Annotated in this window: 53 protein-coding genes (2 of these 53 only partly in view); 32 read left to right on the forward strand and 21 right to left on the reverse strand. The window is 62.7% G+C overall.

The features are described 5' to 3' along the window. From ABDW57_RS04685 to ABDW57_RS04725, 9 genes are all read right to left on the reverse strand, one after another. On the reverse strand, window positions 1-503 hold the 5' portion of the coding sequence (locus tag ABDW57_RS04685; RefSeq protein WP_343729036.1) for a bifunctional riboflavin kinase/FAD synthetase. Its footprint begins 454 nt before the window's first position; only the first 503 of its 957 coding nucleotides appear in the window; its start codon is at window positions 501-503; its stop codon lies beyond the left edge, outside the window. 208 nt (window positions 504-711) lie between these two features. Then, on the reverse strand, window positions 712-1935 hold the full coding sequence (locus ABDW57_RS04690) for a tetratricopeptide repeat protein (protein ID WP_343729037.1): 1224 nt from the start codon (window positions 1933-1935) through the stop codon (window positions 712-714). 73 nt (window positions 1936-2008) lie between these two features. Beyond that, entirely contained in the window at window positions 2009-2440 is a 432-nt protein-coding gene (locus tag ABDW57_RS04695; RefSeq protein ID WP_218106120.1) for a biopolymer transporter ExbD, read from the reverse strand. Window positions 2441-2502: 62 nt separating this feature from the next. Then, window positions 2503-2931 carry a biopolymer transporter ExbD gene (locus ABDW57_RS04700; RefSeq protein ID WP_343729038.1) on the reverse strand — a complete coding sequence of 143 codons (429 nt, stop codon included), beginning with the start codon at window positions 2929-2931 and terminating at the stop codon, window positions 2503-2505. 6 nt (window positions 2932-2937) lie between these two features. After that, window positions 2938-3849 (reverse strand): MotA/TolQ/ExbB proton channel family protein, encoded by a 912-nt coding sequence (locus tag ABDW57_RS04705; RefSeq protein ID WP_343729039.1) that lies wholly within the window; start codon window positions 3847-3849, stop codon window positions 2938-2940. 83 nt (window positions 3850-3932) lie between these two features. After that, on the reverse strand, window positions 3933-4595 hold the full coding sequence (locus tag ABDW57_RS04710; protein ID WP_343729040.1) for an energy transducer TonB: 663 nt from the start codon (window positions 4593-4595) through the stop codon (window positions 3933-3935). Between the two features lie 518 nt (window positions 4596-5113). After that, window positions 5114-6655 (reverse strand): SpoVR family protein, encoded by a 1542-nt coding sequence (locus ABDW57_RS04715; RefSeq protein ID WP_343729041.1) that lies wholly within the window; start codon window positions 6653-6655, stop codon window positions 5114-5116. Further along, window positions 6652-7920: a YeaH/YhbH family protein gene (locus tag ABDW57_RS04720; protein WP_343729042.1), complete on the reverse strand. Its 1269-nt coding sequence runs from the start codon at window positions 7918-7920 to the stop codon at window positions 6652-6654. The genes ABDW57_RS04715 and ABDW57_RS04720 overlap by 4 nt, the downstream gene beginning before the upstream one ends. Window positions 7921-8024: 104 nt before the next feature. Then, a complete protein-coding gene (locus ABDW57_RS04725) occupies window positions 8025-9947 on the reverse strand; it encodes a PrkA family serine protein kinase (RefSeq protein WP_343729043.1) in 1923 nt (640 codons plus the stop codon). A gap of 441 nt (window positions 9948-10388) precedes the next feature. Between ABDW57_RS04725 and ABDW57_RS04730 the strand changes: the two genes are divergently transcribed. Continuing rightward, complete coding sequence (locus ABDW57_RS04730; protein ID WP_343729044.1) at window positions 10389-11396, forward strand: adenosine deaminase; 1008 nt, start codon at window positions 10389-10391, stop codon at window positions 11394-11396. Next, window positions 11397-13931, forward strand: coding sequence for an FtsX-like permease family protein (locus ABDW57_RS04735; protein ID WP_343729045.1), 2535 nt, complete (start codon window positions 11397-11399; stop codon window positions 13929-13931). Window positions 13932-13966: 35 nt separating this feature from the next. Here the strand turns inward: ABDW57_RS04735 and ABDW57_RS04740 are convergent, their stop codons facing one another. Next, window positions 13967-14974: a hypothetical protein gene (locus ABDW57_RS04740; RefSeq protein WP_343729046.1), complete on the reverse strand. Its 1008-nt coding sequence runs from the start codon at window positions 14972-14974 to the stop codon at window positions 13967-13969. A gap of 3 nt (window positions 14975-14977) precedes the next feature. Next, on the reverse strand, window positions 14978-16243 hold the full coding sequence (locus ABDW57_RS04745; protein ID WP_343729047.1) for a HAMP domain-containing sensor histidine kinase: 1266 nt from the start codon (window positions 16241-16243) through the stop codon (window positions 14978-14980). Between the two features lie 175 nt (window positions 16244-16418). Here ABDW57_RS04745 and cqsA point away from each other — a divergent pair, with 175 nt between their 5' ends. From cqsA to ABDW57_RS04770, 5 genes are all read left to right on the forward strand, one after another. Beyond that, a complete protein-coding gene (cqsA, locus tag ABDW57_RS04750) occupies window positions 16419-17651 on the forward strand; it encodes an alpha-hydroxyketone-type quorum-sensing autoinducer synthase (protein WP_343729048.1) in 1233 nt (410 codons plus the stop codon). A 15-nt stretch (window positions 17652-17666) separates the two neighbouring features. Beyond that, window positions 17667-18059: a group II truncated hemoglobin gene (locus tag ABDW57_RS04755; protein ID WP_343729049.1), complete on the forward strand. Its 393-nt coding sequence runs from the start codon at window positions 17667-17669 to the stop codon at window positions 18057-18059. 4 nt (window positions 18060-18063) lie between these two features. Beyond that, complete coding sequence (rmuC, locus tag ABDW57_RS04760; RefSeq protein WP_343729050.1) at window positions 18064-19326, forward strand: DNA recombination protein RmuC; 1263 nt, start codon at window positions 18064-18066, stop codon at window positions 19324-19326. A gap of 96 nt (window positions 19327-19422) precedes the next feature. Continuing rightward, window positions 19423-20202 (forward strand): DeoR/GlpR family DNA-binding transcription regulator, encoded by a 780-nt coding sequence (locus ABDW57_RS04765; RefSeq protein ID WP_343729051.1) that lies wholly within the window; start codon window positions 19423-19425, stop codon window positions 20200-20202. A gap of 4 nt (window positions 20203-20206) precedes the next feature. Continuing rightward, complete coding sequence (locus tag ABDW57_RS04770) at window positions 20207-21361, forward strand: MFS transporter (RefSeq protein ID WP_343729052.1); 1155 nt, start codon at window positions 20207-20209, stop codon at window positions 21359-21361. Here ABDW57_RS04770 and fetB read toward each other — a convergent pair. The 5 genes from fetB to ABDW57_RS04795 all read right to left on the reverse strand — a co-directional run bounded on the left by fetB (window position 21312) and on the right by ABDW57_RS04795 (window position 29101). After that, entirely contained in the window at window positions 21312-22109 is a 798-nt protein-coding gene (gene fetB / locus ABDW57_RS04775) for an iron export ABC transporter permease subunit FetB (RefSeq protein WP_343729053.1), read from the reverse strand. The two genes, ABDW57_RS04770 and fetB, sit on opposite strands and share 50 nt — an antisense overlap. Continuing rightward, window positions 22106-22717 (reverse strand): ATP-binding cassette domain-containing protein, encoded by a 612-nt coding sequence (locus ABDW57_RS04780; RefSeq protein WP_343729054.1) that lies wholly within the window; start codon window positions 22715-22717, stop codon window positions 22106-22108. The genes fetB and ABDW57_RS04780 overlap by 4 nt, the downstream gene beginning before the upstream one ends. Window positions 22718-22723: 6 nt before the next feature. Then, the gene (glp, locus tag ABDW57_RS04785; protein ID WP_343729055.1) at window positions 22724-24820 is read right to left on the reverse strand and encodes a gephyrin-like molybdotransferase Glp; all 2097 of its coding nucleotides are present in this window, start codon (window positions 24818-24820) and stop codon (window positions 22724-22726) included. A gap of 2 nt (window positions 24821-24822) precedes the next feature. Then, the gene (gene moaA, locus ABDW57_RS04790) at window positions 24823-25938 is read right to left on the reverse strand and encodes a GTP 3',8-cyclase MoaA (RefSeq protein WP_343729056.1); all 1116 of its coding nucleotides are present in this window, start codon (window positions 25936-25938) and stop codon (window positions 24823-24825) included. Window positions 25939-26044: 106 nt separating this feature from the next. Then, window positions 26045-29101 carry an Rne/Rng family ribonuclease gene (locus tag ABDW57_RS04795; protein ID WP_343729057.1) on the reverse strand — a complete coding sequence of 1019 codons (3057 nt, stop codon included), beginning with the start codon at window positions 29099-29101 and terminating at the stop codon, window positions 26045-26047. A gap of 669 nt (window positions 29102-29770) precedes the next feature. Between ABDW57_RS04795 and ABDW57_RS04800 the strand changes: the two genes are divergently transcribed. Genes ABDW57_RS04800 through ABDW57_RS04815 form a run of 4 tightly spaced genes read left to right on the forward strand, consistent with a single transcriptional unit; the run spans window position 29771 to window position 32804 of the window. Further along, window positions 29771-30751: an RluA family pseudouridine synthase gene (locus tag ABDW57_RS04800; protein WP_343729113.1), complete on the forward strand. Its 981-nt coding sequence runs from the start codon at window positions 29771-29773 to the stop codon at window positions 30749-30751. A 10-nt stretch (window positions 30752-30761) separates the two neighbouring features. Next, window positions 30762-31421: an HAD-IIIA family hydrolase gene (locus ABDW57_RS04805; RefSeq protein ID WP_343729058.1), complete on the forward strand. Its 660-nt coding sequence runs from the start codon at window positions 30762-30764 to the stop codon at window positions 31419-31421. Continuing rightward, complete coding sequence (locus ABDW57_RS04810; RefSeq protein ID WP_343729114.1) at window positions 31421-31786, forward strand: Rieske 2Fe-2S domain-containing protein; 366 nt, start codon at window positions 31421-31423, stop codon at window positions 31784-31786. Before ABDW57_RS04805 ends, ABDW57_RS04810 begins: the two co-directional genes overlap by 1 nt. A gap of 19 nt (window positions 31787-31805) precedes the next feature. Next, window positions 31806-32804 carry a S49 family peptidase gene (locus tag ABDW57_RS04815; RefSeq protein WP_343729059.1) on the forward strand — a complete coding sequence of 333 codons (999 nt, stop codon included), beginning with the start codon at window positions 31806-31808 and terminating at the stop codon, window positions 32802-32804. A gap of 155 nt (window positions 32805-32959) precedes the next feature. On the opposite strand, the gene ABDW57_RS04820 is transcribed toward ABDW57_RS04815, so the two are convergent. Continuing rightward, complete coding sequence (locus tag ABDW57_RS04820) at window positions 32960-33232, reverse strand: hypothetical protein (RefSeq protein WP_343729060.1); 273 nt, start codon at window positions 33230-33232, stop codon at window positions 32960-32962. 124 nt (window positions 33233-33356) lie between these two features. Here ABDW57_RS04820 and ABDW57_RS04825 point away from each other — a divergent pair, with 124 nt between their 5' ends. From ABDW57_RS04825 to motD, 10 genes are all read left to right on the forward strand, one after another. Continuing rightward, the gene (locus ABDW57_RS04825; RefSeq protein WP_343729061.1) at window positions 33357-34073 is read left to right on the forward strand and encodes a 16S rRNA pseudouridine(516) synthase; all 717 of its coding nucleotides are present in this window, start codon (window positions 33357-33359) and stop codon (window positions 34071-34073) included. After that, window positions 34070-35047: a fumarylacetoacetate hydrolase family protein gene (locus ABDW57_RS04830; RefSeq protein WP_343729062.1), complete on the forward strand. Its 978-nt coding sequence runs from the start codon at window positions 34070-34072 to the stop codon at window positions 35045-35047. The genes ABDW57_RS04825 and ABDW57_RS04830 overlap by 4 nt, the downstream gene beginning before the upstream one ends. Window positions 35048-35134: 87 nt before the next feature. Then, window positions 35135-36322, forward strand: a complete 1188-nt coding sequence (gene flhB / locus ABDW57_RS04835; protein ID WP_343729063.1) for a flagellar biosynthesis protein FlhB — start codon at window positions 35135-35137, stop codon at window positions 36320-36322. After that, window positions 36319-38442: a flagellar biosynthesis protein FlhA gene (gene flhA, locus ABDW57_RS04840; protein WP_343729064.1), complete on the forward strand. Its 2124-nt coding sequence runs from the start codon at window positions 36319-36321 to the stop codon at window positions 38440-38442. Before flhB ends, flhA begins: the two co-directional genes overlap by 4 nt. A gap of 49 nt (window positions 38443-38491) precedes the next feature. Continuing rightward, window positions 38492-39445, forward strand: a complete 954-nt coding sequence (locus ABDW57_RS04845) for a DUF4351 domain-containing protein (protein WP_343729065.1) — start codon at window positions 38492-38494, stop codon at window positions 39443-39445. A gap of 108 nt (window positions 39446-39553) precedes the next feature. Next, entirely contained in the window at window positions 39554-41008 is a 1455-nt protein-coding gene (flhF, locus tag ABDW57_RS04850; RefSeq protein ID WP_343729066.1) for a flagellar biosynthesis protein FlhF, read from the forward strand. Next, window positions 41001-41801, forward strand: a complete 801-nt coding sequence (locus ABDW57_RS04855) for an antiactivator of flagellar biosynthesis FleN protein (protein WP_343729067.1) — start codon at window positions 41001-41003, stop codon at window positions 41799-41801. Before flhF ends, ABDW57_RS04855 begins: the two co-directional genes overlap by 8 nt. A gap of 19 nt (window positions 41802-41820) precedes the next feature. Then, window positions 41821-42552, forward strand: a complete 732-nt coding sequence (locus tag ABDW57_RS04860; RefSeq protein WP_155466123.1) for an RNA polymerase sigma factor FliA — start codon at window positions 41821-41823, stop codon at window positions 42550-42552. Then, complete coding sequence (locus ABDW57_RS04865) at window positions 42534-43280, forward strand: flagellar motor protein (RefSeq protein ID WP_343729068.1); 747 nt, start codon at window positions 42534-42536, stop codon at window positions 43278-43280. The genes ABDW57_RS04860 and ABDW57_RS04865 overlap by 19 nt, the downstream gene beginning before the upstream one ends. A gap of 1 nt (window position 43281) precedes the next feature. Further along, complete coding sequence (gene motD / locus ABDW57_RS04870; RefSeq protein WP_343729069.1) at window positions 43282-44043, forward strand: flagellar motor protein MotD; 762 nt, start codon at window positions 43282-43284, stop codon at window positions 44041-44043. Here the strand turns inward: motD and ABDW57_RS04875 are convergent. The 3 genes from ABDW57_RS04875 to flgA all read right to left on the reverse strand — a co-directional run bounded on the left by ABDW57_RS04875 (window position 44040) and on the right by flgA (window position 45651). Beyond that, on the reverse strand, window positions 44040-44516 hold the full coding sequence (locus ABDW57_RS04875) for a flagellar protein FlgN (protein ID WP_343729070.1): 477 nt from the start codon (window positions 44514-44516) through the stop codon (window positions 44040-44042). The genes motD and ABDW57_RS04875 overlap by 4 nt on opposite strands. Before the next feature lie 7 nt (window positions 44517-44523). Further along, window positions 44524-44841 (reverse strand): flagellar biosynthesis anti-sigma factor FlgM, encoded by a 318-nt coding sequence (flgM, locus tag ABDW57_RS04880; RefSeq protein WP_343729071.1) that lies wholly within the window; start codon window positions 44839-44841, stop codon window positions 44524-44526. A gap of 96 nt (window positions 44842-44937) precedes the next feature. Next, window positions 44938-45651 carry a flagellar basal body P-ring formation chaperone FlgA gene (gene flgA / locus ABDW57_RS04885; protein ID WP_343729072.1) on the reverse strand — a complete coding sequence of 238 codons (714 nt, stop codon included), beginning with the start codon at window positions 45649-45651 and terminating at the stop codon, window positions 44938-44940. Window positions 45652-45805: 154 nt separating this feature from the next. On the opposite strand from flgA, the gene flgB reads away from it, so the two are divergent. From flgB to flgL, 11 genes are all read left to right on the forward strand, one after another. Further along, window positions 45806-46234 carry a flagellar basal body rod protein FlgB gene (gene flgB / locus ABDW57_RS04890; protein WP_343729073.1) on the forward strand — a complete coding sequence of 143 codons (429 nt, stop codon included), beginning with the start codon at window positions 45806-45808 and terminating at the stop codon, window positions 46232-46234. A gap of 2 nt (window positions 46235-46236) precedes the next feature. Further along, on the forward strand, window positions 46237-46647 hold the full coding sequence (gene flgC / locus ABDW57_RS04895; protein WP_176645435.1) for a flagellar basal body rod protein FlgC: 411 nt from the start codon (window positions 46237-46239) through the stop codon (window positions 46645-46647). Between the two features lie 19 nt (window positions 46648-46666). After that, window positions 46667-47365, forward strand: a complete 699-nt coding sequence (locus tag ABDW57_RS04900; protein ID WP_343729074.1) for a flagellar hook capping FlgD N-terminal domain-containing protein — start codon at window positions 46667-46669, stop codon at window positions 47363-47365. A 38-nt stretch (window positions 47366-47403) separates the two neighbouring features. Next, window positions 47404-48960: a flagellar hook protein FlgE gene (locus tag ABDW57_RS04905; protein ID WP_343729075.1), complete on the forward strand. Its 1557-nt coding sequence runs from the start codon at window positions 47404-47406 to the stop codon at window positions 48958-48960. Between the two features lie 14 nt (window positions 48961-48974). Next, window positions 48975-49715: a flagellar basal-body rod protein FlgF gene (gene flgF / locus ABDW57_RS04910; protein ID WP_343729076.1), complete on the forward strand. Its 741-nt coding sequence runs from the start codon at window positions 48975-48977 to the stop codon at window positions 49713-49715. A 69-nt stretch (window positions 49716-49784) separates the two neighbouring features. After that, on the forward strand, window positions 49785-50576 hold the full coding sequence (gene flgG / locus ABDW57_RS04915) for a flagellar basal-body rod protein FlgG (RefSeq protein ID WP_176645439.1): 792 nt from the start codon (window positions 49785-49787) through the stop codon (window positions 50574-50576). 10 nt (window positions 50577-50586) lie between these two features. Then, entirely contained in the window at window positions 50587-51240 is a 654-nt protein-coding gene (locus ABDW57_RS04920; protein ID WP_343729115.1) for a flagellar basal body L-ring protein FlgH, read from the forward strand. 5 nt (window positions 51241-51245) lie between these two features. Further along, window positions 51246-52367, forward strand: a complete 1122-nt coding sequence (locus tag ABDW57_RS04925) for a flagellar basal body P-ring protein FlgI (RefSeq protein WP_343729077.1) — start codon at window positions 51246-51248, stop codon at window positions 52365-52367. A gap of 12 nt (window positions 52368-52379) precedes the next feature. Beyond that, complete coding sequence (gene flgJ / locus ABDW57_RS04930) at window positions 52380-53345, forward strand: flagellar assembly peptidoglycan hydrolase FlgJ (protein ID WP_343729078.1); 966 nt, start codon at window positions 52380-52382, stop codon at window positions 53343-53345. 60 nt (window positions 53346-53405) lie between these two features. Continuing rightward, on the forward strand, window positions 53406-55364 hold the full coding sequence (gene flgK / locus ABDW57_RS04935; RefSeq protein WP_343729079.1) for a flagellar hook-associated protein FlgK: 1959 nt from the start codon (window positions 53406-53408) through the stop codon (window positions 55362-55364). 18 nt (window positions 55365-55382) lie between these two features. Beyond that, window positions 55383-56645, forward strand: coding sequence for a flagellar hook-associated protein FlgL (gene flgL / locus ABDW57_RS04940; RefSeq protein ID WP_343729080.1), 1263 nt, complete (start codon window positions 55383-55385; stop codon window positions 56643-56645). A 163-nt stretch (window positions 56646-56808) separates the two neighbouring features. Here flgL and ABDW57_RS04945 read toward each other — a convergent pair whose 3' ends face one another. Beyond that, window positions 56809-56943, reverse strand: the final stretch of a protein-coding gene (locus ABDW57_RS04945) for an iron-regulated protein frpC (protein WP_343729081.1). The gene runs 9828 nt beyond the window's last position; only the last 135 of its 9963 coding nucleotides appear in the window; its start codon lies beyond the right edge, outside the window — the gene reads right to left on this strand; the stop codon is at window positions 56809-56811.

Consider the following 56943-nt stretch of genomic DNA (forward strand, 5'->3'; position numbering starts at 1 on the left):
GAGATGCGGGTGCTGCCGTTCATCACGGTTGGCAGGGTCTCGACGTGGAAGCCGTATTGCTGGCCGGCCTCCAGCAGCATTTGCACATTGCCGGCGCGGCGGGCGCCGTAGCAGAAGTCGTCGCCCACCATCAGCCATTTGACGTGCAGGCCTTCGACCAGCACCTTCTCGGTGAATTCCTGCGGCGTCAGGGCGGCAAAGGAGGACGAGAAGTGTTCGACGATGACGCGGTCGATGCCGTTGTCGGACAGCGATTGCAGCTTGTCGCGCAGGTTGGCGATGCGGGCCGGGGCTTTCGACAGGTCGCCGGATTTCTGGGCGAAGAATTCGCGCGGGTGCGGTTCGAAGGTCATCACGGCCGCTTCCAGGCCCAGGCGGTCGGCGGCTGCGCGCACGCGGGCCAGCAAGGCCTGGTGGCCGCGGTGGACGCCGTCAAAATTGCCGATCGTGAGCGCGCAGGGCGCACGCGCCGCTGCATTGGGTAGACCTCGAAATACCTTCATGGGAATCTGGGGAAAACTATCGCAAATAAGGGATTATACGGGCAAACCCCCAAAGCGAAAAAAAACACTCCGGGGTCAGGTCCGCCATTTCTACACGAGCCCTGCCGTAGCGGCGCTACGGCAGGGCTCGTGTAGAAATGGCGGACCTGACCCCGGAGTATGCTGCCCGGCGGGCCGGGACAGCGCTTGGCGCATGGACCTGCCCGAATTACATCGGGCGGTTAATGTTCAGGGTCCAGTAGCGGGCCAGGTCGGCGCTGCCGTCCGTGCCTTTCACCGATTTCAGGGTGTTCAGCGCAGCAGCTTTCTTGCCGGCGATGTTTTGAGCGATGCCCAGGTGCAGCTTGATGGCTTCCGGATTCTTGCCGGTGCCCAGCTTCACTGCCTGTTCCATCAGCGGCAGACCCTTGTCAGCCTTGCCTTCCGAGACCAGGGCGAAGCCCAGGTTGGCCAGGGCGTCGGCGTCCTTGGCTTTCTCGGCTTCCGCTTGCGCGGTCGCGACCTTGGCGTCGAACTCGGTCTGGGTCTTGGCGGCCAGGTCTTTCAGGCGCTGGTGACGGGCAGCGTCGCTGCCGGTGCCCAGGGCGCCTTTTTTGTAGCCTTGGTCGATGATCTTGATGGCTTCGGCCGGGTTGCCGGCTTGCAGGGCCAGCTGGCTCATTTCCATGTATTCCGCCGGCTTGCTCAGCAGGCCGTTGGCCAGGCGCAGGCGCAGCACGTCCAGCGACAGCGCCGAGGAGAAGCCCGGCTTGCCCGACACCCGGTTCAGCAGGTCGGTCCAGTAGCTGGCTTTCGGGTAGGAGCCGGCCAGCTTTTCCAGGGTCTGCACGTAGCCGGCCTTGTCGTTCTGCTTGAGCTGGATGTTGGCCAGCATGCCCAGCTGGCTTTCGCTCAGGTTTTTCGAGCTTTGCAGTTCCTTGGCGGCTTCAGCGTATTTGCCGGAGGTGTAGTAGATCTGGATCAGGTATTCGTGCGCCTGGGTGTTGCCCGGGTTGTCTTTCAGCACGCGCTGGAAGGCGGTGATGGCTTTGGGATAGTCCTTGGCGCGGTAGTAGATGCCGGCCAGGGCTTCAGCGAATTTCGGGGTTTCGGCAGCGGACAGCTTGCCGGAGTTCAGCACCGATTCAAAGGCCTTGGCGGCGGCGTCGTTGTCGCCTGCGGCAGCTGCGGCCGATGCGCGGGTGCGCTCGATCAGATAAGTTTCGTTGGCGGTTTTGCCGCCGACTGCGTCGGTTTCTTTCAGTTTAGCCAGCGCTTCCTTGTTCTTGCCGGCTGCGGCCAGTTTCTGTGCTTCTTGCAGTGGCTTGCCGATTTCAGCGCGCACCGACTCGGCTGCGTAGGCGACCGACGTCAGGCCGGTGAGAGGGGCTGCTGCGGTAAAACCAATGGCGGCCATTACCAGGCCGAGATGAGCGAGACGAAACTTGGTCATGGGTGAGTTTTCTTTCATCAAAAAACGAAAATAGGCAGGAAAAGGTCCTGCCTATCATTGTACATGGGACGGATTACTGGAACTGTTCGTTACCGACCAGACCAATCTTGGTCACGCCCAGACGTTGGGCCGAAGCCATTACGCCTGCGACCACTTTGTACGAAACCAGCTTGTTCGGACGCAGATGCACTTCCGGCTGGTCAGCTTGCGCTGCGACATCGGTCAGTTTCGCTTCCAGGGTGCCGCGGTCAGGAACGACCACGTTATCCCACAGAATCGTACCGTCGAAGTCGACGTCAATCGTGATCACCACTGGTTCCTTGGTAGGCGGCGGCGGGGTGCCGACCGGCATATTCAAGTTCACCGAGTGGTTGGCCTTAGGAATCGTAATGATCATCATGATAATCAGCACCAGCATCACGTCGATGAGGGGCGTCATATTCATTTCCATCATTGGTTCCGGATCCGAACCACCGCTCGATGGGGAGCCGACATTCATACTCATGGGTTGTTTCCTTTTAAGAAGGGCAGACCTGGCAAGCCAGGCCTGCGGTGCACTATCGGGGATTAACCCTTATCAGGCGGTTCGGTGATGAAGCCGACCTTCTGGATACCAGCGCGCTGGGTAGTGTAAATAACCTTGCCGATGGCTTCGTACTTGGTTTCTTGGTCACCACGTACGTGTACTTCCGGCTGCGGCAATTTCACTGCTTCCACCTTCAGAAAATCGAACAGCTCATTGGCGTCGCGCATTTTCTTCTGATTCCAGTAGATGTCGCCATCCTTGCTGACAACGATGTTGACGTCTTCCGGCTTGGTCTGAATAACCTGGTTGATTTCTTCTGGCAGCTGGATCTTGATCAGCTTCAGAACAACCGGGCTCGTGATCAGGAAGATAATCAGCAGAACCAACATGATGTCCACGAGGGGCGTCGTGTTGATTTCCGACATGACGGTATCTTCGTCTCCGGTATCGGAGCCTACGGACATGGACATGGTGAATTAGCCTACTTTTTTGGAGCCGGTTGCGGTCGACATGGCGCCCGAGATCAGTACCGAGTGCACGTCAGCCGAGAAAGCACGTACGTCTTCCATGGCCGACTTGTTACGACGGACCAGCCAGTTGTAACCCAGAACGGCTGGAACTGCCACGAACAGACCAAACGCGGTCATGATCAGCGCTTCACCCACTGGACCTGCCACTTTGTCGATCGAGGCGTTACCCGACATGCCGATCGCGATCAGTGCATTGTAAATACCCCAAACGGTACCGAACAGACCGATGAACGGCGAGGTCGAACCCACGGTTGCCAGGAACGACAGGCCGTCTTGCAGACGCGACTGCACTTTGTCCACAGCGCGCTGGATCGACATGGTCACCCAGGTCGACAGGTCGATTTGTTCCAGCAGGGCGCCGTCGTGGTGCGCGGTGGCCTTGGTGCCGGTTTCAGCGATGAAGCGGAATGGCGAACCTTCGGTCAGGGTTGCCGAACCAGCAGCGATCGACGACGCTTTCCAGAACTTGGCCGAGGTTTCTTTCGACTGTTTGAAGATCTTGGTCTGGTCGATCAGCTTGGTGATGATGATGTACCACGAACCCATCGACATCAGCGACAGGATGATCAGGGTTGCGCGCGAGACGAAACCGGCTTCCCACACTGCCTTGAAGCCGTATGGGTTTTCCACTTCTTCTTTACCACCGTGAGCTGCTGGAGCTGCAGCGTCCGCTGCAGGTGCTGCTGCCGCATCCGCTGCTGGCGCAGGTGCTGGCGCTGCTGCGTCAGCTGCTGGGGCCGAAGCGGCAGCCGAGGCTTGCTCCTGCGCGAAGGCAGGGGCGCTCACCAGGGCGGTGGCTGCGGTCACCGAGAACAGCACAGCGGCCAGTACAGCGGACAAACGGGTATTCTTAAACATGCTTCCTCCAAATTGATAAAATAATCAGATCGCTGGCGTAATGACAACGAAATTACTAAGTGAGACGGTGCTTTGTCTCGGTTTTACTCCAGCGTCCAGACGTATTGCATCTGCTGCCAGCCTTCTTGTGGAACGCCGTCCACGGTTGCCGGTTTGAAACGGCACTTCGTGATACCAGCGACCGCAGCTTTATCCAGATCTCTAAAGCCACTCGATTTCACAACTTTCGAATCTGCCACGCGACCGTCAGCGGCAATCAGGAACGACAGCTGAACGGTGCCGGTTTCCTCATTACGCAGCGACGACTTCGGCCATTCCGGCTTGGCGCACGTGCTGAAGTCAACCACAGCTGCGGTACGCACACCGGTCTTGGCCGGACCAGGTGGCGCTGCCGGCGGTGCTGGCGGTGCTTTCTGGATCTCGGTGGTTGCCGGCTTGACGTTGGTCGCGTTCGCGATCACGTTTTGCGGTGGCGGCGGTTGCTGCACGTTCACCTCAACTGGCGGGATGAATGGCGGCGGTGGTGCCTTCATCTCTGGCGGAGGTGGCGGTGGTGGGAGCTCCTTCGGTGGAGGAGGTTTCACCTCCTCGATGATCTTGGTCTCCACTGGTGCGATCATCTTGTGCACCAGTCGCGTTCCCAAGCCCGTCACGATCCCATAAGCAACCAGGACGTGCAACAAAACGACAATCGTAATGCCTGTAAAGTTCTTCCCGGTGCTTTTCTCGTTGTGCGTGAAATTCATGCCTGCTTTCTCCAATACCAACTCTCTTTGGTGCTACTTAAACCCCAAAATGGCGACACAAAACAACAGCCGCATCCGGGACGTCGGCGAATTATACATACGAATTCTTGATTTTACATAGATTTTTCATCCCTAAAACCGGTTAAATTTCATAGGGTTTTCCTATATGGTAGCGCTCACTTTGCACCGTTCTGGCTCAATCGGCAACACTGTTTGGCGCATTTTTGGGCGCCAGCGCACCATGCCATTACTTAGTTTTCCCTTAAGGCCAAAAACGGAATTTTATCAGCGTAATTTTACTACGCACAGTTGATAATTTGGCCGCAAATGTTTCTTTCATGAAATTCTTGCGCAGGCTCCTATATAAGTAGCTGAAGAAAAATATTGACTTCCAGCCCCGGTCGTGCATTCAGGAAAAAAAACCGGGGCCAGCGTGCCAGCGCCGGCCCCGGTATCGACCTTGCAAGAGCCGTGCCCACTGCCAGGCACGGTTCGCTAAAGCCTTATATATATGTTGCTCAGGAATTGCGGCCGCGTTTCTCGCGCTTGACTTCCAGCGTGCTGACCACGTCGCCGTTCGGCCCCACGGTTTCCAGGTGCACGTCAAAGCCCCACAGCCGGGCCACGTGCTTGAGCACCTCGCCGGCCTGCTGGTTCAGCGGGCGGCGCTGGAACTGGGTGTGGCGCAGGGTCAGCGCGCGGTCGTCCTGGGTATTGACCGACCAGACCTGGATGTTGGGCTCGCGGTTACCCAGGTTGTACTGCTCGGCCAGCTGCTGGCGCACGTAGCGGTAGCCGAGGTCGTCGTGGATGGCGGACACGGTCAGCTTTTCGTTATTGTCATCGTCGAGGATGGCGAAGAAGTGGAACTCGCGGATCAGCTTGGGCGACAGGTACTGGGCGATGAAGCTCTCGTCCTTGAAATTGCGCATGGCGAAATCCAGCGTCTTGCGCCAGTCGCTGCCGGCGATGTCGGGGAACCATTCGCGGTCCTCCTCGGTCGGGTTCTCGCAGATGCGGCGGATGTCGGTCATCATGGCAAAGCCCAGCGCATACGGATTGATGCCGCTGTAATACGGGCTGTTGACCGGCGGCTGGTACACCACATTGGTATGGCTCTTCAGGAATTCCATCATGAAGCCGTCGCCCACCACGCCCTCATCGTACAACTGGTTGAGGATGGTGTAGTGCCAGAAGGTGGCCCAGCCTTCGTTCATGACCTGGGTCTGGCGCTGCGGGTAGAAATACTGGGAAATCTTGCGCACGATGCGCACCATCTCGCGCTGCCAGGGTTCCAGCAGCGGCGCGTACTTCTCGATAAAGTACAGCAGGTTTTCTTCCGGCTCGGGCGGGAAGCGCTTGGCCACGCGCTCGGTTTCCTCTTCCTCGCGGCGCGGCAGGGTGCGCCACAGTTCATTGATCTGCGACTGCACATAGGCTTCGCGTTCCTTCTGGCGCGCGCGTTCCTGCGCCATCGACAGCTTGGCCGGCCGCTTGTAGCGGTCGACGCCGTAGTTCTGGATGGCGTGGCAGGAATCGAGCAGCAGCTCGACCGCGTCGATGCCGTGGCGCTGCTCGCACTCGGCAATGTAATTCTTGGCAAACACCATGTAGTCGACAATGGCGTCGGCGTCGGTCCAGGTGCGGAACAGGTAGTTGCCCTTGAAGAAGGAGTTATGGCCATACGCCGCGTGCGCGATCACCAGGGACTGCATGGTCAGGCTGTTTTCCTCCATCAGATAGGCAATGCAGGGATTGGAGTTGATGACGATCTCGTAGGCCAGCCCCATCTGCCCGCGCTTGTAGCCCTTCTCGGTGCTGAGGAAATGCTTGCCGAACGACCAGTGGTTGTAGGACACCGGCATGCCGACCGAGGTGTAGGCATCCATCATCTGCTCGGCGGTGATGATTTCCAGCTGGTTGGGATAGGTGTCCAGCCCGAAGCCCTCGGCCACGCGGCGGATTTCCTGGTGGATCTGCTCGATCAGCTCGAAGGTCCATTCGGATTGCTCCGGCAGGGCGTTCGGATGCTTCGGCTTGGGCGTGGTCATGTCGTTCATTTTGGCTGCTTCTTGAACAGTTCACGGAAGACCGGATAGATATCGGCCGGCGTCACAATCTTTTGCATGGCGAAATGCGGATGGTGATCCGGCACCTGCGAATATTGCTCCCACAGGTTTTGCGGCGGGCCATCGGTGATCTCGACATAGGTGTAGTACTGCACCTTGGGCATGATGGTATTCACCAGCAGCTGGCGGCACAGCACCGAGTCGTTGTCCCAGTTGTCGCCGTCCGAGGCTTGCGCCACGTAGGCATTCCAGCTGCCGGCGCCGAAGCGCTCGTCAATGATCTTGTCCAGCAGGTGCAGCGCCGACGACACCACCGTGCCGCCCGATTCGCGCGAGTGGAAGAATTCCTCTTCGTCGACCTCGGCTGCGGCGGTGTGATGGCGGATGAACACCACTTCGATCTTGTCGTACACGCGCTTGAGGAACAGGTAGAGCAGGATGAAGAAGCGCTTGGCCGTGTCCTTGCGGGTTTCGTCCATCGAGCCGGAGACATCCATGATGCAGAACATCACCGCCTGCGTCATCGGCTTGGGCACCTTGACGCGGTTGGTGTAGCGCAGGTCGAACGGGTCGATGAAGGGGATGGCCAGCAGGCGCGTGTGCAGGTGGTGGATCAGCTTTTTCAGCTCGACCACGCGGGCGTCCTGCAGCGGCACGCCTTCCAGCAGCAGTTCTTCCAGCTCGCGCTCGGCCTCGATCACGCGCTTGCGCGAGTTGCCGCCGACCGCGATACGCCGGCCCAGCGCGCCGCGCAGCGAGCGCAGCACGTGGATGTTGGACGGCGTGCCCGACATATTGTAGCCGGCGCGCTGGTTTTTAAAGTCGGTGGTGGCGGTCAGCTGGGTCTTGACCATGTGCGGTAATTCCAGGTCTTCGAAGAAGTAGTTCATGAATTCTTCGCGCGACAGTTCGAAGATGAAGTCATCCTCGGTGAGCTGGTCGCTATTGCCGGCCTTGCCGCGGCCGGAACCGGCGCCGCCCTTGGGCCGGTTGATCTGGTCGCCCTTGAGGTATTCCTGGTTGCCGGGATTGACCACTTCCCACACGCCGCCATGGGCGTGGCCAAAAGAGGGTTCGCTCACATCCTTGACCGGGATGGAGACCTTTTCGCCGTTTTCAACGTCGGTGATGGAACGGCCCTTGATGGCCCGGCCCACCGCGTCCTTGATCTGGGCTTTATAACGCCGCAAGAATCGCTCGCGGTTGACTGCAGACTTGTTCTTGCCCTGCAAACGTCGGTCGATGAGGTAAGTCAAAAGATGCCTCCTATTCGCGTCGCTCCCGCGCAGGCGGGAACCCATGCTGAGCGTGCATGCACGCGGCCTATGGATTCCGGCCTTCGCCGGAATGACGATTCATGCTACGACGACTTCCTCACACGCAGATACCACTCGCACAGCAGGCGCACCTGCTTGGCCGTGTAGCCTTTTTCCACCATGCGCGCGACAAAGTCGGCGTGCTTGTTGGCGTCTTCCGCGCTGGCCTTGGCGTTGAACGAAATCACCGGCAGCAGTTCCTCGGTATTGGAGAACATCTTCTTCTCAATGACGGTGCGGAACTTCTCATAGCTGGTCCAGGCCGGATTTTTGCCGCCGTTGTTGGCGCGCGCCCGCAGGCCGAAGTTGACGATCTCGTTACGGAAGTCCTTCGGATTCGAGATGCCGGCCGGCTTTTCGATTTTTTCCAGCTCGTTGTTCAGCGATTCGCGGTCGAAGCTTTCGCCGGTATCCGGATCGCGGTATTCCTGATCCTGGATCCAGAAGTCGGCAAAGGTCACGTAGCGGTCGAAGATATTCTGGCCGTACTCGGAATACGATTCCAGGTAAGCGGTCTGGATTTCCTTGCCGATGAATTCCACGTAGCGCTGTGCCAGGTGCTCCTTTATATAGGAGAAGTACTTCTGCTCCAGCTCGGGCGGGAACTGCTCGCGTTCGACCTGCTGCTCCAGCACGTACAGCAGGTGCACCGGATTGGCCGCCACTTCGGTATTGTCGAAGTTGAAGACCTTGGACAGGATCTTGAAGGCAAAGCGCGTCGACAGCCCGTTCATGCCCTCGTCCACGCCGGCATAGTCCACATATTCGTGGATGGACTTGGCCTTGGGATCGGTGTCCTTGAGGTTTTCACCGTCGTACACCAGCATCTTGCTGAAAATGCTGGAGTTTTCCGGATCTTTCAGGCGCGACAGGATGGCGAACTGCGCCATCATGCGCAGGGTGCCCGGCGCGCACGGCGCGCTTGACAGCGACGAGTTGAACAGCAGCTTGTCGTAAATCTTGATCTCATCGGTCACGCGCAGGCAGTACGGCACCTTGACGATGTAGATACGGTCGAGGAAGGCCTCGTTGTTGCGGTTGTTCTTGAACGACTTCCATTCGGATTCATTCGAGTGCGCCAGCACGATGCCGTCGAATGGAATCGCGCCAAAGCCTTCCGTGCCCTTGTAGTTGCCTTCCTGGGTGGCGGTCAGCAGCGGGTGCAGCACCTTGATCGGCGCCTTGAACATCTCGACAAATTCCATCAGGCCCTGGTTGGCCAGGCACAGGCCGCCCGAGTAGCTGTAGGCGTCCGGATCGTCCTGCGAGTAATCTTCCAGCTTGCGGATGTCGACCTTGCCGACCAGCGAGGAGATATCCTGGTTGTTTTCGTCGCCCGGCTCGGTCTTGGAGATGGCCACCTGTTTCAGCACCGACGGATAGCGCTTGACCACGCGGAACTGGTTGATGTCGCCGTTGAACTCGTGCAGGCGTTTGACCGCCCACGGCGATGGAATATTGCGCAGGTAGCGGCGCGGGATGCCGAAATCCTCTTCCAGGATGGCGCCATCCTCCTCTTCGTTGAACAGGCCCAGCGGCGACTCGTTCACCGGCGAACCCTTCAGGCAATAGAAGGGCACATGTTCCATCAGGGACTTCAGTTTTTCCGCAATTGACGATTTACCGCCGCCCACCGGACCCAGCAAATAAAGAATTTGCTTGCGTTCTTCCAGGCCCTGGGCCGCGTGACGGAAGTAGGACACGACCTGCTCGATCACTTCCTCGGTGCCATAAAACTCGCGGAATGCCGGATAAATCTTGATGACCTTGTTCGCAAAGATACGCGACAACCGGGTGTCATTGCGCGTGTCGACCAGGGTCGGTTCGCCAATGGCGGCCAGCATGCGTTCCGCAGCGCTGGCGTAGGTAAGCCGGTCTTTCTTGCAAAGTTCGAGATACTCCTTCATGGACATCTCTTCTTCTTTGGTCCGTTCGTATCGTGCGGCGTAGTTGTCAAAAATGGTCATTTGAATGTCCTTTAATGATGGAAACCTGCTTGTCACGAGTCACCGGCAGTTCGCCTGCCCTGGCTCTGGTTCGTATAATTCCTTTCTGTCTTATTTTTCTTTTTGGTCAGCTTCCTTTGGTGGCGCGGATTGCCCGTACCTTGAGCTGGCTTTATGGCCGGATGGCGGCTTTTATGTGTTGGTCGTAACGCTTCTTACGTCTATGAAATTGATTATTGCGCTATTGGTGCAGGAAGTCAAAAGGTATGTCGTAATATCGTTAATACCCTTTTGTAACTGCCTGATTTCAAAACAAAATATCGAATTAATCACGACGTTTTCCGGGTGTTTTCCGATCCTCTGCCACCACAGTAACATGCCTTTGAAAGATGTGCAGACACGCTACCGCCGCATGAGATAAGATGGACCGATTCAGTCACCCCAGTAACAGGAAAAAATAAAATGTTGAACGACCAATTGCGCCGCGTTTTGCAGCAGATGCCGAAAGCCGAGCTGCACATCCACATCGAAGGTTCGCTGGAGCCGGAGCTGATCTTCGCGCTGGCCGAACGCAACGGCGTCAAGCTGGCGTACGGCTCGGTGGAACAGCTGCGCGCGGCGTATGCCTTCACCGATCTGCAATCTTTCCTCGACATCTACTATGCCGGCGCCAGCGTGCTGCTGAAGGAGCAGGATTTCTACGACATGACGGCCGCCTACCTCAAGCGCGCCGAGGCCGACAATGTGCGTCACACCGAAATCTTCTTCGATCCGCAAACGCATACCGCGCGCGGCGTGCCGATGGACGTGATCATCAACGGCATCTACCGCGCCTGCCAGGACAGTCCGGTCAGCGCCACGCTGATCCTGTGCTTCCTGCGCCACCTGTCGGAAGAGGACGCCATTGCCACGCTGGACGCGGCGCTGCCTTACCGCGACAAGTTCATCGGCGTCGGCCTGGATTCTTCCGAAGTCGGCAATCCGCCGGAAAAGTTCGCGCGCGTGTTCGCGCGTTGCCGCGAGCTCGGCCTGCACCTGGTGGCGCACGCCGGCGAGGAAGGCCCGCCGGCTTACATCTACACCGCGCTGGATACGTTGAAAGTGGAGCGCATCGACCACGGCGTGCGCTGCCTGGAAGACGCCGCGCTGACCGGGCGTCTGGCGAAAGAGCAGATGGCGCTGACGGTGTGCCCGCTGTCCAACATCAAGCTGTGCGTGTTCGACCAGATGGCGCAGCACAATCTGCTGCAACTGCTGGACGCCGGCATTCTGGCGACGGTGAACTCGGACGATCCGGCTTACTTCGGCGGCTACATGAACGACAACTTCATCGCCACCTTTGAAGCGCTGCCGCTGGGCTTGTCGCATGCGCACCGGCTGGCGCGCAATGGCTTTGTGGCGGCCTTCCTGCCGGCTGCGGAAAAGCAAAAATATCTGGATGAAGTCGACGCATTCTTTGCCAAGGTCTAAATGTTCAAACTCGCCCTGAAAATGACGGCGCGCGACTGGCGCGCCGGCCAGCTGCGCTTTCTGCTGATCGCGCTGACGGTAGCGGTGGCCGCCTTGTCGGCCACCGGTTTCTTCATCGACCGCCTGCGCAGCGGGCTGGATCGCGACGCCCACCAGTTGCTGGGCGCCGACGTGGCGGTCAGCGCCGACTTGCCGGTGCGGGCCGAGTGGCGCGCCGCCGCGCTGCGGCGCGGGCTGGTGGTGACCGACGCCATCACCTTTCCCAGCATGGCGCAGGCCGGCGAAGGCGAGCAATCTTCATCCATGCTGGCTGCCCTGAAGGCGGTCGGTCCCGGCTATCCGCTGCGCGGCAAGGTCAAGACCACCACCGATGCCGCGCAGGCGGAGCAAAGCGTGGGCACGCCGGCCGACGTTACGCCCGCTGCCGGCACCGTCTGGGTCGAGCCGGGCCTGCTGGGCAGCCTGAAAACCCGGGTCGGCGACCAGCTCAAACTGGGCGACAAGACGTTCACCATCGCGCGCCTGATCGCCGCCGAGCCGGATCGCGGCGCCAACTTCCTGGCCTTTGCGCCGCGCGTGATGTTTGCGCTGGAAGACCTGGAGGCCACCAACCTGATCCAGCCCGGCTCGCGCGTCAATTACCGCCTGCTGGTGGGGGCGCCGCCATCGCTGAAGAATGGCGCGGCGGTGGCCAAGGCGTATCAGCAGTGGATCGAGGCGCAGATCAAGGACAACAACATCAAGGGCGTGCGCGTGGAGTCGCTGGACGGCCGCCCTGAGATGCAGACCACGCTGGAGCGCGCCGACCGCTTCCTGTCGCTGGTCGGCCTGCTGTCGGCCATGCTGGCCGCGGTGGCGGTGGCGATGGCTGCGCGCCGCTTCATGCAGCGCCACCTGGACGCCTGCGCCATGCTGCGTTGCCTGGGCCTGACGCAGAATCAGGTCACGGTGATGTACCTGATCGAATTCCTGCTGGTCGGCCTGCTGGGCAGCGCGGCCGGCGTGGCGGTCGGTTTCGCCGGCCACTATGTGCTGCTGGAGGTGCTAGGCGCGCTGGTCTCCAGCGAGCTGCCGCCGCCGACCATTTATCCGGCCCTGCAGGGCCTGGCCATTGGCATCCTGCTGCTGGCGGCGTTTGCGCTGCCGCCCATCCTGCAGCTGCGCAAGGTGCCGCACAACCGTGTGATCCGTCGCGAGCAAGATCCGCCGCAGGTGGGCGCGCTGGCCACCTATGGCTTCGGCATGGGCGGCTTTGTGGCGCTGCTGCTGTGGCAAGCGGGCGATCCGAAGATGGCGCTGTACACGGCGCTGGGTTTCTTCGGCGCGTTTGCGCTGTTCGGGCTGGTCGGCTGGCTGGGATTGAAGTCGCTGCGCTCCCTGCGCGGCGCGATCGATCATCAGAGCTGGCGTTTTGCGATTACCTCGCTGCAGCGCCGTCCGGGCGCCACCATCGTGCAGATCGTCTCGCTGGCGCTGGGCATGATGGCGCTGCTGGTGCTGACCGTGGTGCGCGGCGATCTGATGACCGCCTGGCGCAACGCCACGCCGGCCGACGCGCCGAATCGCTTCATCATCAACATCCAGCCGGAGCAGCAGCAAGAGATCGCGCAGCGCCTGAAGGCGGCGGGCGTCAGCTACGCGCCGCAATATCCGATGATACGCGGCCGCCTGACGCAGGTGAACGGCAAGCCGGTCACCGCCGACACCTACACCGAGGACCGCGCGCGCGGCCTGGCCGATCGCGAATTCAATTTGTCCACCATGGCGCAGATGCAGGCCGAGAACAAGATCGTCGAGGGCAAGTGGTTCGAGGATAAGCCGGGCTTCCCGGAGGTGTCGGTGGAGCAGGGCATCGCCAAAACGCTCAACTGGAAGCTGGGCGACAAGCTGCGCTTCGATATCGCCGGCACGCCGGTGGATGTGACCATCACCAGCATCCGCAAGCTGGATTGGGGCTCGATGCGGGTCAACTTCTTCGCCATCATCAACCCGGCGGCGATGACGGAAGTGTCGCAAAGCTGGATCACCGCCTTCCACCTGCCGCAAGGGCAGGGTGCGGTGATGAATGCGCTGACGCGCGATTTCCCCAACCTGACCATCGTCGACGTCGGCGGCATTTTGCGGCAGGTGCAGGCGGTACTGGATCAGGTGATTACGGCGGTGGAGTTCCTGTTTATCTTCACGCTGGCTTCCGGTGTGCTGGTGCTGTATGCGGCGCTGATGGGATCGCAGGATGAGCGCACCCGCGAGGCCGGCCTGCTGCGCGCATTGGGCGCGACCCGCAAGCAGCTGTCGCAGGCGCAGCTGATCGAGTTCACGCTGGTGGGCGCGTTGTCCGGCGTGCTGGCGGCCAGCGGCGCGGCGGCCATGGGCTGGGCGCTGGCGACGTATCAGTTCAAGTTTGCGTGGAGCTTCAGTCCCATGGTGTGGCTGGTCGGGCTGGTGGCCGGCGCGCTGTGCGCCATCGCCGGCGGCTGGCTGGGCCTGCGCAACGTGCTGCGCCAGCCGCCGCTGCAAACCCTGCGCGAGGCCTGACCTGTCATTCCCGCCTGCGCACGAATGACAATGGGCTAGGCGGCGACCGCTTCGGGCTGCAGTTCCTGCACAAATTGCGCGTAGGTGTGCGGCCGCTGATCGAAGTAGTGGGACGGCAGGTCGAACAGCGCCCAGTAATAGGTTTCCTTGCCCTGGCAGACGCGCGGCGCGGCGCAGTAGCGGTGCCAGTTTTCGGCCATGCCGCTGCTGTACATGCCGTCGCCAAACGGATCGCTGAAGAAGGTCAGCACGCGCCGCTCCAGCAGCGCGTGCAGCAGTGAGCGCGGCGCATCGCTGTCGCGGGCGATTTCGTATTGGGCGTACATGCTCTGCTCCGTTTCGATCACCATCAGCGTGGCCTTGCCGTGCTGGTCGAGGAACAGGATGCCGGTCGGATTCGGGAAAATGTAATGCTCGACAAAGCCCAGCGTACGCTTGAGTTCCCGCACCACCTCCGTCAGCGCCGGATCGGTCAGGAAGCGGTAGTCATGCAGCGCCACCATCTCGCGCAGGGTGTCGGAGCGGTGGTCGAAATAACTGTCCTGCAGCGCCGCCACTTCCATCTCCAGGATGTCCAGCGCGTGGTCGTCGCTTTTCTTGATATAGCGGTCGATCAGGCCGCGATTGAACGCGCTGACGGCGATCTTCTCATCGGCGGCGCCGGTGAACAGGATCTTCTTGCACGGCAGGTGCGCCACCGCCGCGCAGAATTCCAGGCCGTTCATCTGCGGCATCGAGTAATCCACCACCAGCACCGAGGGTGTGGCAAAGCGCTGGCGCTGCTCGGCAATGCGGTAGATGCGCTCCAGGTCCAGCGCCACGTTGCACTGATCGGCCGGCAGGTTGTGCATGTCGAAGTTGACATGCAGCGGCACGCCGCTATCGGGCGCGCTGCTGCGCAGCCAGTGCAGCGCTTCCGTGGTGTCATGGAAGGTTTTGTTGGCCAGCATGGGATCGAGCTGGAATGACAGGCTGCGCAGGAAGGAGTCGCTGTCGTCGACCAGTACGGTCAACGTGGGATGGGCGTAGACGGGTAGATGCATGACTTACCTCGCGGGGAATTCCAGGATGAAGATGGCGTAGGCGCTCTCGCGCGAGACGCAGCGGATATGGGCGCGCCAGGCTTCCATGATTTCCTGGCACAGCGCCAGCCCGATGCCGGCGCCGTTGTGCGGCGGGTGCGAATAAAAGCGGCGGAAGATCAGCGACATGTTCTGCGCGGCGATGCCGCAGCCGGTGTCGATGAACAGCAGGCGAGGCGGCTGGTGGGCGCCATCGATGACGATGCGCACGCGGCCCTTGCCGGCGCGCTGCACGGCGCGCAGGGCGTTGCGCATCAGGTTAAGCAGCACCACCACCGCCAGCTCGCTCTGGCCGGCGAAGTGGAAATTGCGGCGCAGTTCCAGCCGCACCATCTTTTGCTGTCTCTGGGTAGCGAACGGGTAGCGCTTGAGCACTGCCTCCACCACCGATTCCATCGACACCGTCTCCACAGGATGCAGGTTTTGCCGCACCGCCGTGGCGCTCAGCAGGAACAGGTCGATCATGTGGTTCATGTGGCGCACCTCGAACTGGATGCGGGCCAGCGCGTCCATGATGCTGAGGCGGTCGTCCTTGCTCTGCATCTGCGCGTCCGACAGCATGCGCAGCAGGCCGCGCACATTGGCATCGACGCTGGTGAGCGGCGTGCGCAGTTCGTGCGCCACGGTGGCCAGGCCGGCGCCCATGCCGGCCAGCTTTTCCTGCGCCAGCACGTGGCGGCTGATCTTGGCCACCGACAGCACCGCCATGGTGAACCAGTGGATCGGCACCTGCTGCAGCACCTGCCTGCTCAGCAGGAGTTCGCCTTCGCCCAGCGCGGCCGCCACCGCGCACGCCAGCAGGGTGCCGATGGCGTAAGCGCGCAGCGCCAGGCCGGTATCGAAATGGAACAGCACCACCAGCCCGATCAGCAGCGATTCGCTCCACACGCCGGAAGCGTGGTTCATCAGGAACATCAGCGTAAAGAAGAAGGGAAAGATGTAGCTGAGCGTGACCAGCAGATACAGGTTGAGCATCTGCCGGCTGAACTGGCGCGCAAACAGGCCCACGGTGCACAGCAGGATGCCCAGCATGCGCAGCGGCAGCGACTCGTACTCCTGCGGGAAAAAGTGCTGCCAGATCACGTAATACAGCGGCATGCCCACCGTGCCGATGCAGGCCAGCAGCAGAACGCGCACGGTCGCGTGGTCGTCGCGGCCGTGGTACAGCAGCAGGGACTGCAGGAGTCGGTGCTGCCAGCGTTTCCAGCGTTCTTGCAAGGGAGAGCTCATGGCGGCTTTTGATTTTTATCAAGTTGCCATCATCGCCGGTATTTGCAACGCATTCAGCAATATCAAAACGGATATTGATCCGTATCAATCTCGATGAGTTTTTTTCGCCGCATGGTGGCGTCTGCAGTTCACAAAAAAACAAGTTGTTTTGTCCAAAACCCATCGGAGATGCACTATGACCTACGCTATTGCCCACCATCACATACCTGCCGTGCTGCCGGACTTCGTCACCCGCCGCATGGATTTGCACTATGTCACCCGTATTCAACAACTGCTGGGCGGCGAGCATCCGCACGCCTGGCAGCCGACACCGGCCGGCGCGGTTTTTTTAGCCGGCAACGACTACCTGTGCCTGGCCGGCGAACCGGCGCTGGTGGCGGCGCAGGTGGCCGCCCTGCAGCACAGCCAGGGCGAATTGCTGATGTCGGCCGTGTACCTGCAGGAAGGCAGCCCGCAGCACCAGCTGGAGCGCAAGCTGGCCCGGTTCATGGGCGCCGAGGATGGCATCCTGGCGCAATCCGGCTGGGCTGCCAATGTGGGGCTGGTGCAGACCCTGGCCGGCCCGGGAATTCCGGTCTACCTCGACATGCAGGCGCACGCCTCGTTGTGGGAGGGCGTGCAGTCGGCCGGCGCCTTGCCGGTCTCCTTCCTGCATAACGATATGGAGCATCTGCAGAAGCAGCTTCAGCGCCACGGACGCGGTCTGATCGTGGTCGATGCGCTGTACAGCACCAATGGCAGCATCGCGCCGCTGGCCGAACTGGCGGAGATTGCTGAACGCAGCGGTTGCATGCTGGTCGTCGACGAATCGCATTCGCTGGGCACGCACGGGCCGCGCGGCGCCGGGCTGGTGGCGGCCCTGGGCCTGAACGAGCGGGTGCATTTCCGAACGGCGTCGCTGGCCAAGGCGTTTGCCGGGCGCGCTGGATTCATTACCTGTTCCAGCCATTTCAAGGGCTACTTCCTGTCCGAGTCGCGTCCGGCGATTTTCAGTTCCTGCCTGCTGGGGCACGAGCTGGCGTGGTTCGACGCCGCCATCGACTTCATCGCGGCGGCGGATCAGCGCCGCGCTGCGCTGCACGCCAATGCGCGCGCGCTGCGCGAGGAGCTGAGCGTTCTGGGGTACAACGTCAGCGACGGCACGGAGCAGATCATCGCGCTGGAGCCGGGACCGGAACCAAAAACGCTGGCCCTGCGCAAGCTGCTGGAACAGCAGGGCGTGTACGGCGCCATGTTTTGCGCGCCGGCCACGCCGAGGAACCGTTCGCTGGTGCGGCTGACGCTCAATTCCGGCCTGGATGACGCGGCCCTGACACGCATCGTCCGGGCTTGCGATGAGATCCGCGCGCAGGTGGATATGGAGAGCTGGTCGTCCACGCGGCGCTTGCGCAAGCTGGCCCTCGTATAAGCTATCATTGCGGGTATGACTGAAGAATCCCGCACCCTCTATGAAGTAATTGGCGGCGAACCGACCATCCGCGCGATGGTCGATCGCTTTTATGATTTGATGGAGCTTGAACCCGAGTTCCAGTTGCTGCGCTCCGTGCACGGTCCCTCGCTGGAAAATGCCAACCAGCGCCTGTTCATGTTCCTCAGCGGCTGGATGGGCGGCCCGGACCTGTACCAGCAGGCGCACGGCCATCCGCGCCTGCGCATGCGTCACATGCCGTTTGCCATCGGTACGCAGGAACGCGACCAGTGGCTGCGCTGCATGGCGTGGGCGATGGAAGACGTGGGCATCGACACCGAACTGCGCGTGCGCCTGATGAATTCCTTCTTCCAGACCGCCGACTGGATGCGCAACAAGCCGGACTGATTCCATGACCTCGATCGAGTTTTTCGTCCTGCTGGCGGCACTGGCCGCGATCATTGTGCTGCAAGTGCTGGCGTTGTTGCGAGCGCGTGGCGGCGCGGCCGGCGACCTGGCCGAGCGCATTGAGCGCGTCGAGCGTGAAGTACGCATGCAATTGCAGACCACCGCGCAGACCAGCAACGCCGCCAGCGTGCAGCAGTTTGAAGCCATGCGCCGCCAGCTGGAAGAGCAGGGCGTCAGCAGCCGGCACGAGCAGACCCGCAATCTCAAGCTGTTTGCCGACACCATGAACCAGCGCATGCTGGAAGTGCGCGTGATGTTGGAGACCAAGATCAAGGATCTGCAAACCGACAATGGCGCGCGTCTGGAAGAGATGCGCAAGACGGTGGACGAAAAACTGCACGCCACGCTGGAGTCGCGCCTGAACGCCTCGTTCCAGCAGGTGTCCGAACGCCTGGAGCGCGTGCATCAGGGCCTGGGCGAGATGCAGCAGCTGGCGCTGGGCGTGGGCGATCTGAAGCGCGTGCTGACCAACGTGAAAACCCGCGGCACCTGGGGCGAGGTGCAGCTCGAAATGCTGCTGGAGCAGGTGCTGACGCCGGACCAATACGCAAAGAATGTCGAAACCATCGCCGGCACGGGCGCGCGCGTGGAGTTCGCGCTCAAGCTGCCGGGCCAGACGGAGGGCGGTGCGCCGGTGTGGATGCCGATCGATGCCAAGTTCCCTAAAGAGCAATACGAACGCCTGCTGGAAGCGGCCGACAGCGCCGATGCGGAAGGCGTGGCGCAGGCCGGCCGCGAGCTGGAACGCGCGGTGCGGGTCGAGGCCAAGACCATCTCCGAGAAATATGTCTCGCCGCCGCACACCACCGATTTCGCCATCCTGTTCCTGCCGACCGAAGGCCTGTACGCCGAAGTGATGCGCCGTCCCGGTCTGGCCGACGAGCTGCAACGCGTCAACCGCATCAGCATCGCCGGACCGTCGACGCTGACGGCGCTGCTCAACAGTTTGCAGATGGGCTTCCGCACGCTGGCGCTGGAAAAGCGCTCGTCCGAGGTGTGGCAGGTGCTGGGCGCGGTGAAGACCGAGTTTGCCAAGTTTGGCGACGTGCTGGCCGCAACCAAGCTGACGCTGGAACGCGCCGCCAAGAATATCGAATCGGCCGAGACCCGCAGCCGCCAGATGGCGCGCAAGCTGAAAACGGTGGAAGCCCTGCCGAGCGAACAGGCCCAGTTATTGCTGGATAAAGGCGAGCTCGATACCGAATAAGGAGCGCGGCACGTTGGCCGCTGGATGTGGCGATTCTCGGAATCCATGGTTTTGCGTGTTTGTGCGCGTTTTTGCGTATTTGTGTACAATGCGGGCATGAAAACCGAATCCCTCCTGCTGCCCGAGCGGCATGCATTGATACTTAAGCAACTTAACGCCGAAGGCCGCGTGCTTGCCGCTGCGCTGGCGCGTGAGCTCAACGTCACCGAAGACACCATCCGCCGCGACCTGCGCGACCTGGCCGCCGCCGGGTTGTGCCAGAAGGTGTATGGCGGCGCGGTGCGCATCTCGCCAGGACCGGAAAGCGGCACGCTGGTGCAGCGCATGGAGCGCCAGCAGGACGATAAATCGCGTCTGGCCGCAGCAGCGGCAACGCTGGTGGCGCCAGGCAGCACCATCTTCCTGGACGCGGGCAGCAGCAACCTGGCAGTCGCGGAAGCGCTGCCGGTGGCGCCGGTGACGGTGTTGACCAATGCACCGTCAATCGCCGCGCGGCTGCTGGACAAGCCGCATGTGGACCTGATCATGATCGGCGGACGCATCAAGCAAAGCCTGGGCGGCAGCGTGGGCGCGACCGCGCTGCGCGAGCTGCAACTGATACGTCCCGACCTGTATTTCATCGGCGCTTGCGGCGTCGATATGCAGGCCGGCGTGACGGCGGTTGATTACGAGGAGGCGGAATTCAAGCGCCGCCTCGCATCACAAAGCAAGGCCACCGCGGTGCTTGCCACGACCGGCAAGATCGGTGCGGTGGCGTCGTACAGCGTGCTGCCGATTTCCCAATTAACCCATTTGATCGTCGAAGCCGCAACCAGCGCGGACGTCGCGGAGGCCTATGCCGCCGCTGGCACCCGCCTGCTGCGCGCCGGCGCATAAACTCATGAACAACTACGGATTGAAACAGCGCGTATCGACGCGTTTAGCTTTTCTGGCGGCCGGCATGGCCATGTCTGCGTGGGCGCCGCTGGTGCCTTACGCCAAGGTGCGTACCGGCGTGGAAGCGGCGCAACTGGGCTTGCTGCTGCTGTGCCTTGGCATTGGCTCGCTGCTGGCGATGCCGGTGACCGGCGTGCTGGCGGCGCGCTTTGGCTGCCGCCGCGTGATCATGTGGTCCGGTCTTGGTTGTGCGGTGGTGTTCCCGTTCCTGGCGATCGCACCGAGCGCGCCCTTGCTGGCGTTGACCTTGTTCCTGTTCGGCGCCACCATCGGCACGCTGGATGTGTCGATGAATGTGCAGGCGGTGATCGTGGAGAACGATTACGGCGGCGCGTTGATGTCCGGCTTCCACGGCATGTTCAGCGTGGGCGGCATCGTTGGCGCGGGCGCCATGAGCGCGATGCTGTGGCTGGGCATGGACATCATCAGCGCCTCGGTGGTGATGACGATTGCGGTGGCGCTGGTGTTGCTGGCCGCTGGCCCGAATCTGCTGCGCGAAGCGCCGGCGGCGGAGCGTGATGCGCCTTTGCTGGTGGTGCCGCGCGGCGCGGTTATTTTGATCGGCGTGCTGTGCATGTTCGTGTTCCTGGCCGAAGGCGCGGTGCTGGACTGGAGCGCGGTGATGCTGACCAACAGCGGCATGAGCAGCGCACAGGGCGGCCTTGGCTACGCCGCGTTTGCGGTGGCGATGACCATCGGCCGCCTGAATGGCGATCGCATTGTCCAGCGTTGGGGCGGGCGCCGCATCTTGTTGTTGGGCGGCCTGGCGGCGGCGACAGGTTTCCTGATTGTGGTGCTGGCGCCGTCGGCGTGGCTGGCGCTGGCGGGCTTTTTGCTGATCGGCTTTGGCGCATCGAATATCGTGCCGGTGTTGTTCACCGCAGCCGGCAGCCAGAAGGATATGCCGGCCAGTCTGGCGGTGAGTGCGATTTCCACCATCGGCTATGCCGGTATTCTGGCTGGTCCGGGATTGATCGGTTTCGTGGCGCACGCCGTTGGCTTGCAGTGGGCCTTTGCGGCGCTGGCGTGCGGCATGCTGCTGGTGGCGTTCAGCGGCTCGTCAAACGCTCCAGCCGCAAGCGGTGGCGCTCGTCCGTGATGCTGCGCGCCGCGAGGTAGACAGCCAGCGTGACAGCGATGCCGCTGCCGCCGGCCAGCAGGAACATCAACAGGATCTGGTAGCGCACCGCGTCCATCGGGTCCATGCCGGCCAGGATCTGGCCAGTCATGATCCCCGGTAGCGTGATGATGCCGGCCGCCGACATCTGGTTGATGATGGGGATCAGGCCTTTGCGCACCGATTCCCGGATCAGCGGCGCCAGTGCTTCGTTGCGGGTCGCTCCCAGCACCAGCTGCGCTTCGATGGCGGCGCGGGCGTTGACCACGCCGCCGTAGAAGGTGTCCAGGCCCAGACTGGCGGAATTCAGCACGTTGCCCAGCACAATGCCGATCAGCGGCACGGCATATTGCGGTTCGTACCATGGCGTCGGATGCAACACCGTCAGCAGCGCCAGCACCACGGTGGCGATGCTGGACAGGCCGACGCTGGCCGTCGCCAGCCACACGCCAGGCCAGCCACGCAGGCCGTGCGCGGGACGCATCGCCACTTCGCGTGCGGCGGCCACGATCATCAGCAGCGCCACGGCCAGCGTGGCGGCGGGAGAGGCCAACGCGAATACCCAGCGCAGCACCAGCCCCACCAGCAGCAGTTGCACCACCATGCGCACGGCGGACCACAGCACCATGCGCTGCATGCGCAGGCCGAGGTAGGCCGAGATGCCGGCATTCAGCACCACCAGCGAAGCGGCAACGGCAAGGTCGATGGCGCCGGGCTGGATGGCGTTCATGGCCTGTCCTCCCTGAGCTGGCGGTCGCGCATGGTCATGCGGCGGCTGCCCAGTGCCTGCGCTTGCGTCGTGGAGTGCGTAACGAGGACAAGCGACAGGCCGTTGCGGACTTCCTTATGCAGCAGGGATTCGGTGGCGGCGACTGCCTCGGGATCGAGTGCGGCGGTGGGTTCGTCAAGCAGCAGCACTTTCGGCTGGCACGCCAGGGAGCGGATCAGGGCCATGCGCTGGCGCTCACCGGTGGAGAGACGGCTCACTTCCTGTTCCAGCAATGTGGGCGAGAGGTTCAGTTGCGGCAGCAGCTCATGCACGCGCGGGATCTGGCCCGGTTTGAAATGGGCACCGGCGGTGGGCAGCCACCATGCCGGCTCGGCCGGCTGGTAGACGACTTGTGCGCGCCATGCGGGAGGGCTGATGCTGGCGCGTGATTTGCCGTCCAGCAGGATCTCGCCGGTGTTGGGATCGAGATCGCACAGCATGCGCAGCAGCAGGCTTTTGCCGGAGCCGGACGGGCCGGAGACGGTGATGCACTGGCCGGCCGCCAGTTCGAAGGAATAAGGTCCGGCCAGGGGCGATTGCAGCTGGCGGACTTGCAGGCGTGGCTGCATGCGGCGTCAGGTCAGGCCGTCGAACAGCATCACGTCGACCAACTGGCCGGCGGCCACGCTGGCCTGGTCATGGTGCAGGACGACGATGCAGTTTGCTTCGCTCATCGAGCGCAGGATGCCGGAGCCCTGGGCGCCGGTCAGGCGCACTTGCGGCGCGCCGTCGCTGCCGGTGCTGAGGATGGCGCGCTGGTATTCGGTGCGGCCGGGGCGTTTGCGGATGGCTTCCGTGGCGCGGGCCTGGACGGTTTGCTGTTGGCAGTCGGTGCCCATCATGCGCAGCAGGGCAGGGCGGGCGAACATGTAGAACGAGACCATCACCGCGACCGGATTGCCGGGCAGGCCGAATAGCCAGGCGCTGTCTTGCTCGGTCTGGACTTTGCCGAAGGCCAGCGGACGGCCGGGGCGCATGGCCAGCTTCCAGAAGGCGACGTCGCCCAGCAGGGCCATGATGTCGCGCGTGTAGTCGGCGGCGCCTTCGGAGACGCCGCCGGAGGTGATGATGGCGTCGGCCTGCCGGGCGGCGCTGCGCAGGGCCGCTTCCAGTGCCTGCGGGTCGTCTTTGACCACGCCCATATCGATCACTTCGCAGCCGAGGCGGGTGAGCATGCCGAACAGGGTGTAGCGGTTGCTGTCGTAGACGCAGCCTTCATCGAGCTTGTCGCCCACGGAGCGCAGTTCGTCGCCGGTGGAGAAGAAGGCGACCTTCAGCTTGCGCTTGACGGTGACCTGGCCGATGCCCAGCGATGCGACCAGTCCGAGGTCGGCGGGGCGCAGCAGTTTGCCGGCGGGGATGGCGATGCCGCCGGCCCGCAGGTCTTCGCCGGCGCGGCGCAGGTTGGCCCCAGCGCGGATGGCGTTGGCGGCGATGGTGACGGTTTGGCCGTCAATGCTGGCGGCCAGTTCTTGCGGCAGGACGGTGTCGCAGCCGGGCGGGATGCTGGCGCCGGTCATGATGCGCACGCACTCGTTGGCTTGCGGCGCCTGCGTGACTGGATGGCCGGCGTAGGCGATGCCGATGATGTTGAAAGCCGCCGTACCTTCGGCAGGCAAATCGGCGCCGCGCAGGGCATAGCCGTCCATGGCCGAGTTGTCGTGCGCGGGGACGTTGATCGGCGAGATGATGTCGGCGGCCAGCACGCGATCGAGGGCGGCCAGCAGGGGCAGTGTTTCGGTTGCCTCCACCGGTACGACGCGCTCGCGGATCAGCCGCTGCGCCTCCGTCACCGGCAGCGCTGGCGGATCGGTGTCGCGCGCGGCTGCACCTGGCGCGTGCACCGCCAGGTGCGTGTCGCCCGCACCAGCGGCCGGCGCGTGCGCCGCCAGGTCGGTGTCGCCCGCACCAGCTCCCGGCGCGGTCACCACGTGGCCCGTGCTGCGCGCCGCCGGCACTGCGCCCGCTCCGCTCGGGTCGGATGCTGCCGGGCGCACGTCGTCCGCGTTATCACGCACGTTTGCGGCCGGGCCGCTTGCCCCGCGAGACGTGGCGTCGGTGCGTTCGTGGTGCTGCAGTTCTTCCAGTGTGTTGATGTTGCTGAAGGCCGCGCTGTCGTCGAACAGCACTTCGGCCACTTGCAGCGTCTTGAAGAAGCCTTCCATGCGGCGCGCCCCGGTGTCGAGGTAAGCTTCCAGCTGCGGCAGCACATCGGCCTTGATCAGGCTGAAGACAGGGTGCGGCTGGCGGTACAGCGCACCTTGCTCATCACGCTCCATGGTCACCGCCATCGCCATGTCGGCGCCCTGTGCGAGCATGGCCTCGTGCAGTCGCGCGGCCAAGTCGGCCGGGAGGAATGGCGAATCGCACGGCGCCGTCAGCAGTAACTCGGTCGGGCAGAACTGCAAGCCAATCTGCAAGCCCGCCAGCGGCCCGGCAAAACCATCCAGGAAATCCGGCAGCACCGGCGATGCACCTGCCAGCGCCTGATACTGCGGCAGGTTGCGATTGGCATTGATCGCCACGCTGGCCACCTGCGGCGCCAGGCGCGCCAGCACATGCGCCACCAGCGTCGAGCCGCGGAACGGCTGCAAACCTTTGTCCACGCGGCCCATGCGCGTGCCGCGTCCACCCGCCAGTATCAACCCGGTGACCTTGCTCTTCAAAGACAAAACTATCCCCCGATGTAAGACATTTCCACTTTATTGGCACTGCGCTGCTGCTTTAGTGCCTCGGTCTGGCTGGTGCGCAGCTCCGAATAGCGGTCCTCGCGTGCGCGCCACAAATGCGCCAGCGCGGTGCTGATCTCGGCATCGCTGCGGCCTTCGCGCAGCAGGGCGCGCAAATCGTGGCCGCTGGTGGCGAACAGACAGGTGTACAGTTTACCCTCAGTCGAGAGCCGCGCGCGAGTACAGTCCGAGCAAAATGCCTGGGATACACTTGAGATGACACCGACTTCGCCGCTGCCGTCGGCATAACGCCAGCGCGCGGCGGTCTCGCCGGTGTAGTTGGCGGCCACCGGCTCCAGCGGCATCTCGGCGCTGATGCGGCGGATCACTTCGGCCGATGGAATCACTTCGTCCATCTTCCAGCCATTGGATGCGCCCACGTCCATGTACTCGATGAAGCGCAGGATATACGGGCTGCCGCGGAAGTGGCGCGCCATCGGCACGATCTCCTGGTCGTTCATGCCGCCCTTGACCACCATGTTGATCTTGATCGGCCCCAGGCCAACCTGGTGGGCGACGTCTATCCCTTTCAGCACATCATCGACGGCGAAGTCGACGTCGTTCATGCGCTGGAACACGGCGTTGTCGAGCGCATCCAGCGACACCGTCACGCGCTGCAGGCCGGCGTCTTTCAGCGACTGCGCCTTGCGCGCCAGCAGCGAGGCGTTGGTGGTCAGCGTCAGGTCCAGCGGCTTGCCGCTGACGGTTTTCAGCCCGGCCAGCATGGCGATCAGCTTTTCGATGTTCTTGCGCAGCAGCGGCTCGCCGCCGGTCAGGCGGATTTTCTCGACGCCGTGCGCGATGAACAGTTTGGCGATGCGGGTGATTTCCTCAAACGACAGCAGCGAGGTGTGCGGCAGGTATTGGTAATCGTTGTTGAACACCGCTTTTGGCATGCAGTACACGCAGCGGAAGTTGCAGCGGTCGGTGACCGAGATGCGCAGGTCGTGCAGCGGCCGCGCCAGGCGGTCGCTCAACAGGCCGGTCGGCGTTTCGAGGGCGGTGGGAACGACCGGCGCCGTACCGCGCTGCTCGGTCATCATGATAATTTTTTCTGCCATATTGCTGTTTATGAAATGCACTTGCTAATGACTCAGACAGCTACGATAGCATGATAAAAAAAGGGAAGCACGAGGCTTCCCTTTTTTAGCTTGCAGCTGGCGCGGCTTAACGGCGGGTGTCGACCTGGATCAAGGGCTCGTCAACCTGCGGTGGCAGCGGCTTGCGCTCGCGTGGCACGCGCACTGGTTGCGCCACTTGTGCAGCGGCTTCCTGGGCGGCGCGCAGCTTGGCGGGATCGGTCGAAGCCAGGGTCAGGCCGGCCGAGCTCAGCACGGCTTGCAGGTCGATCGGGGCCGATGGTGCTGGCGCGGCGGCCACCGGTGCCGGCGCTGGGGCTGGTGCCGGCGCTGGTGCCGGCGCAGCGGCTACCGGGGCGACTGGTTCGGCGGCCAGCGGTGCTGCCGGTGCGGGCTCGGCGGCGACCGATGCAGCCACTTCGGCCACGACGGCTGGCGTTTCCACTGCCGGAGCCGGAGCTTCGGCAGCGGCGACCACAGGCTCGGCAGCCAGCGGCGCTTCGGCCACTGGCGCTGCTGGCGCGGTTGCCACGGCCGGCGCGGCGGCCGGGGCAGCTTCCGCTACCGGGGCGGCTGCAGGTACCTCAATTGCCGGTGCAACTGGTACAGCCACGGCGGCTGGCGCGGCTTCAACGGCAGCTTCGGCAAGCGGAGCGGCTGCGGCTGGTGCGGCAGGTTCGACGGCCACAGGCTCGGCGGCTGGAGCAACGGCGGCCGGGACGGGTTCCACGGCAGCTGCGGCGGCTGCCTCGGCGGCTTCCGCCACTGGCGAGAAGCTCAGTTCAGCCTGTTCGCCGTTTTCGCCGGCAACGGCGTCCTGGCCTTCCACGCCTTCGCGTTCGCGGCGGTTGCGGTTGCGGCCGCCACGACGGCGACGGCGGCGCGGCTCATCGCCGTCCACTGCCACGTCATTTTCATCGCCTTCCGGACCGGCGTTCGGCGCCGATTTCAGGATGCTGGCGGCGGCGTCCACGGCCGGACCGGTCGACCCTGCAGCGGCGGCGTTCAGTGCCAGCTCTTCCACTTTGGCTTCCACCGGCGCCTTGTCGGCGCGCGGTTCGCGTGGCTGGCGTGGCGGACGCTCAGCGCGTTCGCCACGCTCTGCGCGCTCGGCACGCTCCGGACGCTCGGCGCGCTCAGGACGTTCAGCACGCTCGCGTGCCTGGCCTTCCGCTGCCTGCTCGCGTGGCTCACGCGCTTCACGCGGCGGACGCGGCTGGCGTGGCGGACGGCCGTTGGCGTCCGCGGCCTTGTTGTCTTCCTTGGCTGCGCCTGGTTCTTTCTCTTCGCGCTCGGCACGGCCGCCTTTGCCGTTACGGTTGCGGCCGCGTGGGCCACGGGCATTGCGGTCGCCGCGCTCGCCGCCGGCTGGCGCCTTGACCACGATGGTCGGCTGCTGCGGCAGGGCCGGTGCGGCTGGCTTGCCGGTGAAGAAGCCGATCAGCTTGGCAAAGAAGCCTTGCTCGGCCGGCGCCGGCGCTGGGGCCGGGGCTGGCTTGATGATGGTTTCGGTCGGCTTGCGGTCAACCATCGGCGCAGGCTGCTCAGGGGTGATGGTCTTGACCATGGCTTCCTGGCGCGGCTTGGTTTCTTCCTTCTGGCGCTTGCTGTAGGCCATGTCGGTTTCAGCCTGCTCGGCCAGAGTGTAGCTGGCGCTGCTGTCTTCCAGGCGCGGATCGTCGTGCTTGATGCGCTCCAGCTTGTAGTGCGGGGTTTCCAGGTGCTTGTTCGGCACCAGGATGATGGTGATGCGGTGGCGGGTCTCGATCTTCAGCACTTCGCCGCGCTTCTCGTTCAGCAGGAAGGCTGCCACGTCCACCGGTACTTGCACGTGAATGGTGGCCGAGTTTTCCTTCATGGCCTCTTCCTGGATGATGCGCAGGACTTGCAGGGCCGACGATTCGGTATCGCGGATGTGGCCGGTGCCCGAGCAACGCGGGCAGGTCACGTGCGAGCCTTCGGACAGCGACGGACGCAGGCGCTGGCGCGACAGTTCCATCAGGCCGAAGCGGGAAATCTTGCCCATCTGAACGCGTGCACGGTCGTGGTGCAGGGCGTCTTTCAGGCGCTGTTCCACTTCGCGCTGGTTCTTGGCCACTTCCATGTCGATGAAATCGATCACGATCAGGCCGCCCAGGTCGCGCAGGCGCAGCTGGCGGGCGACCTCTTCGGCGGCTTCGCAGTTGGTGTGGAAAGCGGTGGTTTCAATGTCGGAACCGCGGGTGGCGCGGGCCGAGTTGACGTCAACCGACACCAGCGCTTCGGTGTGGTCGATTACGATAGCGCCGCCGGAGGGCAGCGGCACGGTGCGGCTGTAAGCCGTTTCAATCTGGTGTTCAATCTGGAAACGCGAGAACAGCGGCACGTCGTCGCTGTAGCGTTTTACACGGTGCACCATGTCGGGCATCACGTGGCTCATGAACTGGTGGGCCTGCTCGTAGATCTCGTCGGTATCGATCAGGATCTCGCCGATATCCGGCTGGAAGTAGTCGCGAATCGCGCGGATCACCAGCGACGACTCCTGATAGATCAGGAACGCGCCGGACGCCGATTTGCCGGCGCCTTCAATCGCGCGCCACAGCTGCATCAGGTAGTTCAAGTCCCACTGCAGTTCTTCCACGCTGCGGCCGATGCCGGCGGTGCGGGCGATCACCGACATGCCGGACGGCAGGTCCAGCTTGTCCATGGTTTCGCGCAGTTCCTGGCGCTCTTCACCTTCCACCCGGCGCGACACGCCGCCACCGCGTGGGTTGTTCGGCATCAGCACCAGGTAACGGCCGGCCAGCGAGACGAAGGAGGTCAGGGCGGCGCCTTTGTTGCCGCGCTCTTCCTTCTCCACCTGGACCATGATTTCCTGGCCTTCGCGCAGCGCTTCCTTGACCGAAGCGTTACGGACATCCACCCCTTCCTTGAAATAAGTGCGCGCTACTTCCTTGAACGGCAGGAAACCGTGGCGATCTTCGCCATAGCTGACGAAGCAAGCTTCCAGCGATGGTTCGATGCGGGTGATCACGCCTTTGTAGATGTTGGACTTGCGCTGTTCGCGTCCGGCGGTTTCGATGTCGATATCGATCAGTTTCTGACCGTCGACAATGGCTACGCGCAGCTCTTCTTGCTGCGTAGCATTAAACAACATGCGTTTCATTTTTATTAACTCCGCGACCCTTGGGCCATGTATGCTGTCCGGTTTCTTAGGACCGGTGCAGCAAGCTACAGGGATACACGCGAGAATCAGAACGATTGCGGTGGGTATGCCCATCCTGTGCGGCTGCACGGAGCGGCCGCAACTGGGCGCATGAGGTTGATCGACATGCCGAGTGCTCGCTTCATCTGTAGTTCTCCATGCGGCCCCAACGGACGGCAGAAAAGAACAGACGGAGAGCAGTCTTGAAGGCCAGATCTCGACCAGGCTTACAAACTACAAGTATTGCTACTTCTATAACCGGGCTGGCATCAGCCGGCGGTCAGGCTTGCAGTGAGCATGGGGTCTGGCGAAAACGGCAAGCGTTATCAACTACTCATCAACCGGCCAGCCCAACTGATAATCTGGCTGACCGGACTTTATCCTTACTATCCAATCATTCTTCTTCAGCACCCCTGTCGCCATCCGATTACAACTACGGTGCAACCCTGATTCCGGCAGGGATGGTGCGCATACATTTTTTCCTCTGAATTTGCAATTTGGCGAGGCCAGTGGAGACGCCCCTGTGTAAAATGTGCTTTTATTCTTACACTTGCCGCAGTGAGAACCGCAGCGAAACGATTATATATTCAAAATGAAGGACTTAGAGAGATTTCTGGGAAGACAGAGCAAATGAAGATGCAAAAAGATGTTGTTCCCGCTTCAACGTCCGCCCCGCTGCAAGCCCAATTCGTCACCATCACTGAAGAAGAAGCCGGTCAACGGATCGATAACTACCTGTTGCGCGTTTGCAAAGGCGTGCCGAAAAGCCACGTCTATCGTATCCTGCGCTCGGGTGAAGTGCGCGTTAACAAAGGTCGTATCGACCAGCTGTACCGTCTGGCACAAGGCGATGTGGTGCGGATTCCGCCCATTCGCTTGGCAGAAAAACAAGAAAATCATGTGCCAGCCGCCGAATTCGCGATTATTTTCGAAGACAGCCACCTGCTGGTGATCGACAAGCCGGCCGGCGTGGCCGTGCATGGCGGTTCCGGCGTGTCGTTTGGCGTGATCGAGCAATTGCGCGCCTCGCGTCCGGACGCCAAGTTCCTGGAGCTGGTGCACCGTCTGGACCGCGAAACCTCCGGCCTGTTGTTGTTGGCAAAGAAACGTTCGGCCCTGACCAGCCTGCACGAGCAGATGCGCGACGGCCTGACCGACAAGCGTTATCTGACCATGGTGGCTGGCGACTGGAAAAATGCGCGCCAGCACATCAAGCTGGCCCTGCACAAGTACAGTACCGCGGATGGCGAGCGCCGCGTCACGGTGTCGCCGGACGGCATGCCGTCGCACACCATTTTCAGCCTGCGGAAAAAATTTGAAGGTTTTGCCCTGCTGGAAGCCGAGCTGAAGACCGGCCGTACCCACCAGATCCGCGTACATCTGTCATCGTCTGGCTTCCCCATCCTGGGTGACGACAAATACGGCGATTTTGCGCTGAACAAGGCACTGCAAAAAGCCACCGAGACGCGCGGCGCGCTAAAGCGCATGTTCCTGCACGCGCATCAAATTACGTTTACCCATCCTGAATCCGGCAAAAACATGACGCTGAACGCGCCATTGGCCGCCGAATGTGAGCGATTCTTGGTAAGCTTGGGAAAACCTCTTAACTAATCGCAAACACATGGCAAGAAAGCAATTTGATCTGATCGTCTTCGATTGGGATGGGACGTTGATGGATTCGACTTCCACCATCGTCAAGTGCATCCAGGCAGCCGCGCGCGACCTGTCGCTGCCGGTGCCGCGTGACGATGCGGCCGCCCACGTGATCGGCTTGGGCCTGCATGAAGCCATGCAGGCGGTGTTGCCGGATGTCGATCCGGCTTTTTATCCGCGCATGGTGGAACGCTATCGCTACCATTTCCTGTCGCGCGATCACGAGATCAGCCTGTTCCCGGGCGTGCACGACATGCTGGAAGAGTTGTCGCAGAACGGCTATTTCCTGGCCGTGGCCACTGGCAAGAGCCGGGTCGGCTTGAACCGCGCCATGAATGATGTCAAAGTATTGTCGCTGTTTGATGCCACCCGCTGCGCGGACGAAACTTTCTCCAAGCCGCACCCGGCCATGCTGCAAGAATTGACGCGGGAATTGGGGCAAGATATGCGACGTACCGTGATGATCGGCGATACCACCCATGATCTGTTGATGGCCAACAATGCCGGCGCGGCCGGCATCGCGGTCGAGTACGGGGCCCATCCGGTCGATCAGCTGCACGCCTGCAAACCACTGTACTCAGCGCGCACGGTGGCCGAGCTGCATCAATGGCTGAGCGAGCACGCCTGATGGACGAGATCCTGATCTGCGCCGCGGACGCCATCGCGGAAGGGGGCAGAGGCGTGCGCTTTGCGTTGACCGCCGGCGGCGAGGACGCCACCGGCTTTGTCGTGCGCCACGGCGGCAAGGCCTATGCCTACCTGAACCGCTGCGCCCACGTGCCGATCGAGCTGGACTGGAACGAGGGCGAGTTTTTCGAGTCCAGCAAGCTGTACCTGATGTGTTCCACCCACGGCGCGCTGTATGTGCCGGAAACCGGGCAGTGCGCCGGCGGTCCCTGCCGCGGCGGCCGGCTGCGGCCGATTGCGGTGGTGGAGCGCGATCAGCAGATTTATTGGCAGCCCGATGACTACCTGCGCCCCGCGCGCGCCTGATTAATCCATAAAGTATTCCATGAGCGACAACCTCGACCAGAACACCCCTCCCGCAGCACCGCCGGCCAAGGCCGCCCCATCCAACTGGGAGCGCGAGGTGCTGGAAAAACTGGTGTTTGCCACCCTGAAAGAGCAGACCGCGGCGCGGCGCTGGGGGATTTTCTTCAAGGCCGCGACCCTGCTGGTGATTGTGTTTGCGCTGAGCGCCTATTTCGACTTCAGCTGGACCGGCTCGGACGGCGAAACGCTGGGCCGGCACACCGCGCTGATCGAGGTTGAGGGTTCGATCGAATCGGAAGGCAGCGGCTCGGCCGCCGTCGTGATCCCGGCGCTGAACAAGGCGTTTTCCGACAGCGGGTCGGTGGCCGTGGTGCTGCATATTAATAGTCCGGGCGGCAGCCCGGTGCAGGCCGGCATGATTGTCGATGAGATGATCCGCCTGCGCAAGGGTTATCCGGGCAAGCCGCTGTACGTGGTGGTGGACGAGATTTGCGCCTCCGGCTGCTACTACATCGCGGCCGGCGCCGATCGCATTTACGTCAACAAGGCCAGCATCATCGGTTCGATCGGCGTGCTGATGGACGGCTTTGGCTTTACCGGCGTGATGGAAAAGGTCGGCGTTGAGCGGCGCCTGCTGACTGCGGGGGAAAACAAGGGCTTCATGGACCCGTTCAGCCCGCTGACGGAAAAACACAAGCAGCACGCTCAGACCATGCTGAACGAAATCCATCAGCAATTCATCCAGGTGGTGCGCAACGGCCGCGGCAAGCGCCTGAAGGAAACGCCGGACATGTTCTCCGGCCTGTTCTGGACCGGCGCCAAGTCCATCGACCTCGGCCTTGCGGACGCCTACGGCACCGTGGACAGCGTGGCGCGCGACGTCGTCAAGGCGGAAGACATTGTCGATTACACCCAGCACGAAGGCTTGCCGGAGCGTGTGCTGAAGAAATTTGGCGCCGCCATGGGGGCGGGCGCCATGAAGTCGGCGGTGGACACGGTCAAACCCAGCTTGCATTAGGCAGGGTGGTAGGATGACTGGCAGGCCGATTAATATTATCAATACAGCCTTATTTTCGCTTGCGGATATTCCATGGTGAACTATATTGGTGTTGTAGTTCTTACCTAGGGGGGCCAACATCAATACATACCAGTTGTGCAGTACAACGTAGAGAACTACTCAACTGCATCATTGATGCGGAGTAGAGTGAATTTCGATTCCTCATTCAAGTCCCTTTGTGGGGCTGAAAACAGCGGCGCCATGCCGCTGTTTTCTTTTGCAAAGCCGCCGGCGTCCAGCCAGGCGAGAAATCCCGCTTGTTGCGCGGCATGCCAGACGGCTGCGGCCTGGTCCGGCGGCGATGACGTGTGGCTGCAACGTTCCAGTAGCAGGGCGGTACGGAGGTGGGCGGCCGAGGCTTGCGCCGCTGGGTTGGCTGGTTTGGGCATGATGATCCTGCTGAGCTTTCCTAGTGGCAGTAGGCGGATTCCTAATGCTGTTTCAGTCTAACAATAGAATCTGAGCATGGTTTGATATGCGTCAAGGATGCGCGCATCCTGTAAAATCGCGGCCATGAGCAAATTATCCCTGGACCGCATCCTGCAATCGCAGGGCTATGGCACCCGCAAGTTTTGCCGCACCCTGATCGAGGACGGCGAAGTCACCATCAACGGTGTGGTGCATGACAACTACAAAGAAACCCTGGAAACCGACGGACTGGTGTTCCGCCTGTTTGAGGAAGACGTGCAGTATCGCGAACACGTCTACATCGCCTTGAATAAGCCCGCCAATTATGAATGTTCGCGCAAGCCCAGCCATCATCCGGGCGTGCTGACCCTGTTGGCCGAAGAGCTGACCTGGCGCGATGTGCAGCCTGTTGGCCGGCTCGACCATGACACCACCGGCATGCTGCTGATGTCGGACGATGGCGCCTTTATCCATGCACAATCGTCGCCAAAGCGGCACGTGCCCAAGATTTACCAGGCCACTACCGCCGAGCCGGTCACTGACGAGCTGATCGAAAAAATGCTGGCGGGCGTGCAATTGCACGATGAACCGGCGCCGCTGGCGGCGGTCACCTGCCTCAAGCGCGGCGAGCACCAGCTGGAAATCGTGCTGGAGCAGGGCAAGTACCACCAGGTCAAGCGCATGCTGGCGGCCGCCGGTAATCATTGCGCGGCGCTGCACCGTTCGGCCATCGGCAAGCTGGAGCTGGCTGCGCTGGATCTGAACGAAGGCGAATGGTGCTATCTGACGCCTGAACAACTCGCATTGCTGAGCCCTGAATGAAACTCGCTACCCTGAAAGACGGCACCCGCGACGGCCAGTTGATGGTGGTCGCGCGCGATCTGAAAAGCGCGCAACTGGCCGACGGCGTGGCCCGCACCTTGCAGCGCGCCCTCGACGATTGGACCTTCATCTCCCCGCAACTGGATGCCATCTATCAGGAACTGAACCGTGGCGGCGGCCGCCGCAGCTTTGACTTCGACCCCGCCAACTGCATGGCGCCGCTGCCGCGCGCCTTCCAGTGGGCCGACGGTTCGGCCTATGTGAACCACGTTGAACTGGTGCGCAAGGCGCGCGGCGCCGAGCTGCCGGCTTCGTTCTGGGAAGAGCCGCTGATGTACCAGGGCGGCAGTGACGATTTCCTCGGGCCGACCGACGACATCGTACTGTCGCATGCCGAATGGGGCATCGATTTCGAAGCGGAAGTATGCGTGATCACCGACGATGTGCCCATGGGCGCCACCGCTGACCAGGCCCATCAGCGCATCCGCCTGCTGATGCTGGCCAACGATGTGTCGCTGCGCAACCTCATTCCCGATGAGCTGGCCAAGGGCTTCGGCTTCCTGCAATCCAAACCGGCCACCAGTTTCTCGCCGGTGGCGGTCACGCCGGACGAGCTGGGCGACGCCTGGAAAGGCGGCAAGGTGCATCTGCCGTTGTTGTCGACCTGGAACGACAAGCTGGTCGGCAAACCGCAGGCCGGCGTCGACATGGTGTTCAATTTCCCGCAATTGATTGCCCACCTGGCCAAGACCCGCAACGTGCGCGCCGGTTCCATCATCGGCTCCGGCACCGTGTCCAACAAGGACAGCAAGAAGGGCTATTCCTGCATTGCCGAGCAGCGCTGCCTGGAAATGATCGCCGGCGGCGAGCCGGTCACGCCCTACATGGCGTTTGGCGACACCATCCGCATCGAGATGCTGGACGACGGCAAATCGGTATTTGGCGCGATTGCCCAAACCATCAAGCAAGCCTGAGTTTCCTGCCGTATTCGAGCGATGATCTTGCCTTGCCGCAATCCATAATGGCAAGGTCGAGATCAACCCGAGCAGCAGGCAGACCAAATGGCAGAAGACAGCGACGCCGAAAAGACCGAACCCGCGTCAGCGAAGCGCCTTGAGCAGGCGCGTGAAGAAGGCGACGTTCCCCGATCGCGGGAAGTGGCGACGTTTACCGTGCTGATGGCGGCCGGTGCCGGCCTGTGGGCCACCGGCGACGGCCTGATCCGCCAGTTGCAGGCGGTGCTGGTGTCCGGTCTCAAGCTGGACCAGGAACAAATCTTCAATGCCGACGTGCTGTTCCACCGCATTGCGCTGGACGTGGTGCAGGTGCTGATCGCCTGCCTGCCGCTTGGCATCGCGGTAATGATCGTGGCGCTGGCTTCGCCGATGCTGGTGGGCGGTTGGCTGTTCAGCGGCAAGGCGTTCATGCCGAACTTTAACAAGCTCAATCCCATCAATGGCATCAGCAATATGTTTTCGACCAATGCGCTGGTCGAGCTCGTCAAGGCGATCCTGAAAACCATCGTGGTGGGCTTTGTCACCTGGCTGGTGGTGCTCAAGTACAAGGATGCGGTGATCGGCCTGTCGGTCGAGCCGCTCAAGCTGGGCATCGGCCATACGCTGAATATGCTGGCTTCCAGCTTCATGTTCATCGTCGGCGCGCTGGGTTTGATTGCCGCCATCGACGGCCCGTACCAGATGTGGCATTACGCGAACAAGCTGAAGATGACGCGTCAAGAACTGATCCAGGAATCCAAGGAGTCCGACGGTAATCCGCAAATCAAGGGCAAGATCCGCCAGCTGCAGCGCGAGATGGCCAAGCGCCGCATGATGGCCGACGTGCCGACCGCCGACGTGGTGGTGACCAATCCGACCCACTATGCGGTGGCGCTGAAGTACAACGACGGCATGCGCGGCGCGCCGAAGGTGGTGGCCAAGGGCACCGACGAGGTGGCGGCCAAGATCCGCGAAATCGCCAGGGAACACAAGGTCACGCTGCTGGAGGCGCCGGCGCTGGCGCGTGCGTTGCACAAGCACACCGAGATTGGTGACGAGATTCCGGAACAGCTGTACGCGGCCGTGGCCGAGGTGCTGGCCTACGTGTTCCAGCTGCGCCTGTTCAGCAGCGGCAAGGGCAAGTATCCGGACAAGCCGCAGAAACTTGATGTGCCGCCAACCATGGACCCGCTGGACCCAGCCTTCATCCCCAAGCACGGCACCCCCGATTTGAATAACGGAGCATCCGCATGAACGCCCTCAGCAACGTGAAACTGCCGCCATGGCTGCAAGGCCTGGCCACGGCGCAAAACAAGGCCAGCCTGGCGGCGCCGATCCTGATCATCATGCTGCTGGCGATGATGATCTTGCCGCTGCCGGCCTTCGTGCTGGACTTGTTCTTCAGCTTCAATATCGCGCTGTCGATCATCGTGCTGCTGACCGCGCTGTACACGGTGAAGCCGCTGGACTTCATGGCCTTTCCGACCATTCTGCTGCTGTCGACCATGCTGCGGCTGGCGCTGAACGTCGGCTCGACCCGCGTGGTGCTGACCGAGGGCCATACCGGCGCCGACGCGGCCGGTAAAGTGATTGAGGCCTTCGGCCACTTCCTGATCGGCGGTAACTACACGGTCGGGATTGTGGTGTTCATCATTCTGACCATCATTAACTTCGTGGTGGTGACCAAGGGCGCCGGCCGTATTGCCGAGGTGGGCGCGCGTTTCGCCCTGGACGCGATGCCAGGCAAGCAGATGGCGATTGACGCCGACCTGAACGCCGGCCTGATCGGCGAAGCCGAAGCGAAAAAGCGCCGCAGCGAAGTGTCGATGGAAGCCGAGTTCTACGGCGCCATGGACGGTGCCTCGAAATATGTGCGCGGCGATGCGATCGCCGGTATTCTGGTGACCGTGATTAACGTGGTGGGCGGCCTGCTGGTCGGCGTGATCCAGCACGACATGCCGTTTGCCGATGCCATCAAAAACTACACGCTGCTGGCCATCGGTGACGGTCTGGTGGCGCAGATTCCCTCGCTGGTGATTTCGATTGCGGCTGGTATTGTGGTGTCGCGCGTGGCCAGCGACCAGGACATCGGTTCGCAACTGATGGGCCAGTTGTTTGCCAAGCCGCAGGTAATGTATATCACGGCTGCCATCATTGGCGGCATGGGCCTGATTCCGGGCATGCCCAACCTGGTGTTCCTGCTGCTGGGCGCGACCCTGGGTGGCGCCGGCTACCTGATGAGCAAGCGCGCCACCGAGAAGACCACCGCTGAAGTGGCGGCGGCCGAGGCGGCCGCGCCGGCAGCGGCCGCGGCGGCCGAGCAGGAAGAGGCCAGCTGGCAGGATGTGATGCCGGTCGATACACTGGGGCTGGAAGTGGGGTATCGCCTGATTCCGCTGGTGGACAAGACCCAGGGCGGCGAGCTGCTCAAGCGCATCAAGGGCATCCGCAAGAAGTTCGCGCAGGAGGTGGGCTTCCTGGCGCCGCCGGTGCACATCCGCGACAACCTGGAGTTGAAGCCGTCGGCTTACCGCATCGCGCTCAAGGGCGTGGAAGTGGGCGTGGGGGAGGCGTACAACGGCCAGTTCCTGGCCATCAATCCGGGCATGGCGACCGGCACGCTGCAGGGCATGGTCACCACCGATCCGGCGTTTGGCTTGCCGGCAGTGTGGATTGATGCCAGCCTGCGTGATCAGGCGCAGGGCATGGGCTACACCGTGGTCGATGCCGGCACGGTGGTGGCGACGCACCTGAATCACCTGATCACCACCCATGCGTCCGAGCTGCTGGGCCGTTCGGAAGTGCAGGCGCTGCTGGACCACTTGAGCAAGGAAGCGCCGAAGCTGGTGGAAGACCTGGTGCCGAAGCTGATTCCGTTGTCGACCTTGCAGAAGGTGTTGCAGAACCTGCTGGCCGAAGGCGTGCACATCCGCGACATGCGCAGCATCATCGAAACGCTGGCCGAGCACGCGACCCACACGCAGGATGCCGGCGACCTGACCGCGCTGGTGCGCATCGCGCTGGGCCGGGCGATTGTGCAGCAGCTGTTCCCGGGCGCCGGCGAGCTGTCGGTGATGACGCTGGATAACCGTCTGGAGCGCTTGCTGATGCAGGCGCTGGCGGCCAGCGGCCCGGATGGCGCCGGCATCGAGCCGGGTCTGGCCGACACCATCGCCCAGCAGGCACAGCAGGCCGCGGCGCAGCAGGAAGCGCTGGGGCTGACGCCGGTACTGCTGGTGCCGGGGCCGTTGCGGGCCCTGCTGTCGCGCTTTCTGCGCCGCGCCTTGCCGCAGCTGAAAGTGCTGTCGCACGCCGAGATCCCGGAAAGCAAAACCATCCGTGTCACCGCGTTGGTGGGGCAGCAACCGGCCTGAGTTTGATCCAGCGCGCAGCGCGGCCATGCGGGCAGCCTAGACTGCCTGCATGGATGACGACTATGACACGCCATGGAAGGAAGTGGTCACCAACTACTTCCCTGAATTCATGGCCTTCTATTTTCCCGACGCCCACGCGGCGATCGACTGGTCGCGGCCGTACGCGTTTCTCGACCAGGAGCTGGCCTCCCTGTCGCGCGACGCCGAGGTCGGCAAGCGCCTGCTCGACAAGCTGGTGCGTGTGCACCTTTGTGACGGTGGCCAGCAATGGGTGTTGGTGCATCTGGAAGTGCAGGGCTGGCACGACGCCGCGTTTGCCGAGCGTATCTTTACCTACCACTACCGCGTGTACGATCGTTACCGCAAGCCGGTGGTCAGCATGGCGGTGTTGGCTGACAGTGGAAAAGGCTGGCGGCCGTCGAGGTTTGTCTATCGCACCATGGATTGTGAAATGCGTCTGATTTTTCCGATCGTGAAGTTGCAGGACTATGCAGACCGCTTGCCGGAATTGCTGGCCCATCCCAGTCCGTTTGCGCTGGTGACGTCCGCTCATTTGCTGACGCAGCAGACCCGGCGCAATGCTGAACATCGACGTGCCGCCAAGTGGCGCCTGACCAGGCTTCTGTACAAACGTAGCTGGGACAAGCAGCGTATCATCGATTTCTATCATGCGATCGATTGGATGATGCGCCTGCCGGATGCGCTGGATGCGCAATTCAGAGACGATGTGTATGCATTGGAAAGGAGAGAGGCCATGCCCTACATAAATAATTTTGAGCGGGCCGGGCGCAAGATCGGCCGGCAGGAAGGGTTGCTGGAAGGACGGCAAGAAGGGCGGCAAGAAGGGCGTGCTACCTTGCTGGCGTCCATGTTGGCAAAGCGCTTTGGCGCCCTGGATGCGGTGGTGATGGCGCGGCTGGCGACAGCGGATGCGGAGCGGCTGTCGGCATGGGCGTTGAACTTCGTTGATGCCCGCACGCTGGACGAGGTTTTCCGCGACTGAATTGCGGCCGATTTCCGGCCTTGTTCATCGGATCGTTTCCAAGGTGCATCGTCAATAATGGAAGCATAGGAGTGAAGCTGCTCCATTTGCTTTCCACGAGAGACGGTCATGAACGTTAAAAAATTTACCGCGTCGACTTCCCGCGAAGCGCTGCGCAAAGTCCGCGAATCGCTCGGCCCCGACGCCGTGATCCTGTCCAACCGCCAGGCCGATGGCGTGGTTGAAATCCTCGCCCTCGCCAACGACGATGCCGCGTCGCTGGCCATGCCCGCACCGCATTCGCCGATGGCGGAGCCAGCCCCATCGCTGGACCTCGGCACCACCGCTATCCCTGCCATCTCCAGCGGCCGCGTCGAGCCGCGCTTTGAAGATGAGCTGCCGCACATGTCGCCGCCAGTGGCCGCCAAGCCGGCCAGCCTGCCGCCGCAGCCGCAACGCCGCGTGGTCGCCTCGCACTCGTCGCTGGCCACCAAGGTGGCCGCCGCTGCTGCGCCCGCGCCGGCACCGCAGCCGAAAGCCGCGCCAGCCATTGACGCCAACCAGATCGCCGCCCTGGTCAGCGCCGCGGTCGCCAGCGCCAAGGAATCCGCCGCCGCTGAAATGAGCGGCATGATGAGCGAACTCCGCGCCATGCGCGGCATGATGGAAACCCAGCTGGCCGAACTGTCGTGGGGCGCGACCCAGGCGCGCGAGCCGCACAAGACCGCCGTGCTGCGTTCCATGCTGGCGGCCGGTTTCTCGGCCAGCCTGGCGCGCTACCTGATCGAAAAACTGCCAGCCAATCAGCGCGACGCCGCCGACAGCCTGCGCTGGATGAAAACCGTCCTGGCGCGCAACCTGCAAACCATGGCCAACGAAGATGCGCTGATTGACCAGGGCGGCGTGTTCGCACTGGTCGGCCCGACCGGCGTCGGCAAGACCACCAGCACCGCCAAGCTGGCCGCGCGCTGCGTGATGCGCCACGGCCCGGACAAGCTGGCCCTGATCACCACCGACGCCTACCGTATCGGCGCCCACGAGCAGCTGCGCATCTACGGCAAGATCCTCGGCGTGATGGTGCACTCGGTGAAAGACGAAGCCGACCTGCGCATTGCCCTGAAAGAGCTGAAAAACAAGCACACCGTGCTGATCGACACCGTTGGCGTCAGCCAGCGCGACCAGATGGTGACCGAACAAGTCTCCATGCTGCAAGGCGCCGACGCCAACGTCAAACGCCTGCTGTGCCTGAACGCCACCGCCACCCAGGAAACCCTGAGCGAAGTGGTGCGCGCCTACCAGGGCAGCGGCCTGGCCGGCTGCATCATGACCAAGCTGGACGAGGCCGCCGCCATCGGCAATGTGCTGGACGTGGTGATCCGCCACAAACTCAACCTGTTCTACGTGTCGAATGGCCAGCGCGTGCCGGAAGACCTGCACCTGGCCGATCCGGCCTACCTGATCGACCGCGCTTTCAAGTTGAAACGCGATATCGTCAACACCCAATACCAGGATGCAGAGCTGCCTCTGCTGATGAGTAGGGAAGGTTTCGGCCTGACCACCGAGCGCGAGGTGCACCTTGGCTAACTTCAATTTCGACCAGGCGGAGGGACTGCGCCGCATGCTGGCGGGGCCGCAGCCCCGCATCGTCACCTTCCTGTCGGCAGCGCCGCAGGACGACAAGGGTTCCATGCTGGTCAACCTGGGCGCCTCGCTGGCCCGCGCCGGCAACGACGTGCTGATCGTCGACGCCTGCGCCAGCGCCCACGGCGTGGCTTCGCGCCTTGGCGTCGATGGCGGCCACAGCCTGCTGAACGTGGCGCGCCAGGAGTGCGGCCTGAACCAGGTCATTCATCCGGTGCCGCAAGGGTTTGCTGTGGCGTCCATGACACGCGGCGCGGCGCGCTCCGGTCCGGACGAAACGCGCCGCCTGGCCAAGGCTTTCGATGTGATGGCCAAGCAAACCGGCATGGTGCTGGTGGACGGCGAATTTGACGGCGTGGCCTTTCCGGTGCCGGTCATGGCCAGCTCGGAAATCGTGGTGCAAGTTTCCAATAGCGCTACCTCGATCAAGGCCGCCTACAGTATGATTAAGCGCCTGAACCAGGAACTGGGCCGTCGCCCGTTCGGGATTCTGGTGACCGGGGCTTCCGAATCGGAGGCAAAGGTGGTATACGATAATATGGCACAGGCAGCCAGCCGTTACCTGGCGGTCAACCTGGTTTCCATGGGCTCGGTGCCGGCGGATGAGTACCTGCAACGCGCAGCGCGCTTGGGGCGCGCGGTGGTTGATGCGTTTCCGCTGGCCGGGGCTTCAGTCGCGTTCCGTCAGCTGGCGGGGCGCTTCGCGCTGGGGGGAAATAGCCAACTCAGCGCTTAATTAATACAAAAATATTCGAATGTACACGGTAAAAGGGAAAGCGGACAAGGACACCTTACTGACGGAACACATGCCGTTGGTCAAGCGCTTGGCCCACCACATGAAGGCGAAACTGCCGCCCAGCGTCGAAGTCGACGATCTGGTGCAAGCCGGGATGATCGGCCTGCTCGACGCCATCAGCCGTTACGAAGAAACCCACGGCGCCCAATTTGAAACCTACGCGGTGTTGCGCATCCGCGGCGCCATGCTGGATGAGCTGCGCAACAGCGATTGGCTGCCGCGTTCGCTGCGCCAGAATATGCGCAAGGTCGAGGCGGCCATGTCGACGCTGCAGCAGCGCCTGGGCCGGCCGCCGAGCGAATCGGAAGTGGCCAAGTCGCTCAAGCTGTCGCTGGCCGACTATCAGGAAATGCTGTCCGACGGCGGCGGCCACCAGCTGGTGTACTACGAAGATTTCCACGACGATGACGGCAACGACAGTTTCCTCGACCGTTACGCCTCGGACGACGAAGCCGATCCGCTGCGCTCGCTGCTGGACGGCGACTTCCGCCAGGCCGTGATCGACGCCATCGACGCCTTGCCGGAGCGGGAAAAAATGCTGATGGGCCTGTACTACGAAGAGGAGCTCAACTTGAAAGAAATCGGCGCCGTGATGGGTGTCTCTGAATCGCGCGTATCGCAGCTGCATACGCAAGCCGTGGCGCGCCTGCGTGCCTCACTCCGGGAGCGGTCTTGGACTGGGCCAGCGTAGCCGGCGTCCTGGTGGCGCTGGCCGGCATCGTCATCGGCCAGGGACTGGAGGGCGGTAAGGTCACTTCCTTGCTGCAACCGGCGGCGTTTGCGATCGTGGTGGTCGGCACCTTCGGCGCCGTGCTGCTGCAGACGCGGCCGAAAACCCTGTGGCGCGGCCTGCGCATGCTGCGGCTGGTGTTTGCGCCGCCGCCCGACACCCGCGCCGCGCTGGCGCGCGACATCAACGCCTGGAACCTGGCGGCGCGCCGCGACGGCCTGCTGTCGCTGGAGCGTTACATGCTGGCCTCCAAGGACAAATTCAACACCAAGGGTCTGCGCCTGATTGTTGACGGCATCGCGCCCGACAAGCTGCGCCAGCTGCTGGACACCGAAATCACCGCCTATGAAACCGAGGAGCGCCAGGCGGTGCGCATCTGGGAATCGGCGGCCGGCTATTCGCCCACCATCGGCATCCTCGGCGCGGTGCTGGGCCTGATCCATGTGATGGAAAACCTGACCGACCCGAGCAAGCTGGGCTCCGGCATTGCGGTGGCGTTTGTGTCCACCATCTACGGTGTCGGCCTGGCCAATCTGTTCTTCTATCCGATCGCCAACAAGCTGAAAGCGATCGTCACCCAGGCCGTGCACCAGCAGGAGATTGCGGCGGCGGTGTTTTACGATATCGCCACCGGCGACCACACGCGCGTGATTGACGAGCGCATCGCCACGCTGCTGCGGGAGCATTGAGATGCAGTACCGGCGCGCGCGCAGGAAGTTCGACGACGAACCGGAAAACCACGAACGGTGGCTGATTTCCTACGCCGACTTCATCACGCTGCTGTTCGCGTTTTTTGTGGTGATGTACGCGATTTCGGCGGTCAATATCGGCAAGTACAAGATTTTCTCTGACGCGCTGGGTGACGCCTTCGGTGGCAAAGGCGCGGCGCAGCCGGTCAATACCGAGGTGCCCAATCTGCCCATTCCCAATCCGGCCATCAAGCGCCGCAATGAATTGCTGCGCAAGGAAAAGGAGCAGATGACCAAGCTGGCCCAGGATCTGTTGTCCACCATGGCGCCGCTGGTGAAGGAGGGCAAGGTGCGGGTGACGCAGAACAGCCGCGGCGTCAGCGTCGAGATCAATGCTTCGGTGCTATTCGATCCGGGCGATGCGCGGCTGATGCCGGAATCGGTGGAAGCGCTGCGCGCGGTGGCGGCCCTGCTCAAGGACGACAGTCACGATGTGCAGGTGGAAGGCCACACCGACAATCAGCCGATCGGCAATACCCGTTTCCCGTCCAACTGGGAGCTGTCGTCGGTGCGCGCCAGCAGCGTGGTGCGCTTGTTTATTGATGCCGGCGTGGCGCCGCAGCGCCTGACGGCGGTGGGCTTCAGTTCCAACCAGCCGGTGGCGCCGAACGACACGGCGCAGGGCCGCGCACGCAACCGCCGCGTGGCGGTGACCATTCTGTCGGGTATCCCCGATCCAAGTACGGAAGTGCCGACGAATTAACCGGCGAGGAAACCGCGGCTGCGCGGCAGGGAAGTGGAGATGCCGGCCGGGCCGTAGAAGTTGTTGGCCGTGCCGTTTTGCGGCCGCAAGGCCTGCAGCGCGCCCTGGGTGTGCCCCATCTGCTTATTGATCAACATGCCGTTCACGCGGTTCAGTTCCTTGGCTTCGCGCGTGTGCTGCAACAGCGCCTGCCACAGACTGGCCGATTCGTCGCGCGCTTCGCCGCTGGCGGCGATCCACGCATCCATGCCGGCTTCCTCGGCAGGAAAGCCGCATTTGCCCAGCGAGCGGTGACGTTGCGCCGACAACAGGGTCATTTGCGTGACCAGCGCGGTTTTGCGGGTGGTGATGGCCGGTAAGGCCTCGATGTCCGCCGTCACCAGCAGGTGCTGCTCCTGGCGCAGCACGTCCAGCAGGGTGGACATGATCTGTTCTTCTTCGCGCAGGCTGTTCAGCGGGGTGACGGTGGTCATGATGATCCTATCGTTTTCTTGAGTGCAGCAGATCCTTGACGGTATCCAGCAAGCCATCCGCTACTTTTTCCGAGTTGACCTGGAACTGACCGTCGGCAATCGCCAGCTTGATGCGTTCGACTTTCTTGGTGTCGAACACCGCATTGGCGCCGCCGGCCGAACTGGCCGCCATGGCCTGGCCTTGCGGCGACAGGCGTACATTGTCCGACGCAACGTTGGTCGCCGCCGCTTCGGCCGCTTTTTCCGCGCCGCGCGCGGTGGAGCCGGTAGCAGCAGGCGTCGACGGCAGGCCGGGCGTGCTCTTTAATGTGTCATTGATTTTCACAGCATTTCCTTCTCAGCTAGGAGTACGAAACTCCGGGATCTGAGTCGGTAACGGCGGCGGCGGCGGAAACTTTAGCTGGACTGTGCCGCAAGTTGCTCAAAATGCCACCTCCACCGTCCCGCCAGTCTTGGCGATGCCGGTAATTTGCTGGCCGTTGGCGGTTTTCACCTGCACCACCTGGCCTTCGCCGGCCGTGCTCATGGCGCGCGCCTCGGCCGACACGCTGAAACCATTGCCACTGGACACCAGGCGCACCAGTTGACCCGACTGCACCACCGGCTTGCTGCGCAAGGTATCCAGGCGCAGGGGAGTTCCTGGCGGCAACGACACCGTGGCGCTGCGGCCGATCACCTGGTTGACGTCGGTGGCTATCCCGGCTGGCAACATTGTCAAATCGCCCTTGAGGATGGTCAGCTGGCCGGCGTCGATCGGCTGGCCCTGCACCAGCGGCGCGGCGCTGGCGACATAATCGCCCACCACCGTCACGCTGGCCTGAATATATACCGTCCAGGCCGAAGGCGCCGCACAGCGCACGCCGACCGAGGTTTTGCCCCAGGCGCGTGCGCCGGGCATGAAGAAGGCTTGCGGATCGGGGCAGGCGGCCAGGTTCAGGCGCGGATCGACCGCGCCGACGTTGACCGTGACTTCGCCCGGCAGGCCGCCGGCCTGCACCTGCAAAAACTGTTCAACGGTACGCTTGAGCACGGCGATGTCCTGGCGGCCGTTCTGGGCGGCGGCGGTGCCAGCGGCGGTCAGCAGGCTGGCCGCCAGTGCAGTGCTCAGCAAGCGCGTAAGTAAGCGAGATTTCATGGCGTCGGTTTCCCCTTCAATGTTGCCATCATAGTCTGGCGGGCTGGACTTGAAGCGTGGAATAGGACTGGAAATGGGGTGTTTATCGCCCGATGGTGACAGCGGCCAACTCCGTATCATCGAATCTGTCACCAATGTGGAAGGGGAGCGAATCATGCTCGGCAGCAAGTTAGACGATTACATGCGCTTTAATGAGACTGCGCTCAGCCTGCGCTCGGCGCGCCAGACCGTGCTCGCCTCCAACATTGCCAATGCGGACACACCGAATTACAAGGCGCGCGATATCGACTTCAGCAGCGCGTTGCAGGCCGCGCTGGACAAGGCCAATCCCGACGCCAGACAAACCTTGAGCACCACCGCCAGCAAGCATTACCCCAACCCTCAGCAAGACGCCGGTACGCTGGCTGACGGCACGCCGCTGTTGTACCGCGGTGTGATCCAGGGGGCGGTGGATGGCAACACGGTGGACATGGACGTCGAACGCAACCAGTTTGCCGACAACGCCATCCGTTATGAAGCCGGCATTACCGCCATCAATGGCCAGATCAAGGCGATGCTGGCGGCGCTCCAGTCAGGGAACTAATCATGTCGCTATTCAAAATTTTTGATGTGTCGGGTTCGGCCATGAGCGCGCAGGCGCAGCGCCTGAACGTGGTGGCCTCCAACCTGGCCAATGCCGACAGCGCCACCAGTGCCAGCGGCGAAGCCTACCGCGCGCGCCAGGTGGTGTTCGAGGCGCAGACGCCCACCAACGGCGGCACCGCCACCGGGGTGCGCGTCAAGCAGGTGGTGGAAGACCAGTCGCCGATGAAGATGATGTACGACCCCAAGCATCCGGCGGCGGACGAAAACGGCTACGTCACCATGCCGAACGTGAATGTGGTGGACGAGATGGTCAATATGCTGTCGGCCTCGCGCTCCTACCAGACCAACGTGGAAACCATGAATGCGGCGAAAACGCTGTTGTTGAAAACCCTGACCATCGGTCAAACCTAACTAAGAGCAAGAGGTCATCATGGCGATTAGCGGCATTATCGATACGCCCAAGGCAGCCACCACCAACAGTGTGGACACCACCAGCAAAACCAGCACCGACAGCGTGCAGGCGGACCAGGACAAGTTCATGAAGCTGCTGGTCACCCAGCTGCAGAACCAGGACCCGCTGAATCCGATGGACAACGCGGCCATGACCAGCCAGCTGGCCCAGCTGTCGACGGTGACCGGCATCAACAAGGTCAACGCCACGCTGGAATCGCTGCGCACCGACATTGCCAGCACCCAGTCGGCCACCGCGATCAGCCTGATCGGCAAGGGCATCCTGGTGGAAGGCAAGGGCATCACGCTCAGCAGCAGCACCGATGCCGATGGCAAGACCACCAGTTCCAGCGTGTTCGGCATCGACCTGCCGTCGGATGCGCAAAGCGTCACCATCAACATCCAGGACAAGAACGGCAAGACGGTGCGCACCATGAGCATGACCAATGCCGAGGCCGGCACCTATCCGATCACCTGGGACGGCACCACCGACGCCAAGACCACGGCGGCGGCCGGCGAATACACCTTTACCGTCGAGGCTTCCAACGCCGGCAGCAAACTCAGCGCCACGCCATTGCAACTGGCGGCCGTGGCCAGCGTGTCGACCGGCAGCGGCGGCGTCAAACTGAATACCTCGCTCGGCCATTTCGCCATGAGCGATGTGAAAGAAGTTCTGTAAGCGCAGTTAAACAAGTCACACCTAGATAGGGGAATACCATGTTCCAACAAGGACTGAGCGGCTTGAATGCTGCATCCAAATCGCTGGACGTTATCGGCAACAACATTGCCAATGCCAGCACCGTGGGCTTCAAGGCGTCACAAGCGCAGTTTGCCGACCTGTATGCCAATTCGCTGAATGGCGTGTCGGGCAATAACGCCGGTATTGGTGTGACGGTGTCCAAGCTGGCGCAGCAATTCACCCAGGGCAATATCGAGACCAGCAGCAACCCGCTGGACGTGGCCATCAACGGCGGCGGTTTCTTCCGCCTGGTGGTGAATGGCGCGGTGCAGTACTCGCGCAACGGCCAGTTCCACGAAGACTCCAGCCACACGCTGGTGAATGCGCAGGGCGCGCAGCTGACCGGCTACCTGTCCAACAAGGCTGGCGTGATCCAGCTGGGCGCGCCAGTACCGCTGACCCTGGACAAGTCCGACCTGACCCCGGTGCAGACCACCGAGGCCAATTTCCAGCTGAACCTGAGCTCGGCGGAAACCGTCCCCACCACGATCCCGTTCGACGCCAACGACCCCACCAGCTACAACAAGCAGACCGTGCTGAACGTGTACGACTCGCTGGGCACCGCGCACATCATGACGACCTACTACGTCAAGACCGATGCCAACACCTGGGACGTGTACGCCGCAGCCGACAACAAGGAAATTGTCTCGGCCAGTGTGGCGGCCACCGTGGCCACCGACCAGCCGACCATCGACGCCCGCACCGCCTACAACGACGCCGTGCGCGCCACGCCGCCGGATGATGCCGCCATCGCAGCGGCGGCCGGCACCTACGCCACCGCGGCCTATAATGCCATGCTGACCGCCGCCAGCACGCCGCCGGCTGCCGCCACCCAGGCCCAGCTGGATGCGCTGACCGCGGCCTACACCGCGCTCGATCCGACCGTCAGCGGCTCGATCACCGGCAAGACCCCGGACCAGATCAACGCCATCCTGGGTGCCGCCATCACGGTGCCAGCGGTCAAGGTCGGCACGCTGTTGTTCACCAAGAACGGCGCGCTGGACCCGCAGGCCATGGCCCTGATGAATCCGCCGCAAACCCTGCCGTTCCAGATCCAGCTGCCGATCTTCCCGGACACCGGCGCGCAAGTGCCAATGACGGTCTCGACCACGTTCGACAAGACCACCCAGTACGGCAGCGTGACCAATGACCTCGGCTCGACCCAGAACGGTTACTCGGCCGGCTCCTGGCAGCGCTACTCGATCGATGAGAATGGCGTGATCCTGGGCCAGTACAGCAACGGCAAGTCGCGCGCCATGGGCCAGATCGCCATGGCCAACTTTGCCAGCGTCGATGGCCTGACCCCGCTGGGCAACAATGCCTGGGCGGAAAGCTCGGCCTCCGGTCCGCCAACCGTGGGCGTGCCTAACGCTGGCTCGATGGGCCAGCTGCGGTCGGCGGCGGTGGAAACCTCCAACACCGACCTGACGGCGGAACTGGTCAACATGATCACCGCGCAGCGCGTCTACCAGGCCAATGCGCAGACCATCAAGACCGAGGACTCGATCCTGCAGACGCTGGTCAACCTGCGTTAATCGACGGGTAGATCATGGACCGCCTCGTCTACACCGCCATGACCGGCGCCCGGCACGTGATGGAGCAGCAAGCCACCGTGTCGAACAACCTGGCCAACGCCACCACCACCGGCTTCCGCGCCCAGCTCGATTCATTCCGGGCGGTGCCGGTGGTGTCGGAAGGCTTGCCCACGCGCGCCTTCGTGGTTGATGCCACGGTCGGCTCGGACTTCCGCGCCGGCCCGATCGAGACCACCGGCCGCGCGCTGGACATCGCCATCCGCGACCAGGGCTGGCTGGCGGTGCAGTCGGCCGACGGTTCGGAAGCCTACACCCGCAACGGCAGCCTGAAAATCAGCGAAAACGGCATCCTGCAAACCAGCAGCGGCCAGACGGTGATCGGCGATGGCGGGCCGATCGCGGTGCCGCCCGACACCAAGATCAGCATCGCCAGCGACGGCACGGTCAGCGTCATCAACGATACGTTCCAGCCGGGGCCGTCCAACACCCTGGGCCGCATCAAGCTGGTCAATCCCGACACCAAGGGCTTGCTGCGCGGCGATGACGGCCTGTTCCGCCAGGCCGACGGCACGCCGGCGCAAAACGACGCCAATGTGCGCGTGGTCGATGGCGCGCTGGAAGGCAGCAACGTCAATCCGGTCGATTCCATGGTCAACATGATCAGCCTGGCAAGACAGTTTGAAATGCAAATGAGCCTGATGAAGAACGCCGAGAATAACGCGGCAAAAGCTACCCAGATCCTCGCTTTGAGTTGACCGCCTCTCCCGCATAATGCTTGCATGGGATGAACAGCTAAAAGTTCGTCCGGCATTGGGAGAAGCATCATGATACGTTCGTTATGGATCGCCAAGACTGGCATGGAAGCGCAGCAGACGCAGATGGACGTCACGTCCAATAATCTGGCCAACGTCAGCACCAACGGCTTCAAGAAATCGCGCGCGGTCTTTGAGGATCTGCTGTACCAGAATATCCGCCAGCCGGGCGCGCAATCGTCGCAGCAGACCAATCTGCCGTCCGGCATGCAGCTGGGCACCGGCGTGCGCCCGGTCGCCATCGAGCGCATCCACACCCAGGGCAATCCCCAGTCCACCGGCAACGACAAGGACATCATGGTCAACGGCAGCGGTTTCTTTACCGTGCTGCTGCCGGACGGCACCACCGCCTACACGCGCGACGGCTCCTTCCAGCGCGACAATAACGGCCAGATGGTGACCTCGGAAGGCTTTGTGCTGCAGCCGGCCATCACCATCCCGATCACGGCGCAATCGATCACCGTGGCGCGCGACGGCACGGTGTCGGTCAACGTGGCCGGCGCCAACGGCGCCACCACCACCCAGCAGCTGGGCAGCCTGCAACTGGCCACCTTCATCAACCCGACCGGCCTCGAATCCAAGGGTGAGAACCTGTACGTGGAAACCACCGCCTCCGGCGCGCCGCAGCAGAACACGCCGGGCACCAATGGCACCGGCACCATCCTGCAGGGCTATGTGGAAACCTCCAACGTCAACGTGGTGGAAGAGATGGTAAATATGATTCAGACCCAGCGCGCCTACGAGATCAATTCCAAGGCCATCACCACCTCTGACCAGATGCTGCAGAAACTGTCGCAGATGTAAGGAGCTGATGATGAAACATGCCATTCTTGTTGCCGCCGTGCTGGCGCTGAGCGCCTGCCAGAGCACCCCGACCACCATCGTCAGCGGTCCGATGAGCGCGCGCCCGCTGACCAGCGAGCAAATGCAGGCTGTGCCCAACAACGGCGCCATCTACCAGCCAGCCGCTTTCCGTCCGGTATTCGAAGACCGTCGTGCGCGCCATGTGGGCGACGTGCTGACGCTGGTCATCACCGAGCGCACCTCGGCCAACAAGAGCGGCACGGCCACCGGCAACAAGTCGGGCAGCGTCAGCGCCACCATGCCGAAGAAGCTGGCCGGCACCTTTGGCAATCCGCTTTCGGTCAGCACGGAAAACACTTATTCGGATGGCGACACCCAGGCCGCCAGCAACGCCTTCACCGGCACCATGGGCATCACCGTGGTGGAAGTGCTGAGCAACGGCAACCTGATCGTGGCCGGCGAGAAGCAGATCGGCATGAACAAGGGCACGGAATACATCCGCTTCTCCGGCATGATCAATCCGGACAGCATTGCCACCGGCAATACCGTGCAATCGACCGCCGTGGCCGACGCCCGCGTCGAGTACCGCACCGCCAACAAAATCGACCGCGCCGAGCTGTCCTCGATGGCTTCGCGCTTCTTCCAAAGCTTGCTGCCGTTCTGACCATCATGAAAACTTCCCTCCAAGCCGCGCTGCTGTTGAGCCTGTCCTTGCTGGCGCCGCTCAGTCAGGCCGAGCGCATCAAGGACCTGGCCAGCATTGCCGGCGTGCGTAACAACCAATTGCTGGGCTACGGCCTGGTGGTCGGCCTCGACGGCAGCGGCGATCAGACCACGCAAACGCCGTTCACGGTGCAAAGCGTGATTTCCATGCTGCAGCAACTGGGCGTGAATCTGCCGCAGGGCGGCTCGCAGCTGCAACTCAAGAACGTCGCGGCGGTGATGGTGACGGCCACGCTGCCGCCCTTTGCGCAGCCGGGGCAGCAGCTCGACATTACGGTGTCGTCGATGGGTAACGCCAAGAGCCTGCGCGGCGGCACGCTGCTGATGACGCCGCTGAAAGGCGCGGACGGCCAGGTGTATGGCATGGCGCAGGGCAATGTGCTGGTCGGCGGCGTCGGCGTGCAGGCCGGCGGCGGCGGCGGGGGCGGCAGTTCGCTGACGGTCAACCACCTGAGCGTGGGCAAGATCGCCGGCGGCGCCACCGTCGAACGCGCCGTGGCCACCAACCTGGGTGAAGGCAATATGATCAAGCTGGAGCTCAACAATGCCGACTTCGCCACCGCCAGCCGCGTGGTGGAAGCCATCAACGACAAATACGGCGCCGGCATCGCTTACGCGCTGGACAGCCGCGTGATCCGCGTGCAGGCGCCCAGCAGCAGCGACCAGCGCGTCAGCTTCATCGGCACGCTGCAGGACATGCAGATCAATCCGGCCGAGCAGCCGGCCAAGGTCATCATGAACGCGCGCACCGGCTCGGTGGTGATGAACCGCGCGGTCACGCTCGATACGTGCGCCATTTCCCACGGTAATCTGTCAGTATCGGTTAACGCCGATACGCAGGTGAGCCAGCCGAATCCGCTGTCGGGCGGCCGCACCGTGGTCACGCAAAATCCGCAGGTCGGCATCAAGGCCGATGCGGGCAAGGTCATGCTGGTCAAGGGCGGCGCCTCGCTGGCCGACGTGGTCAAGGCGCTCAATGCCATCGGCGCCACGCCGCAGGACTTGCTGTCCATCTTGCAGGCCATGAAGGCCGCCGGTTCGCTGCGCGCGGAACTGGAAATCATTTAAGCAGGTATTGCCATGGCTTCCCAGACCTCCACCACCAATGACCTGAGCAGCAAGTTTTCGCTGGACGTGCGCGATATGGGCAGCCTCAAGCAGCAGGCCCGCGCCGGCAGCAAGGATGCGCTGAAAACCGCCTCGACCCAGTTCGAGGCCATGTTCGTCAACATGATGCTGAAGAGCATGCGCGAAGCCACGCCGCAGGACGGCATGCTGGACAGCCAGCAGACCAAGACTTTCCAGACCATGCTGGACCAGCAGACCAGCCAGAACATCGCCAAGAAAGGCATCGGCCTGGCCGACATGCTGGTGCGCCAGCTGTCCGCCAAGACCGACGCCGCCGCGCTGGACATCGGCGGCCAGCCGGGCGACCGCAACAGCGGCGCCAACGCCGGCAGCTTTGCCGGCATGGCCAGCCTGATGGATGCCAAGCTGCAGCGCGCGATCGCTGCCGCCGGCGGCAACAACGCCACTGCCGCCCCCCCTGCCGAGGCGGCCGCCAGCACCAACAAGGGCTCGCAAGCGCCGCACGTGCGCAGCTTCCAGGAAAAACTGGCGGCCCATGCGGAAGAGGCCAGCAAGGCCACCGGCATCCCGGCCAAGTTCATGCTGGGCCAGGCCGCGCTGGAATCGGGCTGGGGCCGGCGCGAGATCAAGGGCCGCGACGGCACCAACAGCAACAACCTGTTTGGCATCAAGGCCACCGCCGACTGGAAGGGCCGCGTGGTCGAAGCCACCACCACCGAATATGTCAACGGCAAGGCCCAGACCCGGGTCGAGCGCTTCCGCGCCTACGACAGCTATGCCGACAGCTTCAAGGATTACGCCAGGTTGTTGGCAAGCAATCCACGTTACGAAAAAGTACTGGCCAGCGCTGGCGACGCCAGCAGCTTTGCGCGCGGCCTGCAGCAGGCCGGCTACGCCACCGACCCGAATTACGCCAGCAAGCTGACCAGCATCATCAAGCGCTCGCTGGCCGGTTAGTCAAGTTTTCAAGTTTACGCGCGGGCTGCCGTTACCCCTCACAGATAGAGTAAAAATATTATGTCCAGTCTCCTCAGCATCGGTAAAAGCGGCTTGTTGGCATCGCAGGTCGGCCTGGCGACGGTGGGTAACAACATCACCAATGCCAACACGCCCGGCTACAACCGCCAGGTCGCCATCCAGGGCGATACCGGCACCCAGTACCAGGGCTTCGGCTACGTGGGTTCGGGTACCGAGATCCAGGCTGTGCGTCGTTATTACGACAACTTCCTGGCCACCTCGCTGCGCAATGCCGAATCCAACCAGGCTTCGCTGGACGCTTACAGCTCACAGATCAGCCAGATCGACAACCTGCTGGCCGACCCGACCGCCGGCCTGTCGCCGGCGCTGCAGGACTTCTTCAACGGCGTGCAGGATGCCACCGCCAGCCCGGCCTCGGCCGCCGCGCGCCAGTCGCTGCTGTCGAACGCGGAATCGCTGGCCTCGCGCTTCCAGGCCATGAGCGCGCGCCTGACCGAGATCTCGTCCGGCGTCAACAACCAGATCACCTCCAACGTTGGCGAGATCAACGCCTACGCCAAGCAGATTGCCGACATCAACCTGACCATTGCCGGCCTCACCACCAGCCAGGCCGAGCCGAACGACCTGCTGGACAAGCGCGACCAGATGCTGACCGAGCTCAACAAGCTGGTCAGAGTCACCGTGGTCCCCGGCGACAACAATATGCTGAACGTCTCGTTTGGCACCGGCCAGCCGCTGGTGGTGGCCAACAAGGCCTTCCAGCTGGGCACCTCGACCTCGCCAACCGACGTCAGTCGCGTGACGCTGGGCTACCAGACCGACGCCGGCGCCTTCACGCCGCTGCCGGACGAGGTGTTCACCGGTGGCCAATTGGGGGGGCTGATCGAATTCCGCAACGGCGCCATGGACCGCGCGCAAAACTCGCTGGGGCAGGTGGCGGCCGGCCTGGTCACCGCCTTCAATGCCCAGCACGTGCTGGGCCAGGATGAGAACGGCGCGCTGGGCAGCAACTTCTTCAACCCGATCCAGGCCTACGTCGGCACCAACACGCGCAACTCGCCGGCCAGCACGGCCGAGGTGAGCGCCACCGTGGTCGATGCCGGCGGCCTGACCGCCAGCGACTACAGCGTTGACTTCGACGGCACCAACTTCAACGTCACCCGCAAGAGCGACGGCAAGGTCACGCAGATCAACCCGTTCCCGCAGACCACGCCGCAGGTGATCGATGGCGTGGCCTACAGCATTACTGGCACGCCGCAGCAGAACGACAACTTCCTGGTGCGCCCGACCTACACCGCTGCCAACGACTTTTCGGTGGCCATCAAGGACCGCGACAAGATCGCGCTGGCGGCGCCGATCTCGACTGCCGCGCCGACCACCAATGCCGGCAACGGCAAGATCTCGGCCGGTTCGGTGGACGTCAACTACCTGACGCCGGGCAATGCGCTGACCGCCACCGCCACCCTGACCTTCGACCAGGCCAGCGGCACCTTCTCAGGCTTCCCGGCAGGGCAGGACGTGACGGTCACGGTCAACGGCACCGCCACCGTGTACCCGGCCGGCACGCCGGTGCCCTACACCGATGGCGCCAACATCAGCTTTGGCGGCGTCAACTTCAGCATCAGCGGCACGCCGGCGGATCAGGACACCTTCACCATCGGCCCCAACACCAGCGGCGTCGGCGACAGCCGCAACGGCGCCCTGCTGGCCGGGCTGCAGACCAAAAACATCCTGGACAACGGCAAGGCGACGTTCCAGACCACGTATGCCCAGATGGTCAACTATGTGGGCACCAAGGCGCGCGAGGCGCAGATCAGCGGCACCGCGGCCGATGCCGCCGTCAAGCAGGCCACCGATGCGCAGCAGAGCGTGTCCGGCGTGAATCTCGACGAAGAAGCCGCCAACCTGCTGCGCTATCAGCAAGCGTACCAGGCCAGCGGCAAGGTCATGCAGGTGGCCAGCCAGTTGTTCGACACCTTGCTCAGCCTGGGAAATTAAGGAAAATAGGGTAGCTCTATGGTTATGCGCATCAGCACCAGAACGATATATGACACCGGGGCGTCGCAGATCACGTCCTTGCAGACGTCGATGGCGCGCACGCAGCAACAGCTGTCCACCGGCCGCAAAAACCTGACCGCGGCCGACGATCCGATCGCCACCGCGCGCGCGCTGGAAGTGACGCAATCGCAATCGCTCAACACCCAGCTGGCCACCAACCGCGCCAACGCCAAGGGCGTGCTGTCGACCGAGACCACGGCGCTGGCCAGCGCCACCTCCATCCTGCAGGACATCAAGGATCTGGCCGTGAAAGCCGGCAACGGCTCGTACACCGATTCCGACCGCGAATCGGTGGCGGTGGAACTGGAAGCGCGCCTGGCCGACCTGCTGGGCATCGCCAACACGGCGGACGGGGTGGGCGGCTATGTCTTCTCCGGCTATAAATCCACCACCTTACCGTTCACCAAGACCGCCACCGGCGCCGACTACCAGGGCGACCAGGGGCAGCGTTCACTGCAGGTGGGTTCCACGCGCAGCATTCCGATCACCGATTCCGGCGCGTCCGTCTTTGAAAGCAATGCCACCGGCAACGGCACGTTTGTGACCACAGCCGACCCGGCCAACTATGGCCGCGGCGGCAGCGGCATCATCAGCGCCGGTTCGGTCAAGGATGCCACCCAGCTGACCGGCCACAAATACCAGATCGACTTCCAGGTGGTGCCGGAATCGCCGGGCGTGCCCAAGCAAACCACCTACACCGTGACCGACCTCACCACCGGCACGCCGGTGCCGCCGGCGCCGGTGCCGGCCGTGCCGCAAGCCTATGTGAGCGGGCAGAACATCACTTTTGACGGCGTGCAGTTCGACATCAAGGGCGATCCGGCCGATGGTGACAACTTCCAGGTCGAGCCGTCGACCAAGCAATCGATCTTCACCACCGTGCAGGGCTTCATTGACGCCTTGCGCGCGCCGGGCACCGGCCCAGCGGGCCAGGCCAGCCTGAGCAACAAGCTCAACCAGTTGCAAGTGAATGTCGACAATGCCACCGACAACGTGTTGTCGGTGCAGGCCGCGGTGGGTTCGCGTCTGAAAGAACTGGACTACCTGGACAGCTCGGGCGACGACCTGGGCCTGCAATATGCCACCACCCTATCGCAGCTGCAGGATCTGGATTACACGGCGGCGATCTCGCTGTTCACCCAGCAGCAGACCACGCTGACGGCGGCGCAGAAATCGTTCACCACCATGTCCGGCCTATCGCTGTTCAACTACATCAGCTAAACCGGCGCCCCCAAAAAAGAAACGGCCAGCTTGCAAAAGCTGGCCGTTTTTTCTTGCCCCCAATTTGGGGTCAGCTCTGACATTCGGACATTTGGGAACTAAAAAATTCTGAATTAGTTCCCAAATGTCCGAATGTCAGAGCTGACCCCGACTGTTGGGGGCGCTATTTGGCTGCCAGGAAGCCCTGGCTGGCGCTGGCTTGCTTGCGCAGCCAGTCGTCGTGCTGGGCCGTCACGGTGCCGCTCAAGGCGGTCGTGGCCTGGTATTGCTGCAGCTGGCCGGCCAGCGCGGCGACGTT

Origin of the sequence: Duganella sp., assembly GCF_039595735.1 — a bacterium.
Classification (GTDB): Bacteria; Pseudomonadota; Gammaproteobacteria; order Burkholderiales; family Burkholderiaceae_D; genus Rugamonas.

Excerpts from the sequence above, each read along its gene's own strand:
- motD (WP_343729069.1), top strand. The coding sequence starts at position 43,282 with ATGCAGTACCGGCGCGCGCGCAGGAAGTTCGACGACGAACCGGAAAAC.
- ABDW57_RS04710 (WP_343729040.1), bottom strand. The coding sequence starts at position 4,595 with ATGAATTTCACGCACAACGAGAAAAGCACCGGGAAGAACTTTACAGGC.
- ABDW57_RS04700 (WP_343729038.1), bottom strand. The coding sequence starts at position 2,931 with ATGTCCATGTCCGTAGGCTCCGATACCGGAGACGAAGATACCGTCATG.
- flhA (WP_343729064.1), top strand. The coding sequence starts at position 36,319 with ATGAACGCCCTCAGCAACGTGAAACTGCCGCCATGGCTGCAAGGCCTG.
- ABDW57_RS04925 (WP_343729077.1), top strand. The coding sequence starts at position 51,246 with ATGAAAACTTCCCTCCAAGCCGCGCTGCTGTTGAGCCTGTCCTTGCTG.
- ABDW57_RS04900 (WP_343729074.1), top strand. The coding sequence starts at position 46,667 with ATGGCGATTAGCGGCATTATCGATACGCCCAAGGCAGCCACCACCAAC.
- ABDW57_RS04920 (WP_343729115.1), top strand. The coding sequence starts at position 50,587 with ATGAAACATGCCATTCTTGTTGCCGCCGTGCTGGCGCTGAGCGCCTGC.
- flgC (WP_176645435.1), top strand. The coding sequence starts at position 46,237 with ATGTCGCTATTCAAAATTTTTGATGTGTCGGGTTCGGCCATGAGCGCG.
- ABDW57_RS04730 (WP_343729044.1), top strand. The coding sequence starts at position 10,389 with ATGTTGAACGACCAATTGCGCCGCGTTTTGCAGCAGATGCCGAAAGCC.
- ABDW57_RS04810 (WP_343729114.1), top strand. The coding sequence starts at position 31,421 with ATGGACGAGATCCTGATCTGCGCCGCGGACGCCATCGCGGAAGGGGGC.
- flgF (WP_343729076.1), top strand. The coding sequence starts at position 48,975 with ATGGACCGCCTCGTCTACACCGCCATGACCGGCGCCCGGCACGTGATG.
- ABDW57_RS04830 (WP_343729062.1), top strand. The coding sequence starts at position 34,070 with ATGAAACTCGCTACCCTGAAAGACGGCACCCGCGACGGCCAGTTGATG.
- flgJ (WP_343729078.1), top strand. The coding sequence starts at position 52,380 with ATGGCTTCCCAGACCTCCACCACCAATGACCTGAGCAGCAAGTTTTCG.
- ABDW57_RS04765 (WP_343729051.1), top strand. The coding sequence starts at position 19,423 with ATGAAAACCGAATCCCTCCTGCTGCCCGAGCGGCATGCATTGATACTT.
- ABDW57_RS04690 (WP_343729037.1), bottom strand. The coding sequence starts at position 1,935 with ATGACCAAGTTTCGTCTCGCTCATCTCGGCCTGGTAATGGCCGCCATT.
- ABDW57_RS04745 (WP_343729047.1), bottom strand. The coding sequence starts at position 16,243 with ATGAGCTCTCCCTTGCAAGAACGCTGGAAACGCTGGCAGCACCGACTC.
- ABDW57_RS04735 (WP_343729045.1), top strand. The coding sequence starts at position 11,397 with ATGTTCAAACTCGCCCTGAAAATGACGGCGCGCGACTGGCGCGCCGGC.
- flgG (WP_176645439.1), top strand. The coding sequence starts at position 49,785 with ATGATACGTTCGTTATGGATCGCCAAGACTGGCATGGAAGCGCAGCAG.
- ABDW57_RS04795 (WP_343729057.1), bottom strand. The coding sequence starts at position 29,101 with ATGAAACGCATGTTGTTTAATGCTACGCAGCAAGAAGAGCTGCGCGTA.
- ABDW57_RS04800 (WP_343729113.1), top strand. The coding sequence starts at position 29,771 with ATGAAGATGCAAAAAGATGTTGTTCCCGCTTCAACGTCCGCCCCGCTG.
- ABDW57_RS04820 (WP_343729060.1), bottom strand. The coding sequence starts at position 33,232 with ATGCCCAAACCAGCCAACCCAGCGGCGCAAGCCTCGGCCGCCCACCTC.
- ABDW57_RS04705 (WP_343729039.1), bottom strand. The coding sequence starts at position 3,849 with ATGTTTAAGAATACCCGTTTGTCCGCTGTACTGGCCGCTGTGCTGTTC.
- rmuC (WP_343729050.1), top strand. The coding sequence starts at position 18,064 with ATGACCTCGATCGAGTTTTTCGTCCTGCTGGCGGCACTGGCCGCGATC.
- cqsA (WP_343729048.1), top strand. The coding sequence starts at position 16,419 with ATGACCTACGCTATTGCCCACCATCACATACCTGCCGTGCTGCCGGAC.
- ABDW57_RS04805 (WP_343729058.1), top strand. The coding sequence starts at position 30,762 with ATGGCAAGAAAGCAATTTGATCTGATCGTCTTCGATTGGGATGGGACG.
- ABDW57_RS04825 (WP_343729061.1), top strand. The coding sequence starts at position 33,357 with ATGAGCAAATTATCCCTGGACCGCATCCTGCAATCGCAGGGCTATGGC.
- fetB (WP_343729053.1), bottom strand. The coding sequence starts at position 22,109 with ATGAACGCCATCCAGCCCGGCGCCATCGACCTTGCCGTTGCCGCTTCG.
- flhB (WP_343729063.1), top strand. The coding sequence starts at position 35,135 with ATGGCAGAAGACAGCGACGCCGAAAAGACCGAACCCGCGTCAGCGAAG.
- moaA (WP_343729056.1), bottom strand. The coding sequence starts at position 25,938 with ATGGCAGAAAAAATTATCATGATGACCGAGCAGCGCGGTACGGCGCCG.
- flgK (WP_343729079.1), top strand. The coding sequence starts at position 53,406 with ATGTCCAGTCTCCTCAGCATCGGTAAAAGCGGCTTGTTGGCATCGCAG.
- ABDW57_RS04815 (WP_343729059.1), top strand. The coding sequence starts at position 31,806 with ATGAGCGACAACCTCGACCAGAACACCCCTCCCGCAGCACCGCCGGCC.
- ABDW57_RS04715 (WP_343729041.1), bottom strand. The coding sequence starts at position 6,655 with ATGAACGACATGACCACGCCCAAGCCGAAGCATCCGAACGCCCTGCCG.
- ABDW57_RS04770 (WP_343729052.1), top strand. The coding sequence starts at position 20,207 with ATGAACAACTACGGATTGAAACAGCGCGTATCGACGCGTTTAGCTTTT.
- ABDW57_RS04905 (WP_343729075.1), top strand. The coding sequence starts at position 47,404 with ATGTTCCAACAAGGACTGAGCGGCTTGAATGCTGCATCCAAATCGCTG.
- ABDW57_RS04695 (WP_218106120.1), bottom strand. The coding sequence starts at position 2,440 with ATGAGTATGAATGTCGGCTCCCCATCGAGCGGTGGTTCGGATCCGGAA.
- flhF (WP_343729066.1), top strand. The coding sequence starts at position 39,554 with ATGAACGTTAAAAAATTTACCGCGTCGACTTCCCGCGAAGCGCTGCGC.
- ABDW57_RS04755 (WP_343729049.1), top strand. The coding sequence starts at position 17,667 with ATGACTGAAGAATCCCGCACCCTCTATGAAGTAATTGGCGGCGAACCG.
- ABDW57_RS04860 (WP_155466123.1), top strand. The coding sequence starts at position 41,821 with ATGTACACGGTAAAAGGGAAAGCGGACAAGGACACCTTACTGACGGAA.
- ABDW57_RS04780 (WP_343729054.1), bottom strand. The coding sequence starts at position 22,717 with ATGCAGCCACGCCTGCAAGTCCGCCAGCTGCAATCGCCCCTGGCCGGA.
- flgL (WP_343729080.1), top strand. The coding sequence starts at position 55,383 with ATGGTTATGCGCATCAGCACCAGAACGATATATGACACCGGGGCGTCG.
- flgB (WP_343729073.1), top strand. The coding sequence starts at position 45,806 with ATGCTCGGCAGCAAGTTAGACGATTACATGCGCTTTAATGAGACTGCG.
- flgA (WP_343729072.1), bottom strand. The coding sequence starts at position 45,651 with ATGAAATCTCGCTTACTTACGCGCTTGCTGAGCACTGCACTGGCGGCC.
- ABDW57_RS04725 (WP_343729043.1), bottom strand. The coding sequence starts at position 9,947 with ATGACCATTTTTGACAACTACGCCGCACGATACGAACGGACCAAAGAA.
- ABDW57_RS04875 (WP_343729070.1), bottom strand. The coding sequence starts at position 44,516 with ATGACCACCGTCACCCCGCTGAACAGCCTGCGCGAAGAAGAACAGATC.
- ABDW57_RS04740 (WP_343729046.1), bottom strand. The coding sequence starts at position 14,974 with ATGCATCTACCCGTCTACGCCCATCCCACGTTGACCGTACTGGTCGAC.
- ABDW57_RS04845 (WP_343729065.1), top strand. The coding sequence starts at position 38,492 with ATGGATGACGACTATGACACGCCATGGAAGGAAGTGGTCACCAACTAC.